This is a genomic window from Caballeronia hypogeia (assembly GCF_001544875.2).
GTDB lineage: Bacteria > Pseudomonadota > Gammaproteobacteria > Burkholderiales > Burkholderiaceae > Caballeronia > Caballeronia hypogeia.
Genome location: NZ_FCOA02000004.1, coordinates 57672 through 114804, shown reverse-complemented (window position 1 = coordinate 114804; position 57133 = coordinate 57672). Strand labels below are relative to the sequence as shown.

General features: G+C 64.2%; 51 protein-coding genes (2 of these 51 only partly in view). 14 read left to right on the top strand and 37 right to left on the bottom strand.

The features are described 5' to 3' along the window. A protein-coding gene (locus tag AWB79_RS09275; RefSeq protein ID WP_374728533.1) for a heavy metal translocating P-type ATPase crosses the window boundary here: on the bottom strand, positions 1-220 show its start. The gene continues 1976 nt to the left of window position 1, outside the view; the window shows 220 of its 2196 coding nt (coding positions 1-220); its start codon is at positions 218-220; the stop codon falls past the left edge of the window. 77 nt (positions 221-297) lie between these two features. Between AWB79_RS09275 and cadR the strand changes: the two genes are divergently transcribed. Next, positions 298-729, top strand: a complete 432-nt coding sequence (gene cadR, locus AWB79_RS09270; RefSeq protein WP_061167114.1) for a Cd(II)/Pb(II)-responsive transcriptional regulator — start codon at positions 298-300, stop codon at positions 727-729. A gap of 176 nt (positions 730-905) precedes the next feature. Here cadR and AWB79_RS40930 read toward each other — a convergent pair whose 3' ends face one another. From AWB79_RS40930 to AWB79_RS09250, 4 genes are all read right to left on the bottom strand, one after another. Next, positions 906-1214, bottom strand: coding sequence for a hypothetical protein (locus AWB79_RS40930; protein WP_061167113.1), 309 nt, complete (start codon positions 1212-1214; stop codon positions 906-908). Positions 1215-1665: 451 nt separating this feature from the next. After that, complete coding sequence (locus tag AWB79_RS09260) at positions 1666-2697, bottom strand: alpha/beta fold hydrolase (RefSeq protein ID WP_061167112.1); 1032 nt, start codon at positions 2695-2697, stop codon at positions 1666-1668. Positions 2698-2741: 44 nt separating this feature from the next. Continuing rightward, positions 2742-4247: a M81 family metallopeptidase gene (locus AWB79_RS09255; protein WP_061167111.1), complete on the bottom strand. Its 1506-nt coding sequence runs from the start codon at positions 4245-4247 to the stop codon at positions 2742-2744. 27 nt (positions 4248-4274) lie between these two features. After that, positions 4275-5588, bottom strand: coding sequence for an MFS transporter (locus AWB79_RS09250; RefSeq protein WP_061167110.1), 1314 nt, complete (start codon positions 5586-5588; stop codon positions 4275-4277). Between the two features lie 134 nt (positions 5589-5722). On the opposite strand from AWB79_RS09250, the gene AWB79_RS09245 reads away from it, so the two are divergent. Further along, positions 5723-6673 (top strand): LysR family transcriptional regulator, encoded by a 951-nt coding sequence (locus tag AWB79_RS09245; protein ID WP_061167109.1) that lies wholly within the window; start codon positions 5723-5725, stop codon positions 6671-6673. Here the strand turns inward: AWB79_RS09245 and AWB79_RS09240 are convergent. The 6 genes from AWB79_RS09240 to AWB79_RS09215 form a co-directional block, all read right to left on the bottom strand. After that, positions 6662-7882, bottom strand: a complete 1221-nt coding sequence (locus AWB79_RS09240) for an MFS transporter (protein ID WP_061167108.1) — start codon at positions 7880-7882, stop codon at positions 6662-6664. The genes AWB79_RS09245 and AWB79_RS09240 overlap by 12 nt on opposite strands. Positions 7883-8182: 300 nt before the next feature. Beyond that, positions 8183-8848: a hypothetical protein gene (locus AWB79_RS09235; protein ID WP_061167107.1), complete on the bottom strand. Its 666-nt coding sequence runs from the start codon at positions 8846-8848 to the stop codon at positions 8183-8185. 79 nt (positions 8849-8927) lie between these two features. After that, on the bottom strand, positions 8928-11207 hold the full coding sequence (locus AWB79_RS09230; protein ID WP_061167348.1) for an EAL domain-containing protein: 2280 nt from the start codon (positions 11205-11207) through the stop codon (positions 8928-8930). A gap of 114 nt (positions 11208-11321) precedes the next feature. Next, the gene (locus AWB79_RS09225; protein ID WP_061167347.1) at positions 11322-13442 is read right to left on the bottom strand and encodes a hybrid sensor histidine kinase/response regulator; all 2121 of its coding nucleotides are present in this window, start codon (positions 13440-13442) and stop codon (positions 11322-11324) included. Between the two features lie 129 nt (positions 13443-13571). Continuing rightward, on the bottom strand, positions 13572-14207 hold the full coding sequence (locus AWB79_RS09220) for a Vgb family protein (protein WP_061167106.1): 636 nt from the start codon (positions 14205-14207) through the stop codon (positions 13572-13574). 32 nt (positions 14208-14239) lie between these two features. Then, a complete protein-coding gene (locus AWB79_RS09215) occupies positions 14240-15460 on the bottom strand; it encodes a hypothetical protein (protein WP_061167105.1) in 1221 nt (406 codons plus the stop codon). A 108-nt stretch (positions 15461-15568) separates the two neighbouring features. Here AWB79_RS09215 and AWB79_RS09210 point away from each other — a divergent pair, with 108 nt between their 5' ends. After that, the gene (locus AWB79_RS09210; protein ID WP_061167104.1) at positions 15569-16315 is read left to right on the top strand and encodes a DUF2182 domain-containing protein; all 747 of its coding nucleotides are present in this window, start codon (positions 15569-15571) and stop codon (positions 16313-16315) included. Positions 16316-16448: 133 nt separating this feature from the next. Next, the gene (locus AWB79_RS09205) at positions 16449-17501 is read left to right on the top strand and encodes a glycosyltransferase family 2 protein (protein WP_063963463.1); all 1053 of its coding nucleotides are present in this window, start codon (positions 16449-16451) and stop codon (positions 17499-17501) included. On the opposite strand, the gene AWB79_RS09200 is transcribed toward AWB79_RS09205, so the two are convergent. Further along, positions 17390-18391 carry an FUSC family protein gene (locus AWB79_RS09200; protein ID WP_061167346.1) on the bottom strand — a complete coding sequence of 334 codons (1002 nt, stop codon included), beginning with the start codon at positions 18389-18391 and terminating at the stop codon, positions 17390-17392. The two genes, AWB79_RS09205 and AWB79_RS09200, sit on opposite strands and share 112 nt — an antisense overlap. 266 nt (positions 18392-18657) lie before the next feature. Here AWB79_RS09200 and AWB79_RS09195 point away from each other — a divergent pair, with 266 nt between their 5' ends. After that, positions 18658-20178, top strand: coding sequence for a methyl-accepting chemotaxis protein (locus tag AWB79_RS09195; RefSeq protein WP_232470855.1), 1521 nt, complete (start codon positions 18658-18660; stop codon positions 20176-20178). A gap of 69 nt (positions 20179-20247) precedes the next feature. Here AWB79_RS09195 and AWB79_RS09190 read toward each other — a convergent pair whose 3' ends face one another. Continuing rightward, positions 20248-21171: a LysR family transcriptional regulator gene (locus AWB79_RS09190; RefSeq protein WP_061167102.1), complete on the bottom strand. Its 924-nt coding sequence runs from the start codon at positions 21169-21171 to the stop codon at positions 20248-20250. A 93-nt stretch (positions 21172-21264) separates the two neighbouring features. On the opposite strand from AWB79_RS09190, the gene AWB79_RS09185 reads away from it, so the two are divergent. After that, positions 21265-22365 (top strand): NADH:flavin oxidoreductase/NADH oxidase, encoded by a 1101-nt coding sequence (locus AWB79_RS09185; protein WP_061167101.1) that lies wholly within the window; start codon positions 21265-21267, stop codon positions 22363-22365. Between the two features lie 36 nt (positions 22366-22401). Here the strand turns inward: AWB79_RS09185 and AWB79_RS09180 are convergent, their stop codons facing one another. Genes AWB79_RS09180 through AWB79_RS09160 form a run of 5 tightly spaced genes read right to left on the bottom strand, consistent with a single transcriptional unit; the run spans position 22402 to position 27515 of the window. Then, positions 22402-23103, bottom strand: a complete 702-nt coding sequence (locus AWB79_RS09180; RefSeq protein WP_082862320.1) for a substrate-binding domain-containing protein — start codon at positions 23101-23103, stop codon at positions 22402-22404. Between the two features lie 5 nt (positions 23104-23108). Next, a complete protein-coding gene (gene ligK / locus AWB79_RS09175) occupies positions 23109-23792 on the bottom strand; it encodes a 4-carboxy-4-hydroxy-2-oxoadipate aldolase/oxaloacetate decarboxylase (RefSeq protein WP_061167099.1) in 684 nt (227 codons plus the stop codon). A gap of 2 nt (positions 23793-23794) precedes the next feature. Continuing rightward, on the bottom strand, positions 23795-24820 hold the full coding sequence (locus AWB79_RS09170) for an amidohydrolase family protein (protein WP_061167098.1): 1026 nt from the start codon (positions 24818-24820) through the stop codon (positions 23795-23797). A gap of 16 nt (positions 24821-24836) precedes the next feature. Beyond that, the gene (locus tag AWB79_RS09165) at positions 24837-26186 is read right to left on the bottom strand and encodes an MFS transporter (protein ID WP_061167097.1); all 1350 of its coding nucleotides are present in this window, start codon (positions 26184-26186) and stop codon (positions 24837-24839) included. 27 nt (positions 26187-26213) lie between these two features. Beyond that, on the bottom strand, positions 26214-27515 hold the full coding sequence (locus AWB79_RS09160) for a gallate dioxygenase (RefSeq protein ID WP_061167096.1): 1302 nt from the start codon (positions 27513-27515) through the stop codon (positions 26214-26216). Positions 27516-27835: 320 nt separating this feature from the next. On the opposite strand from AWB79_RS09160, the gene AWB79_RS09155 reads away from it, so the two are divergent. Continuing rightward, positions 27836-28222 carry an ester cyclase gene (locus AWB79_RS09155; protein WP_061167345.1) on the top strand — a complete coding sequence of 129 codons (387 nt, stop codon included), beginning with the start codon at positions 27836-27838 and terminating at the stop codon, positions 28220-28222. Here AWB79_RS09155 and AWB79_RS09150 read toward each other — a convergent pair. The 8 genes from AWB79_RS09150 to AWB79_RS09115 form a co-directional block, all read right to left on the bottom strand. Next, entirely contained in the window at positions 28219-28989 is a 771-nt protein-coding gene (locus AWB79_RS09150) for an ABC transporter ATP-binding protein (protein ID WP_061167095.1), read from the bottom strand. The genes AWB79_RS09155 and AWB79_RS09150 overlap by 4 nt on opposite strands. 12 nt (positions 28990-29001) lie before the next feature. Beyond that, the gene (locus AWB79_RS09145; protein ID WP_061167094.1) at positions 29002-29784 is read right to left on the bottom strand and encodes an ABC transporter permease; all 783 of its coding nucleotides are present in this window, start codon (positions 29782-29784) and stop codon (positions 29002-29004) included. A 9-nt stretch (positions 29785-29793) separates the two neighbouring features. Then, positions 29794-30618 carry an ABC transporter permease gene (locus tag AWB79_RS09140; protein WP_061167093.1) on the bottom strand — a complete coding sequence of 275 codons (825 nt, stop codon included), beginning with the start codon at positions 30616-30618 and terminating at the stop codon, positions 29794-29796. Further along, on the bottom strand, positions 30619-31704 hold the full coding sequence (locus AWB79_RS09135) for an ABC transporter substrate-binding protein (protein ID WP_061167092.1): 1086 nt from the start codon (positions 31702-31704) through the stop codon (positions 30619-30621). A gap of 69 nt (positions 31705-31773) precedes the next feature. Continuing rightward, positions 31774-32712 (bottom strand): TauD/TfdA dioxygenase family protein, encoded by a 939-nt coding sequence (locus AWB79_RS09130; RefSeq protein WP_061167091.1) that lies wholly within the window; start codon positions 32710-32712, stop codon positions 31774-31776. 118 nt (positions 32713-32830) lie between these two features. Then, positions 32831-33922: an NAD(P)H-dependent flavin oxidoreductase gene (locus AWB79_RS09125; protein WP_061167090.1), complete on the bottom strand. Its 1092-nt coding sequence runs from the start codon at positions 33920-33922 to the stop codon at positions 32831-32833. Positions 33923-33951: 29 nt separating this feature from the next. Continuing rightward, positions 33952-34866 (bottom strand): LysR family transcriptional regulator, encoded by a 915-nt coding sequence (locus AWB79_RS09120; protein WP_061167089.1) that lies wholly within the window; start codon positions 34864-34866, stop codon positions 33952-33954. Between the two features lie 195 nt (positions 34867-35061). Beyond that, a complete protein-coding gene (locus tag AWB79_RS09115) occupies positions 35062-36573 on the bottom strand; it encodes a CoA-acylating methylmalonate-semialdehyde dehydrogenase (RefSeq protein WP_061167088.1) in 1512 nt (503 codons plus the stop codon). Between the two features lie 112 nt (positions 36574-36685). Here AWB79_RS09115 and AWB79_RS09110 point away from each other — a divergent pair, with 112 nt between their 5' ends. Beyond that, positions 36686-37627: a LysR family transcriptional regulator gene (locus AWB79_RS09110; protein ID WP_061167087.1), complete on the top strand. Its 942-nt coding sequence runs from the start codon at positions 36686-36688 to the stop codon at positions 37625-37627. Positions 37628-37698: 71 nt separating this feature from the next. Here the strand turns inward: AWB79_RS09110 and AWB79_RS09105 are convergent, their stop codons facing one another. Continuing rightward, positions 37699-38016 (bottom strand): DUF4148 domain-containing protein, encoded by a 318-nt coding sequence (locus AWB79_RS09105; RefSeq protein WP_061167086.1) that lies wholly within the window; start codon positions 38014-38016, stop codon positions 37699-37701. Positions 38017-38275: 259 nt separating this feature from the next. Between AWB79_RS09105 and AWB79_RS09100 the strand changes: the two genes are divergently transcribed. Next, the gene (locus tag AWB79_RS09100) at positions 38276-39514 is read left to right on the top strand and encodes an NAD(P)/FAD-dependent oxidoreductase (RefSeq protein WP_061167085.1); all 1239 of its coding nucleotides are present in this window, start codon (positions 38276-38278) and stop codon (positions 39512-39514) included. Positions 39515-39518: 4 nt separating this feature from the next. Here the strand turns inward: AWB79_RS09100 and AWB79_RS09095 are convergent, their stop codons facing one another. Continuing rightward, positions 39519-40415 (bottom strand): fructose bisphosphate aldolase, encoded by an 897-nt coding sequence (locus tag AWB79_RS09095; RefSeq protein ID WP_061167344.1) that lies wholly within the window; start codon positions 40413-40415, stop codon positions 39519-39521. Positions 40416-40604: 189 nt separating this feature from the next. Next, complete coding sequence (locus AWB79_RS09090; protein ID WP_061167084.1) at positions 40605-41003, bottom strand: hypothetical protein; 399 nt, start codon at positions 41001-41003, stop codon at positions 40605-40607. Positions 41004-41312: 309 nt separating this feature from the next. Here AWB79_RS09090 and AWB79_RS09085 point away from each other — a divergent pair, with 309 nt between their 5' ends. After that, positions 41313-42962, top strand: a complete 1650-nt coding sequence (locus AWB79_RS09085; RefSeq protein WP_061167343.1) for a D-alanyl-D-alanine carboxypeptidase/D-alanyl-D-alanine-endopeptidase — start codon at positions 41313-41315, stop codon at positions 42960-42962. A gap of 9 nt (positions 42963-42971) precedes the next feature. Here AWB79_RS09085 and AWB79_RS09080 read toward each other — a convergent pair whose 3' ends face one another. Further along, positions 42972-43841, bottom strand: a complete 870-nt coding sequence (locus AWB79_RS09080) for an alpha/beta fold hydrolase (protein ID WP_061167083.1) — start codon at positions 43839-43841, stop codon at positions 42972-42974. Between the two features lie 107 nt (positions 43842-43948). On the opposite strand from AWB79_RS09080, the gene AWB79_RS09075 reads away from it, so the two are divergent. Further along, positions 43949-44800, top strand: a complete 852-nt coding sequence (locus AWB79_RS09075) for a LysR substrate-binding domain-containing protein (RefSeq protein WP_061167082.1) — start codon at positions 43949-43951, stop codon at positions 44798-44800. Here the strand turns inward: AWB79_RS09075 and AWB79_RS09070 are convergent. The 4 genes from AWB79_RS09070 to AWB79_RS40030 form a co-directional block, all read right to left on the bottom strand. Continuing rightward, positions 44778-45839, bottom strand: coding sequence for a phytoene/squalene synthase family protein (locus tag AWB79_RS09070; RefSeq protein WP_061167081.1), 1062 nt, complete (start codon positions 45837-45839; stop codon positions 44778-44780). The two genes, AWB79_RS09075 and AWB79_RS09070, sit on opposite strands and share 23 nt — an antisense overlap. Before the next feature lie 94 nt (positions 45840-45933). Continuing rightward, a complete protein-coding gene (locus AWB79_RS38870) occupies positions 45934-46578 on the bottom strand; it encodes a septal ring lytic transglycosylase RlpA family protein (protein ID WP_082862305.1) in 645 nt (214 codons plus the stop codon). Positions 46579-46698: 120 nt separating this feature from the next. Next, a complete protein-coding gene (galU, locus tag AWB79_RS09060) occupies positions 46699-47625 on the bottom strand; it encodes a UTP--glucose-1-phosphate uridylyltransferase GalU (protein WP_074169344.1) in 927 nt (308 codons plus the stop codon). Positions 47626-47712: 87 nt separating this feature from the next. After that, positions 47713-47865, bottom strand: a complete 153-nt coding sequence (locus tag AWB79_RS40030) for a hypothetical protein (protein WP_198398997.1) — start codon at positions 47863-47865, stop codon at positions 47713-47715. 149 nt (positions 47866-48014) lie between these two features. Here AWB79_RS40030 and AWB79_RS09050 point away from each other — a divergent pair, with 149 nt between their 5' ends. Further along, entirely contained in the window at positions 48015-49148 is a 1134-nt protein-coding gene (locus AWB79_RS09050; RefSeq protein WP_061167079.1) for an acyltransferase family protein, read from the top strand. 13 nt (positions 49149-49161) lie between these two features. Here AWB79_RS09050 and AWB79_RS09045 read toward each other — a convergent pair whose 3' ends face one another. Genes AWB79_RS09045 through AWB79_RS09035 form a run of 3 tightly spaced genes read right to left on the bottom strand, consistent with a single transcriptional unit; the run spans position 49162 to position 55291 of the window. Further along, the gene (locus AWB79_RS09045; RefSeq protein WP_061167078.1) at positions 49162-51612 is read right to left on the bottom strand and encodes a glycosyltransferase family 4 protein; all 2451 of its coding nucleotides are present in this window, start codon (positions 51610-51612) and stop codon (positions 49162-49164) included. Then, positions 51609-53108 carry an oligosaccharide flippase family protein gene (locus tag AWB79_RS09040; protein WP_061167342.1) on the bottom strand — a complete coding sequence of 500 codons (1500 nt, stop codon included), beginning with the start codon at positions 53106-53108 and terminating at the stop codon, positions 51609-51611. Before AWB79_RS09040 ends, AWB79_RS09045 begins: the two co-directional genes overlap by 4 nt. 17 nt (positions 53109-53125) lie before the next feature. Beyond that, entirely contained in the window at positions 53126-55291 is a 2166-nt protein-coding gene (locus AWB79_RS09035; RefSeq protein ID WP_061167077.1) for an NHL repeat-containing protein, read from the bottom strand. A 300-nt stretch (positions 55292-55591) separates the two neighbouring features. Between AWB79_RS09035 and gmd the strand changes: the two genes are divergently transcribed. Both gmd and AWB79_RS09025 read left to right on the top strand, forming a co-directional pair. Beyond that, positions 55592-56635 (top strand): GDP-mannose 4,6-dehydratase, encoded by a 1044-nt coding sequence (gene gmd, locus AWB79_RS09030; protein ID WP_061167076.1) that lies wholly within the window; start codon positions 55592-55594, stop codon positions 56633-56635. A 7-nt stretch (positions 56636-56642) separates the two neighbouring features. Beyond that, positions 56643-57133 carry the 5' portion of a GDP-mannose 4,6-dehydratase gene (locus AWB79_RS09025; RefSeq protein WP_061167075.1) on the top strand. The gene runs 418 nt beyond the window's last position, so 491 of the gene's 909 nt are visible here — the first part of the coding sequence; its start codon is at positions 56643-56645; its stop codon lies off the right edge, out of view.

Here is a 57133-nt window from a genome sequence, read left to right as displayed (position 1 = left end):
GCATCAGATCGAACTGCATCGACTCGACGCCGCGCATGCCTTCGAGCTTCTTGCGGATCAGCGCTTCTTCCGTCGCGCAGTCCATCCGTTCGATGCGAATCTGCGTGCGCAGCGTGTCTTTCGAACCTCTTTCGTCATCCGTTATATTATTTTCGCGATGAGATAAAGAATCGTGACGACGATCGCAACACGGGTTGCCGATATCTTCCGGACGTAACATACTCGCTCCCTTTCCTGACCTTGATGTCGAGTAAACACCCTGGAGCAACTCCAGAGTCAAGAGAGAAGGATGGCGAAATGAAGATTGGAGAACTGGCGCGCATCACGAACTGCACGCCCGATACGATCCGCTTCTACGAGAAGGAAGGCTTGCTGCCGCAGGCCGCGAGGACGGAAGCGAACTACCGCACCTATGACGCAACGCATGTCGAGCGGCTGCGTCTTATCCGCAATTGCCGCGATCTCGACATGACGCACGACGAAGTGCGCACGCTGCTCGCCGCAGTGGATGGGGGCTCACCGAATTGCTGCACCGTCGACTCACTCGTCGACGAGCACATCGGTCATGTCGGCGCGCGCATCGACGAGCTGACGAAGTTGCGCGAACAACTCACCGCGCTGCGCAAGAAGTGTCATGGGGAACACGCGGTCGACGATTGCGGCATCGTGAACGAACTGACTTCGAAGAAAACGCCCAGGCCGAAGGACAAGAAATCGCACCTGGGCTAGCGCTTTGGCATTTCCATGCGGTCGGCTTCGATTACTGCTTCGGCGAAGGCCTTTGGCGGCCCAATGAATCTCATTACGGAAGACGATGCTTACTTACTTGGTGGTTGACAAACGAGTAGCGCACGGCTTCCGCTCGACGAAACTGTTGGTAGTCGGAGAAAATTTCTTCCCCCGCATTACCCACGATTTTCGATCGGCCTTGCGAAAACAGCAAAATCGCGCATGAGATTAATTCCTACGGCTAAAGCATTTGATCGAACTATTGAGCGTAACTGCTTCTCCATATGTTCGAATTCGATATGGCCCGCGTCAATTGCGTTCTGGCACACCCGGTACGCCACCACCTCGCCATCCGCAATGGCGTACACGTTCGCTTCGTCTCCGTGCATGTTGGGCGCCAAATGCACGCCGCAATGCCAGCGCCGGTCGAATGCCACCGGATAAATGCCATGAGCCAGTTCGAACTGCTCGACAGCATCCATCATGGAGTCCGGTTTCGAGCTGTCTGTCGAAGTCAGGCCGGACTTGGGCAAAAAAGGAGGGCTTATGATCATCGTGCGTTAGTGCGTATGGGAGTATCGATCATTCAGCTTCAGCTCGCTTTGGGGCAAGCGTGGCAAGGGAGGCGCGACCTTATCCGGCCCCTGGAAGTTGAATCACGCCGTCGAGATGATTCCTTAGGCGTGCGCCCGAAAGACCCAACGCATCGGTAAGCGCTTTTGTTATAGCAATCATCCCGCTATCCCCGTCTTGTTCTCATCAGAATTGTCGATCTTTGCGATATCGAAATAGGTGATAAAACGTAGGATGACTATTGCTGCCCGAGGTCAGGCGGATCACTCGTCGAGGAAGAGTGTGAATGATGAACGCCCTGACTTCGAAGAAAACGCCCAGGCCGAAGCAAAAGAAATCGCACCTGGGCCAGCGCTTCGGCATTTACATGCGGTCGGCTTCGATCACCGCTTCGGCGAAGGCCTTCGGCGCTTCCTGCGGCAAGTTATGCCCGATGCCGCCCGACACATTGCGATGCTTGTACTTGCCGGTGAACTTCTTCGCATAGGCGGCGGGATCGGGATGCGGCGCGCCATTGGCATCGCCTTCCATGGTGATGGTGGGCACGCCGATCGTCGGCGCGGCGGCCAGACGCTGCTCCAGCGCATCGTATTGCGGCTCGCCCTGCGCGAGCCCGAGACGCCAGCGATAGTTGTGAATCACCACCGCGACATGATCCGGGTTATCAAACGATTTCGCCGAACGCTCGTAGGTCGCGTCATCGAAGTTCCATTTGGGCGAAGCCAGTTGCCAGATGAGCTTGTTGAAGTCGTGACGATTCGCCTCGTAGCCCGCCTGTCCGCGCTCGGTCGCGAAATAGAACTGATACCACCACGCGAATTCGGCCTTCGGCGGCAAGGGCGCCTGATTCGCCTTCTGACTGCCGATCAGATACCCGCTCACGGAGACCATCGACTTCACGCGCTCGGGCCACAGCGCCGCGATGATGTTCGCCGTGCGCGCGCCCCAGTCGAATGCGCCGAGCGTGGCCTTCTCGATTTTCAGCGCATCCATGAGCGCGACGATATCCACCGCGACCACCGCCTGCTGACCGTTGCGCGGCGCGTCGGCGGAAAGGAAGCGCGTCGAACCGTAGCCGCGCAGATACGGCACGATCACGCGATAACCCTGCGCCGTGAGCAGCGGCGTGACTTCCGCGAAGCTGGAGATGTCATAAGGCCAGCCGTGCAGCAGGATCACGACGGGACCGTTCGCCGGACCCGCTTCGGCATAACCCACGTTCAGCGTGCCGGCATCGATCTGGCGGATGTCGGCAAAGCCCGCCGTCGACGATGCGCGAACCGGCTTCGCGCCCTGCGCGAACGCGAAGTCGCTCAGTCCGAGCTGCAGCGCGCCCACGCTCGCGATCGTCGTGCCGAGAATGCGGCGCCGCCGTGCGTTGATCTGATCCGTCATGATGCAATTCTCCTGGTTCGATGTTTTCAGTTAGCGACGTTCAATCAGGCAGCCGATGCACGCAGCGCGGCAAGCGTCGGTCCCATCGGGCGCACGCGCATGCTTGCATCGAGATTGCGCCACGGCAGATCGGCGGGATCGGCGGCCATGGGGCCGGGCGCCTTCGCGACGAGAATGCGCCCGGCGATCGGCTCGAAGTCGGCGCGGAAATGCACCGAGCTCTTGTTCACCAGAATCTTCATGCGCTCCGGCTCGATGCCCGCGGCACGAAACAGGTTGCGGTCGAACACCTGCATCTTGATGCTGCTCACCGCGATGCGCACGCCCTCGATGCGCAGGCACGCGGTCGGTCCGAGTTCGCCGCTCATGCCGTTGAGCATCGGGCCGTCGAAACGGAAGCGGCCATCCGACAGATACTCGACTTCGAACTCGCCTTCAAGCGGAGAATCGCCCGGCACATTCGAGCCGCCGCCGAGCGCGAGCCTGATGCGCGCGCCCACGCCCGCGCGATGCGCCGCCCGCGCCGCCGGCTCGTCCCAGATGACGCCCACGGCCGCGTCGCGCGCGCCGTTGCGCAACAGCGCGCGGACCATGCCCATGGTGTTCGAATCGCCGCCGACGCCGGGGTTGTCCTGCGTATCCGCGATGATCACGGGCTTGCTGGCATCGCGGCTCGCGGCTATCGCGTCGCGCGCGGCTTCGTCGGGCGAAAGGAAGGGCACGTCCCAGCGCGCTTCTTCATCGACGAGTCGCGTGTAGAGCGCATCGACCGCGTGATCGGCCGATTCCTGATCGAGCGCATAGCCCCAGAACACCGGACCGCATTCATCGAAGTCCGAGGCCGGAAAGCCCGGCGCGAACGACAGCGACACGACCTCCTTCTCCAGCGTTTCGAGCGTCGCGTACATGCCGCGCGCAGGTTCGACGAGCGTGCACATGCCGTTCACCGGAATCAGGAACGGCACGCGGCGCGTCGCGCGATGGAACGGCTTGCCGTGCGCGATGCGCCGCGCCAGCAGATGCGCCGCGCGCAGCCCCGTTTCGGCCATATCGACGTGCGGATACGTGCGATACGCGACGAGCGCATCGGCCAGTTCGACCATGCGCGCCGTGACGTTCGCATGCAGATCGAGCGACACGACGAGCGGCATCTCATCGCCGACGATGCGGCGCACGCGGGCAAGCAGCTCGCCTTCGCCATCGTCGAGGTGCTCGGTGACCATCGCGCCGTGGAGGTCGAGATAGATCGCGTCGAAGCCGCCCTTGCGCACCTGATCGACGATCACGCCCGCGATGCGCTCGTACGCATCCTTCGTCACATGCGCAGACGCGCTCGCGCCCGCCCAGATCACGGGGATCAGATCATGCCCTTGCGCCTCGGCCCATTGAATGAAACCGCCTATTGGCACGTTCACGTCGCGCAGCTTCAGCACGTCGGCGCCGTGGGCCATGGGAGGAAAACCTTCGCCCTGGATGAAGCTTTGGTAGCTCGCCCTGGTCGGCGCGAAGGTGTTGGTTTCGTGCTGGAATCCTGCGATCAAGATCTTCATGTTCGTGGTCCTTTCATCGAGTGAGTGTTACGCGGTGCGCGCCTTGGCCGCTGCAACCGTGCGTTTGCTGGCGAGGATCAGCACGCAGGAGAGCGCCGCCATGCATGCCATCAGAAGCAGTCCGCCGTTGGTGCTGCCGGTCGCGGACTTGACCCAGCCGAGCGCCGCCGGCCCCCAGAAGCCGCCGGACAGGCCGATCGTATTGATGAGCGCGATGCCGCCCGCCGCCGCCGGACCCGAGATGGTTTCCGCCGGAATCGCCCAGAACACCGTGTAGGCCATCCACATGCAGGCGGTGGCGAGCGTGAGCAGCGCGAGCGTCGCGACCAGATTGCCGGATGCGTACGGCGTGATCGCCAGCAACGCGGCAGCGGCGAGCGCCGGCAGCGCGCTGTGATAGCGGCGCTCGCCCACCTTGTCGGAGCGTCGGCCGGCCGCGTACATCGCGATCGCGGCGGCGACGTACGGAATCGCCGCATACCAGCCGAGGCGGATCGTGTCGTTCACGCCCTGGTCCCTGAGCAGCGTCGGCAGCCAGAAGCTGATCGCGTAGATCGGGAAGATGATGCAGAAGTACGCGAGCGCCAGCAGATAGACACGCGGATTCCTCGCGACCTCGCGGAACGAATCGATGCGATGCTCGTGGCTCGCGTGAGCGCCGACTTCCGCTTCGACGAGACGCTGTTCATCCGGCGTGAGCCAGCGCGCGTCAGCCGGACGATTGGCGAGCACGCACCAGACCAGCGCACCGAGCGCGATGCACGGCAGGCCTTCGACGAGGAACATCCACTGCCAGCCCGCCAGACCGCCGACGCCCGCCAGCGACGAGATCAGCCACGCGGACAGCGGCCCGCCGACCACGCCGCCGATCGGCCCCGCGACGAACACGAGCGCGATGGCTCGCGCCATGCGCTTCGGCCCGTACCAGCGCGACAGGTAATAGATCATGCCGGGCGCGAAGCCCGCTTCGAACACGCCGAGCAGGAAGCGCATCGCATAGAACGCGGGCACGTTGCGCACGAACAGCATGCACGCCGACGTGATGCCCCACAGCACCAGAATGCGGCTGAAGGTAAGGCGCGCGCCGATCTTCGGCAGCATCAGGTTGCTCGGAATCTCGAACAGCACATAGCCGATGAAGAAGATCCCCGCGCCGACGCCATACGCCGCATCGGAGAAGCCGAGATCGCTTTGCATCTGAAGTTTCGCGAAGCCCACGTTCACGCGATCGAGATACGCGAACATGTAGCACGCGATGAGCAGCGGCAGAAGCCGCCAGTTGATTCTGCTGTAGAGCGCCGAAACGGCATCGCCGCCTCGCTGGATCTGAATCGTCGACATGCGCGTCTCCTGGTTTGTCTCCCCCTCATCGGGTAAGGCCATGTTGAGCGCGTGCGACTGTGCTAGCAAGAGCAACTAAGTTCACGTATCGTTGCTCTGTGAGCAACACTTTATTTTCGAAGAAGAAGGCGACCATGCGCGAGATCAATCAGCAACGGCTGCGTTACTTTCACGAAGTGCTTTCACACGGCACGATTCGCGGCGCGGCGGATCATCTGAACACGTCGCCTTCCGTGATCGCGCGGCAGATCAAGTTGCTCGAAGAGGAGCTCGACACGACGCTGTTCGAGCGCGAAGCGCGCGGCGTCAGGCCGACCGAAGCGGCGTTTCATCTTCTCGAATTCTGGCGCGGGTATCGATCGCAGCAGGAGAAGCTCGAAGACCAGTTGCACGCGCTGAAGGGCCTGCAGCAAGGCCAGATTCGCCTCGCCGTCAGCGAAGGCTATGTCGACACGCTCGTCGATGACGTGCTCGCGCCATTCTGCGCGCGCTATCCGCGCCTCGAAATCGACGTGCAGATGCTCGCCGTCGACGATCTGCTCGAAGAAGTCGCGCAGAGCCGCGCGCATATCGGGCTCGCGTACAATCCGCCGCCGCACGAGCGCATCGAGATTCGCGCGAGTTCGCCGCAGCCGGTCGTGCTGCTCGCGCGGCGCGATCATCCGCTGGCGCGTCGCGGCGGCGTCGCGCGGATTCGCGATCTGCTCGACTATCCGCTCGCGCTGATGCCGCCTTCCTTCGGCATAGGCCACGTCGTGAAGATGCTGGAGACGACCGACAACCTCGCCATCCGCCCGACGCTCACGACGAACTCCCTCGGCGCGCTGAAGCGCTTCGTCGCGGCGGAGAATTTCATGACGCTGATCGGCGAATTCGCGGCGTATCGGGAACTGGCGAGCGGCGAACTGAGCATCGTTCCGATCGCGCATCCGCTGTTCGAGCGCGCGCAGGCGAGGCTGCTCGTGAAAGCAGGACGCCCGCTCGCGGCCGGTCCGCAGGAACTGCTCGACTGGATTCTGAGCAGGATGCCGATGTTCTCGCAGCGCCCGCCCGTCGCCGGAAAGCGTCGGCGCTCACGTGGATAACACCGTGTCGGGCACAACGGCGAGACGCGCGGCCGGCGACATCACGATGATCCACGCCTGCACGACGAACCCCGCCGCCGCCGCGACCAGACAAGGCCCCATGCCGAAGTGCGCGCTGATCGCGGCGCCCGAGAGCGCGCCCAGCGGACGCGCGCCGTAGGTCGCGGTGCTATTGAGCGCTGAGACGCGGCCCATCATGTGAGCGGGCGTGACGGCCTGGCGCAGCGTGGTCGAGCCGACCGTCCAGAGAATCGGCCCCGCGCCGAGCAGGAAGAAGCTCGACGCCGCGAGCCAGAACGACGGCTCGGCGAGCGTCGCGACCATTGCCAGCGACGCGGCCAGTCCGCAAAACGGCCCGATCAGCAGCATGCGGCCGAACGCGACGCGCCGCGCGACCGCCGGCGCCGCGAGCGCGCCGCACACCATGCCGACGCCATACGCGCCGAGCGTCACGCCGATCGCCGATGCGCCCAGACCCAGCCGCTCCGCCGCATAAGGCACGTACACGGCCTGCAGAATAAAGAAGCCAATGTTGAAGAACACGGCGGTGGCGAGCATCGGGCGCAGCAGCGCATCGCGGGCGACGAAGCGCGCGCCATCGCGCAACTCGACGAGGAAGTGGCGCGCGGCGGCCCGCGTGCGCGGCGGCTCGTGCAAGCCCGCAAGGAGCGTCGCCGCCAATGCCGACAAGGCCGCCGCGCAGCCGTAGGCCCATCCCGCGCCGATCCATCCGACCAACAGCCCGCCGAGCGCCGGCCCCGCGGAGTACGCGACGCTGCGCGCCAGCTCGATGCGCCCGTTCGCGGCGGGCAGCGCCGCGCGCTCGACGAGCGCCGGCACCAGCGCGGGCGCGGCCACGTTGTAGGCGACCGTGCCGGTCGCGCCGAGAAAACCCAGCAGCGCGAGCAGCGGCAGCGTCAGCGCGTGCGAGAGCACGAGCAGCAGCACGCAGAGCATGGCCAGCGCGCGGGCGCATTCGGCGAGCGTCATCAGCGTGCGGCGCGAGCGGCGGTCGGCGAGCACGCCGAACGGCATCGAGAGAAGCAGGAACGGCAAGGTCTGCGCGCTCTGCAACAGGCCGACATCGACGGCGCTCGCGCCAAGCGCGAACACGGCCGCGAGCGGCGCGGCGGCCAGGCCGATCTGCTCGGCGGACTGGGCGAGGAGATTCGACCAGGCGAGACGCTGGAAGGAAGCGGGAAAGCGCATCGGCCATGCTCCGTGACGGTTGGGATCGATATCCCATGGTCGCGGTTGCGGCGCGCGCCGGCACTCCAGATCTTGCGTTTTGATTCAGCGTCAAGCCTGCGCCGCCTGGCCGGAATGCGAAATCGAAATCGAATGCGCTCGTCGGGATTGCCCGCCTTATTGCTCGCCTTATTGCTCGCCTTATTGCTCGCCTTATTGCTCGCCTTATTGCTCGCCTTATTGCTCGCCTTATTGCTCGCCTTATTGCTCGCCTTATTGCTCGCCTTATTGCTCGCCTTATTGCTCGCCTTATTGCGCGCCTTATTGCGCGCCGCCGTCGAGCTTCGCCTTTTCCGCGGCGATCTGCTCGGCGATCTTGCCCGCGAGATCGTCGAGCGAGGAAATCGATTCCGTCTTGTTGATGACGAAGCGCGCCGCCGCGCCATACGGCTTGGGCGCCGCCGCCGATTTCTGCCCCTTGAGCTCGGCGCTCGTGTCGATGCGCGCGGACGACTGGTCGGGACTCGTGCTCAGATCGGCGAGTTGCACCGTGACGTGCGTATTGGGCGGTTTGTCCGATGAACCCATCGACGGCAGTCCGGCGCCGAAACCGCTCGCGAGCGTTTCGTCGAATTCGCCGCTGACCATCCAGCCCGCCGAGGGCAGCGCGCTCTGGTCCGTGAAATGGCATGCCGCAATGCCGCGGCCGTTGAGCGCCTTGACGATGCCTTGCGCCAGCGCCGTCGCGTTCTGCTCCACGCGCACGCTGTTGCGCGCCGAGCGCAGCCGCGAGCCGAGCAGATGCGACGAGCCGCTTTGCTGGCTCACCGGCGTGAAGTCGCGTACGTAGACTGGCTTCGCGGCGTTCGCCGCGTTCGCGCTCGCCTCCGCGCACGGCGCGCTCTGCGCGAACGACAGCGCGCTCTGCGAACAGCCGAGCACGAAAGCGAAGGCGACCAGCGAAACGCGTATCGATTGGGTCTTCATCGATTCTCTCCGTGCTGAGCGGCGGACGATGCGGCGATGATACGCCCGCCAGCCCGCGCACGATTGGGGGAAACGCGATTCAGCCCACGCCGGCGAGGTCGTTCGCTCCGGCCAGCGCCAGCAGACTTTCCAGCGGCACCGGACGGCTCAGCAGATAACCCTGCACCTTGTCGCAGCGCACATCGCGCAGCATGTCGAGCTGCTCCTGCGTCTCGACGCCCTCCGCGACGACCATGACGCCGAGCTTGTGCGCCAGATCGATCACGCCTTCGACGACCGTGCGCACCATTGCGTCCGTCGCGATGTTGTCGACGAAGCTCTTGTCGAGCTTCAGCACGTCCGGCCGGAACCGCGCGAGATAGCTGAGGCTCGAATAGCCCGTGCCGAAATCGTCGATGGCGATGCGCACGCCCATCGCGCGCACGCTCGCGAGCACTTCCTGCGCGTCGTCGAGGTTGTCGATCAGCGCGGACTCGGTAATTTCCAGCGTGATGCGATGCGTGTCGATGCCCGCGCGCCGGATCGCGTGCCTGAGCACGGACACGAGACGCGGATCGCGGAACTGCTTCGGCGACACGTTGAGCGCCACCGAGCACGCCGCGGGCGCCGCGAGCCCGAGGCGCGCCGCCGCCGTCACCGCCTCGCGTATCACCCAGTGCCCCGCCTCGACGATCAGCGCGCTCTCCTCCAGCACCGGCACGAACGCGCCGGGCGCGAGCAGCCCGAGCGCCGGATGATCCCAGCGCAGCAGCGCCTCGACGCCCACCAGCGCGCCCGACTCCACGCGATACTGCGGCTGATAGTGCAGCACGAACTGGTTGTCGCGAATCGCGCCGTGCAGTTCGGACTCCAGATGCGCGCGCGCGAGATCGTCCTTCTCGCGGTCGCCGAACACGCGGAAGGTGTTGCGGCCCGCGCGCTTCGCGGCGTACATCGCCATGTCGGCGCTGATGAACAGCGCTTCCGGCGTGCGCCCGTGTTCGGGATGCAGCGCGACGCCGATCGAGCACGTCATCGTCAGGCTCTTGCATTCGACCTCGATCGGCCGGTGACACGCGAGCGAAAGCCGCCGGCACGCACGCGCGATGCTTTCCTGATCGAAGGCGCCGGGCAGGATCACGGTGAATTCGTCGCCGCCCGGACGCGCGGCCACCGCGCCTTCAGGCAGCGTGTCCTGGATGCGCTGCGCGATGGTGCGCAACACGGTGTCGCCGGTGATGTGGCCGGCCGTGTCGTTGATCGACTTGAAGCGGTCGATATCGACGAACAGATAGGCGAACGACGCACCCGACTCGCAGCGCTTCACGAGCGCGTCCATCATCGCGTTGCGGTTGGCGAGCCCGGTGAGGCTGTCGGTGTTGGCGAGCCGATGCAGTTCCTGGAGACGCTGGCGCTCGTCGGTGGCGTCGACGCACACGCTCACGACGCGCGACACCGCGCCGTCCTCGGTCACCGGATAGATATCGGCGCGCACCCAGCGCGTGCGGTCGTGCGGCAGGCAAAGGCGGAAATAGCTCTGCATCGCCGCGCCGGTGTTGACGGCCTTGCGCATCTCGTCGCGCAGGGCCGGCAGATCGTCGGGATGCACGCGTTGCGACCAGGCGGTCTGATCGGCTTCGAGCACGGATATCGGCATTTCCCACATGCGCTCGAACGCCGAGCTCACGTGCAGCAGTTCGCGAAAGTCGCGGCTCGTGGTCCAGAACACGGCATCGACATGATCTTCCATGTCCTTCTGCACGCGCGCATTACCGCGTAATTCGTCGATCAGATTTCTTTCCGCCGTGATGTCGCGCGACTTGCACAGCACCGCCGTGACCTTGCCGTGCTCGCCGTAGACGGGCGCGAACGTGGAAGTCCACCACTTGAGCTTGCCGTTCATGGTGTGGCAGGCGCCTGAGAACGATGTCGACTCCCCCGCCCTCGCGCGCTCGAACGCCGCACGCGCATCGGGTCCGTCCCACAGCGAGAGCCAGTCGAAGCCCACGAGCGCGTCCGCGCATTCCGCTTCGATGAGCTTTCTGCCCACTTCGGAAATGCACATGATGCGGCCGTCGACCGAAAGCAGCTTCAGGCAGTCCTCAGCGATGGCGAGCAGCCCGTGCGCCACCTGATGCGCGACGAAGACTTTGCGGCTCGCCTGCTGCATGCGATGCACGACGAGTGTCGCCGCGAACACGAAGCCGGCGAGCAGAAGGTTCCACGGAAGCGGCGCGAAGAAGGTGCCGCAGGCGGCGAACAGCACGCCGAGCGGCGCGAGACCGAGCCCATCGAAACGGCGCGCGTATTCGATGTAAGGCAAATTCGTGGCGACGTTCTCGCCGATCGTTCCGAGGAAGTCGGTCGCTTTTCTCTGCACCGCGCTAACCCTGTTCTGCTGATGGTTCAATCGGTGTTTATCGGCCGGATGAACCAAGTCTTGAATCAGGCAGGGCGGGCGGCAAAGATTACCGCGTCGATCAGCTCGGATGGCTCAGGCCGCGCCTTTCAGCGCCACCGCGATCTCTTTCGCCAGCGACTCGGCGCGATAAGGCTTGGCGAGCAGCGTCACGTTCGGACGCAAAACGCCGTCGCGCGAAATCATGTCCCGCGTATAGCCCGACGCGTAGATCACCGGCACCGGATGCGACTGCGCGAACGCCCATTCCGCGAGATCGGCGCACTTGATCTTGCCCGGCATCACCACGTCCGTGAGAATCAGATCCACGCCGACGCCGCTTTCCAGCACGCTCATCGCGGCATCGCCGTTGGCGGCGCGCAGCACGGTGTAATGCATCGCTTCGAGTATCGCGACGGTTGCCGCCAGCACGGCCGCGTCGTCATCCACGACGAGCACGGTTGCGCCGCCGGTGTGCGTCGTGAGCGCATCGGCGCGCGGTTGCGTGGTTTCGTCGTCGAAGCTGCGCGGGAAGTACATCTCCACGGTGGTTCCCACGTTTACCGTGCTCGACACGGCGATATGCCCGCCCGACTGCTTGACGAAGCCGAACACCATGGAAAGGCCGAGTCCCGTGCCGTGCCCTTCGGGTTTGGTCGTGAAGAACGGCTCGAACGCGCGTTCGAGCACGTCGGGCGCCATGCCCGCGCCCGTGTCGGATGCGGTGAGCTTCATGTACTCGCCCGGATGCAGGTCGAGGCCTTCGCAGGCGGCCGCGTCGAGCGACTCGTTCGAGCTCGCGAGCGTGAACTTGCCATCGCCGCGCATGGCGTCGCGCGCGTTGATGGCCAGATTGAGCAGCGCGTTTTCGAGCTGATTGCGGTCCGCGCGAAAATTCCACGGCTGCTCGGCGAGCAGCGCGCCCACCGCGATCGACGGCCCCACCGCGTGCTGCAGCAGCTCGCGCATCTCGTCGAACAGACGACGCGGATTGATCACGACTGGCGACTGCGGCTGCCGCCGCGCGAACGAGAGCAACTGAGAAGCGAGCTTCGCGCCGCGCTGCACCGCGTCCATGGCGGCCTGCACGCGCTCGGGCACGCGGCTGTCGGTGGGCGGCAGATATTGCAGCAGTTGCAGGTTGCCGCTGATCGCCTGCAGCGTGTTGTTGAAGTCGTGCGCGACACCGCCCGTCATCGCGCCGAGCGCTTCCATCTTCAGGCTCTGGCGCAATTGCCCTTCCACCGCGATGCGCGCCGCCACCGCCTCCGAAATCTTGTCCTCGAGGTCGAGCGTCAGGTCTCTCAGGCTTTCCTCGGCGATCTTGCGATCATGAATGTCGACGATCACGCCGGGAAAACGCGCCGGCTGACCGGCTTCGTCATATTCGCAACGTCCGGTGGCGAGAATCCACAACCAGCCGGAATCGCCCGAACGCACCCGATATTCCGCGCGAAACGGCACGTTCTCGCGCAACGTGCAGTCGATGAGCGCGCCAACGCGTTCGAGGTCTTCGGGATGAATCACCGCGAACGCCGCCTCGATCGGCATGCCGAGCGCGACTTCATCGAGCGTGAAGGAGAAGGTGCGCGCGAAGCGTTCATCGCCCTTCACGCGGTTTTCCTGGATCTCCCACACGTAAGTGCCGAGCACCGCGCCCGAATTGAGCGCGAGTTGCAGACGCTCGTTGGCCTCGCGAAACGCCGCCTCCGCTTCGTCGCGCGTGCGCTGCATCAGCACGCGCCCGGTGGTGTCGACGACGATCGCGAGCACGCCCACCGGCACGCCTTCATTCGATGCAACCGGGCTGTAGTGCAGATCGAGCCACACTTCGGCATCGCGCCCGTCGCGCGGCAGCGTAAAGCCGATTTCGTGATACGACAGGGATTCGCCGCGCATGCCGGTGTCGATCACGTTGCGATTGAAGTCGGCCGCCTCGGGCCACGCCGCTTCGATCGGCATGCCGAGAATGCGCGGATGACGGCCGCCCGAGAAGCTCGCGTAAGCGTCGTTGTAGAGCAGCGTGCCTTGTTCGCCCCACAGCACGGCCATGGGCAGCGCGTTGCGCAGCATGACCTGCACCACCGAGCGCAGTACTTGTGGCCATTCGCCGATGGGTCCGAGCGGCGTCGTGCTCCAGTCGAAATCGCGAATGGCGCGCGCGGTTTCGCCGATCCATGAATCGAGCTGACGATGCTCGGAGAGTTTCGGGGTCAAGACCAGCCTTTTGCCTGTTTGAAGATTCGCACCGCGATCGAGCGGATGCGACAGCATAAAGGCTAATCGACGAGGCGCTAAGCGCTTTCGGCCAGGCGCCTCGAAATCGCGCTGCGGACGAAAGTTGGACTAGCGCTTGGGACGCCGCACCGCGCGCACCTTGCCGGTCCGCCCGCCGCCGCAGAAAAAGCGCTCGCCGCCATCCGATTCGAGTCCGGAGACGCCCGCGCCTTCCGGCATGTCGAGCCGCTCCAGCACCTCGCCCGATTGCGGATCGACGCGCCGCAACTCGCTTTCGTCGCTTTCCCAGGTCGCGTGCCACAGCTCGCCTTCGACCCAGGTCACGCCCGTCACGTAACGGTTCGATTCGATGGTGCGCAGAATCGCGCCGTCGCGCGGGTCCACCTGATGAATCTTGCGCTCGTTGTATTGCCCGACCCAGAGCGTGCCCTCGGCCCACGCGAGGCCCGAATCCGCGCCGCCGCCGGGCGCGGGAATGGTGGACAGCACGCGGCCCGTCTCCGGATCGATCTTCTGGATGCGGTCCTCCGCGATCTGGAACAGATGCTCGCCGTCGAAGGCCGTGCCCGCGTGCGCGGCTACATTCAGCGAGCGCGTTTTCTCGCCGCTCCCGGGATCGAGCGCGTTGAGGGTATCGCCCGCCGCGAACCATACCTGCTCGCCGTCCCAGGTCACGCCGTGCACGCCTTCGATATCCGCAAAAGGCCCGTATTCGCGGATGATCTCCGCCTTCGCGCGTTTCATGTCCCTATCCTCGTTGATGATCTGCCTCCATGCTAGTCGCTCGCCAGTTCGACGGGGAGTAACAAGGCAGTCGTGAATCCGGGCATCGGCGGCGTGGTCCAGCGGCGCGCGCGGCCGCGGCCGAACGACTGCACCTTGCCGCTCGCCGCGAGCGTATCGAGCGAACGCTGCACCGTGCGCTGGCTCGCCCCGAGCGCGATCGCGAGGGCCGAGCTCGACCACGACTCGCCATCGCCGAGAAACGCGAGCAGCGGCGCGTATTCGTCCTCCACCGGCAGTGCCAGCACCGTAACCTCGCGCGCATGAAGCGGCTTCAGCGCAAAGCCGCGCGACGTCGCTTCGATACCCGCGCGTGCGCGCAGCATCGTGCGCAGGCGGCCCATCTCGACACGCAGCCGCACGCGATGCGTCTCGTCGGCCTCGCGGATGCGAAACGCCTGAAGAATGAGCGCGTCGCGCGGCGCGTCGCCGGGCCACGCCTCTGCGAGCATGCGCGCGAGCGCGAACAGCACGGGCCGCGTGGCGAGCGACATCGACGCGCCCGCTTCGCGCACGCACAGCCGGCATGCATCGACGACGAAGGTATCCGATGCGAAGAGCGCCTCCACTTCGTCGAGCAGCAAGAGGCGTTGCTCGCCCCGCGCGACGAGACGCGCGGCGGGCGCGCGAAGCATGCGCCATGCGCTCTCGACTTCGGCCGCCAGCGCGGGAATGCCCGCCTGCCGCGCGGCTTCGGTGGCGCGCACGAGCGCGGCGCGGGCCGAGGTGGTCTGGAGCCGCCGCATCGCGATACCCGCCGCGATCAGCTCGTGCGCGGCCCGCGATGCCGCCGGCAGCGATGCGGGATCGAGCGCTTCGAGCAGGCGCGCGGCGTCGTCGATCCGGCCGATGAGCAGCGCGCGGCGCACTTCAAGATAGCGCGCGTGCGCGGCGTTCGCGTGATCGCCGTGCGCTTCGAGAGTCGCGCGCGCGTGGTCGAGCGTCTTCGCGGGCCACGTGAGATCGCGCGAGGCCAGCGCGATCTCCGCCTCCGCGACGATGCAGCGCGAGCGCGCCAGCGCCTCCTTCGCGCCGAACGCGCGCGCCGCGCTTTTGACGAGCGCGCGCGCCCGCACGAAGTCGCCGAGCTGCGCCATTGCGATGCCGCGCAACGCGAGCGCACTCGGGTCGTCGCGCAGCGCGATGCGGTTCAGCGCCCCGAGCGGATCACCCGCCGCGAGCGCGCGCGCCGCCGCCGTGATCAGCGAATCCATGCGAATCCCGACACACTTGTCACTCCTTTGCGTCCGATGTCCGCGCCTAATCTAACACCGTACCGAACGCGCGCCGGGCTCACCCCGGGCATGCAAAGGAGCAATACCATGAACGCGCTGACCGTCACGCCCTTGTCGCGTGAGCGATTTTTCATCGTTGCCGTGATCGTTTTCATCGCCAGCGTGCTTGCAACCTGTGCGCTGCACGCGTCGATGACTTCGACGACTTCGATGACCGGGCTCTCCATGCCCGGCGGCTGGACGCTCTCCACGACCTTCTCACCGATGTGCGGCCGCACGTGGCTGCGCGCGGCGGCGTCGTTCCTCGGCATGTGGATCGCGATGATGACCGCGATGATGCTGCCATCGTTCGCGCCGTTTCTCTGGCGTTATCGCATGCAGGCGCCGGGCGCTGCGCTCATGACGGCAGGCTACGCCTTCATATGGACGACGATCGGCATTGCGATCTTCGTGCTCGGCGCGCTCTTCACCGAACTCATGCTGCGCGCGCCAGCCATCGCGCGATGCGTTCCTGTAGCGAGCGGCACGCTCGTGCTATTGGCAGGCGCATGGCAGTGCTCGACATGGCACGCGCGCCTGCTCGCTTGCTGCCGCCACGCGAAGGCGCAGCGCAACGCGTGGCTCGATGGCGTGCATCACGGCTTGCATTGCGCGCTCTGCTGCATGGCTCCGACCATCGCGCTGATCGTATTCGGCATGATGGACCTGCCTGCGATGGCGCTCGTCACGCTCGCGATCAGCGCCGAGCGGCTCACGCGCTCGCAACGCCCTGTGACGACGCGAGCCATCGGCGTCGTGCTGATCGCGCTTGGCATCGTTCGCCTTGTTGCCTGATCGAATCCATCTCCGCCTTTTTATCCATTTTTTTCCGATTATTTTTTTTCGTCTTTCTTCTAACTTGCTGACATCCGCGACATATTTCGTAATGTGAAGCGTCCATTGAACAAGGACACAGCGAGAGGAAGACATGACGAGCGCAATGACGGTCTCCATCTGCCTGCCGACTTGCGATCGCCCGGAGCTGATCGTCGAATGCCTGAACTCGTGTCTCGCGCAGACGTATCCGCACATCGAGATCGTGATCGGTGACGATTCGCGCGACGATCGCACGCAGCAACTGATCGTCGAACATTACTCGCACGATGCGCGCATTCGCTACGTGCGTCACGATGCGCCGCTCGGCCAGGCGCGCAACGTCGCCAGCGTGTTCGCGCGCGCCACGGGCGCGCTCATCATGCTGATCCACGACGACGACTACCTTGAGCTCGACGGCGTCGCTCGTCTCGTCTCGCTGTGGCGGACGTATCCGCATCTCGAAGTCGCTTTCGGCGATCAACACGAAGTCGATGCGAGCGGCCGTGTCGATGTGCAGCGCAGTGCGCGCCTGAACGCCGCGTTTCATCGCACGCACGATGCGCAAGGCATGCAGGCGCTGCCCGGCCGGACCGGCCTCGTGCAGATGTTCCCCAACAACGGATGGATGGCGCTCGCGGCCCTGGTCAAGCGCGTAGGCTATCGCGAAGACGCCGCCGCGTGCTGTGATCTGGTGTTCGGCGTCGAGCTTTGTCTCGCGGCGTCGCACGTGTATTACATGCACGCCTATGTCTCGTATTACCGCAAGACGTCCCTGTCGATCTCAGTGCGCACGCGCGCTTCCGCATCCGCCGCTGCGCTCACCGCCTATTCCTACGTGTCGAATCTGCCGCTCGACGCATCGCTCGAAACGTCGCGCAAACAGGCATTGCGCAGACTCGCGCCGATCGTCGTCTCGCTCCATGCGAAGCACGACGCGCCGCGCGCAGCGTTGCGCGTCGCGCTCGATCATCCGGATGCCTACGGGTATGGCCTCAGCCTGCGGCTCTGTTATCACCTCGCGCTGATCGCGCGCGCGTTCGTACCGGTGCGCGTTCAGCGCGACAGACGGCTTTTCAGCGCATGCGCGCCCAGCACGCACGCGAAGCCGATCACGCCGCCCGCGAGCACGTGCGTGAGCCGCTCGAAGGCATCGCCGACGGACTGATTGGCCAGCATGATCGCCAGCGCGACGAACACGCAGCGAAAGAAATACGCGACGACATAGCGCTCGAACGCGACCAGCGTGAGAAACACGGCGAGCGTCGCGAGCGTGACGGCCATGCTCGAATGCGGTACGGCGTATCGGCCGAGCACGATGCCTAGCGGCACGCCCACGATCACGCCGAAACCGCGGTTCTTCAGCTTGTCGCGCGCCGTATCCACCGCGCCCGTGACGATGCTGGCCGCGCCCCAGATCACCCATTGCGGGCGCTCCATCTGCCAGTGCACGACCATCGCCGCCGCAATGCCGACGGCCGCGAGCATCGCCGCGAGATCTTCGCTCAAAGGGGCGCGCGCGCCGAAATCGTCGAGATTCGACCAGCGCGCCGCGGGCTTGCCGCGCGAGCGCAGATGCGCGGACAGCGCGGCGGGCACGAGCGCGAGCAGCAGATAAGGCAGGGACACGGGCGCCGCACGCAGCAAGGCGTCGACGCTGCGGCCGCCGTGCAGTTCGTTCGCGAGAATCAGCACCGGGATGAAGGTCCAGTTGCCGAGCGCGCGCAGCTTCTTGCCGCGCGACGCAAGCAGAATCACGCCCGCCGCGAGCAGCATGCAGGCGAGCACGAAGAACGCCGGAACGCGCTCCGCGAGCAGCAGCAGCCAGGTTCCGGCAATGATCGCGAGCCCGTGCGCGATGACGCCCGCTGGCCGCAGGGCCAGTTTGTCCTCCGCGATCGTCGTGGCGATCGCGAGCAGCGAAGCCTTCATCCAGATGGCCTCGCCGGTGGCGAGCGCGAGCACGACGAACGGCGCCAGCGCGAGGGCCGCGCGCAGCAGCGGCCAGACCTTGATCTCGCGGGCGAGTCGAAATGGCTGCGGCGTGTCGGCGGGCATGCGGCGCATCTCAGGAGGGATTCCGCATGAAGTGTAGGACGGTTTTCAGGCCGTAAGTCATCTGAAATGATGGCTCGCCGCGAATCGCAAACGTTGTATCGCGTTCTGATCCTTTCCTAAAGGCCACGGCGCGGCTGTCGTTATACAGGCCAGCCGATGAATCCATCGGTCGCGCGGCAGGCGAAACATCGTCCCTCGCGCCCCAGCGATGCAGCCACATTGAGAGACCTATGTTTTCGACTATCAAAGGCCGCCTGGCCTTGGCCATGACACTTCTGAGCGCGCTTCTCATCGCGATCGGCATGGTCGGATTGATCGGCATGAGCCGGTCCAACGCTGTAACTTTCGACCTGTTTACGAATCAGATGCCGAGCGCGGTTTCGACCGGGGGCGCGGAAATGTTCATGGCGCGCGAGCGTCTGAGCTTCGACCGCGCGGCGCTCAACGTGGGCACGCCCGCCGCCGAAGACGCGATCGGCCGCGGCGCGCTGATGCGCAAAGCCTCCGACGACGCCTGGACGGTCTACTCCGGCACGCCGCAAGGTCCCGGCGAGAAGCAGATCGCCGACAAGTTCAACGAGCAGCGCCTCGCGATGCAGAAACTGATCGACGAAGGCTATGCCGACGTGCGCGCGAAAGATCAGGCGAAGATCATCGCCGACGCGAGCGCGATGCAGGCCGCCTTCGGTGAGTTCGCGAAGACAGGGGCCGCGCTGCGCAAGCTGCAGTTCGAACAGGCGAAGGCCGCCTATGACGCGGGTCAGGCCACGTTCGACATGTTCCGCACCGGCTGCGTTATCGCGATTCTCGCGGGCGTGGCCGCGGCCTTTTACACGTGGGTTTCGCTGCGCCGCCGTATCTCCCGTCCGCTGGATGCCGCGCTCGCCCAGTTCGACGCCATCGCGGCCGGCGATCTGCGCCGCACCGTGACGGTCAGCTCGAACGACGAGATGGGTCAGTTGCTGCGCGGTCTCTCGACCATGCAGTCGAGTCTCATCGACACCGTGCGCACGGTACGCGGCGGCAGCGAATCGATCGCGTCCGCCACCAAACAGATCGCGGCGGGCAACGTGGATCTTTCGTCGCGCACCGAGCAGCAGGCGTCGGCGTTGCAGGAAACCGCGTCGAGCATGGATGAACTGACCGGCACCGTGAAGCAGAACGCCGACAACGCGCGTCAGGCCAGCGTGCTCGCGGCGAACGCCTCGGAGATCGCCGGCAAGGGCAGCCAGGTCGTGTCGCAGGTCGTGACGACGATGGGCGAGATCAACCAGAGCTCGTCGAAGATCGCGGACATCATCACGATCATCGAAGGCATTGCGTTCCAGACCAACATTCTCGCGTTGAACGCGGCCGTGGAAGCGGCGCGCGCCGGCGAGGAAGGCCGCGGCTTCGCGGTCGTGGCGGGTGAAGTGCGCTCGCTCGCGCAACGCTCGTCGGCGGCGGCCAAGGAGATCAAGGAACTGATCGACAACTCGGTGGACCGCGTGCAGTCCGGCACCGCGCTCGTCGATGAAGCGGGCCGCACGATGACCGAAATCAGCACGGCGGTGCAGCGCGTGACGGACATCATGGGCGAGATCGCGGCGGCGTCCGAGGAACAGAGCAGCGGCATCGAGCAGGTCGCCCGCGCCGTCACGCAGATGGACGAAGTGACGCAGCAGAACGCGGCGCTGGTCGAGGAAGCGGCGGCGGCGGCGCAATCGCTGGAAGATCAGGCGGGCGCGTTGCGCACGGCGGTGGAAACGTTCCGCCTGCACGACGAAGGCATGCGCGCGACGGCATAACGCGCTTTTCTTCCCGGCGTATGAACGGCTCGCGGTCCTTCGGGACGCGAGCCGTTTTCGTTCATGCCGTTAGCGTTTTGGCTTCGCTGGGCGCTTCTTGCGCGCACCGTCTTGCGTCGCGGGCGCGCCCACACGCTCGCGCAAATACTCGACCGTTCGCGCGCAACGCGCGGGCAGCGGCCATTCGGCGCGGCGAATGAGCCACAGCGTATCGATCACCGGTGCGCCGCACTCCACTACGCCGATCGCGTCCGCGCGGCCGAACGCGATGCGCGCATAACGCGGTATCACCGTGAATCCGAACCCGCGCGCGACGAACTCCGGAATCAGGCTGATCTGGTTGCTGAAGCCCTGACGACGCAGGCTGCCCACGCCCGGATTGCCCGGAAAGCGCCGGCTCAAAAGACGACTGGCCGTCATGTGCGCCTCGGGATAGTCGATGAAGCCGAGCCGTTCCAGATCGCTCCAGTCGTGCACGTCCGCATTCGCGGGCACGACGAGTTCGAGCGGCTCCTCGATGAACTTGCTCGCGGCAAGACGCGGATCGTCCGGCTTCAATGCGACGATGCCGAGATCGTAGCGGCTCTCCAGCACCGCTTCGATCACTTCGGAATCCGGCGCGAAGCGATGCCGCATCTTCCATTCGGGACGCTGCTGCTGCAGGTCGAGCAGCAGCGGAAACAGCACCAGCCCGATGCTGCCCGGCGTGATGAGACCGATCTCGCCCGCTTCGTCCTCGCTGTCGGAGAGGCGCGACGCGAGCCGCTTGCCGGCCAGCTCCATCTCTTCGCAATAGTCGATCAGCGCGCGGCCCGCCGGCGTGAGTTCGATGCCGCGCGGACGGCGGATCACGAGCAGGCCGAGCTCGTCTTCGAGATGACGGAGATGCTGGCTCACCGCAGCCTGCGTCAGGTCGAGCCGTTCAGCCGCGCGCGTGAAGTTGCCGAGTTCGACGAGCGCGAGGAAAGTGCGCAGCCAGGTTGGATTGAGCATCACAAAATTTTATCGAATCGATAATCTGCGGATAGTTTTCATTATGGCATTGAACGGTTAATCTGACGTCTCTTTCGCACCAGAGAACCTCAGATGTCTGCACTCTTCACTCCGTTCAAGCTCAAGGACGTCACGCTGCGCAACCGCATCGCCATTCCGCCGATGTGCCAGTACAGCGCCACAGATGGCTTCATCAACGACTGGCACGTCAGTCATTACGCGAGCCTCGCGCGCGGCGGCGCGGGCCTCGTGATCGTCGAGGCGACGGGCGTGTCGCCGGAAGGCCGCATCACGCCGGGCTGCACCGGACTCTGGGACGACGCGCATATCGAGGGCATGCGAAAGGTCGCGCAGGCGATCAAGGCGGCGGGCGCGGTGCCGGGCATTCAGATCGCGCATGCTGGCCGCAAGGCGAGCGCGAACCGCCCGTGGGAAGGCGACGATCACATCGCCCCCGACGATGCGCGCGGCTGGGACACGCTCGCGCCTTCGGCCATCGCGTTCGGCGGCGGTTTGCCGAAAGTGCCCGACGCGATGACGCTCGACGACATCGAACGCGTGAAGGCGGACTTCGCCGCCGCCGCACGACGCGCGCACGAAGCGGGTTTCGAATGGCTGGAATTGCACTTTGCGCACGGCTACCTCGCGCAAAGCTTCTTCTCGGTCGAGGCGAACCAGCGCGACGATCAGTACGGCGGCGATCTCGCGGGCCGCAGCCGCTTCCTCGTCGAAACGTTCGATGCGGTACGTGAAGTGTGGCCGGAGAATCTGCCACTGACGGCGCGCTTCGGCGTCATCGAATACGATGGCCGCGATGAAGTCACGCTGAAGGAATCCATCGAACTGACGAAGACGCTGCGTCGCCGCGGACTCGATCTGATGAGCGTGAGCGTCGGCTTTTCCACGCCCGATGTGCGCATTCCGTGGGGCCCGGCGTTTCTCGGCCCGATCGCGGAGCGCGTGCGTCGTGAAGCGGGGGTTCCGGTCGCATCGGCGTGGGGATTCGATTCGCCGCCCAACGCGGAACGCGCCGTCGAGTCGGGACAACTCGATCTCGTGATGATCGGTCGCGCGCATCTTTCGAATCCGCACTGGCCGTATCACGCGGCGAAGCAGTTGAAGGTGGAGCGGCCGTCGTGGGCGCTGCCCGCACCGTACGCGCACTGGCTCGAACGTTACGCCGTGGCCGAGTGATGTCTATGTGATATCGATGCTCGCCCGATTACGCAGTCATCGAACGGGCTCCATGCCGTGATGCGCCTTGACGGCATCGGCATCGGGTGAGCAGAGAAAGTCGAGGAACGCGCGCGCATCGGTTGTGCGCGCGTTCACGCAATTCGTGCATTTCGCGCAGATGGCTCCTTCGAAAACCGTGAGCGTCTGAATCATCGGCGGCAACATGCCGAGCACGTCGATACCCCCGACGCCGATCATCTCGCTCAACTGCTGAAACCCCAGTTCCACTTCGCCTTGCGCGATCAACGCGCCCACCGCGACGCCCGGCGGCGCCTGCACGATACGCGACGCAATGCGCTCAGCGATTCCCCAGCGTTCGAACAGACGCGTGAGATACACGCCGCTAGGCCCCGTGGAATAGCCGATACTGCGCGCGGCCAGCACGGCTTCGCGCACGGCGGCTTCATCGTCGATGCGCGGACGCGGCGCGCCCGCCGCGACCGCCAGCGCCACGCCCGAACGCGCGATGCGTACGCGGCTCGTGGCATCGACATGACCCGACGCCGCGAGCTTGTCGATCGCATTCGATGCGAGCACGACGATGTCGAACGCCTCGCCTTCCTCGATACGCTTCAACGCCGCGACGCCGCCCACCGATTCGACCGCGACGCGCCGATCCGATTTCGCCTCGAACACGCGCGCGAGATCGTTCAGCAAGTTGCGCGTCGCCATCGACGAAATGATGGTCGTGCTCATATGCATCAATCGATATAGCGCAGCCCCGCTTTTTCCAGCGGCTCGCGCATCTTGTACATGTCGAGGCCGAGCACGCCGCTCGCCAGCTTCGCGCGCTTCTCCTCTTCGAACGCCTCGCGCGCGGTGGCCTTGTCGAGCACCTGTTGCGCGGATGCCGACGGCACGACCACGACGCCGTCGTCGTCAGCCACGATCACGTCGCCGGGCGTGACCATCGCGCCCGCGCACACGACGGGAATGTTGACCGAACCGAGCGTCGCTTTCACCGTGCCTTTCGCGGAAACGGCGCGGCTCCAGACGGGGAAATTCATCTCGGTGAGCACGCGCACGTCGCGCACGCCGCCGTCGATGATGAGCGCACGCGCGCCGCGCGCCTTGAAGCTCGTCGCGAGCAGGTCGCCGAAGAAGCCGTCGGTGTTGTCGGTCGTGCAGGCGGCCACGACGATATCGCCCGGCTGAATCTGCTCGGCCGCGACGTGCAGCATCCAGTTGTCGCCGGGTTGCAGCAGCACCGTGACTGCCGCGCCGCCCGTTTGCGCGCCGGCGTAGATCGGCCGCATGTAGGTCTTCATCAGGCCGACGCGGCCCATGGCTTCATGCACCGTGGCGGAGCCAAGCGCGCCGAGTTTCGCGGCGACATCGGCGTTCGCGCGATCGATGTTGCGATATACCACTCCGAGTTCGTACATGTTCAACGTCCCTTCGCTTTGAGCGCCGCATCCAGGCGAGGATACACGCGGCGCGCGTTGCCTTCGTAAATCTTGTAGCGCGCTTCGGGCTCGATCTGCGCGGCCTCGACATAGCGCTTCGTATCGTCGAAATAGTGGCCCGATTCAGGGTCGATGCCGCGCACCGCGCCGATCATTTCGCTCGCGAACAGAATGTTGTCGACAGGAATCACGCGCGTCAGCAGGTCGATGCCCGGCTGGTGATACACGCAGGTATCGAAGAACACGTTGTTCAGCAAATGATCCTTCAGTAAAGGCTTTTTCAGCTCTTGCGCAAGGCCGCGGAAACGTCCCCAGTGATACGGCACCGCGCCGCCGCCGTGCGGAATCACGAACTTGAGCGTGGGGAAATCCGTGAACAGATCCGACGTGAGGCACTGCATGAACGCGGTCGTATCCGCGTTCAGATAATGCGCGCCGGTCGTGTGGAAGCACGCGTTGCAGCTCGTGCTCACGTGGATCATCGCGGGGATGTCGTACTCGACCATCTTCTCGTAGATCGGATACCAGTAGCGGTCGGAGAGCGACGGGCTCGTCCAGTGTCCGCCCGAAGGATCGGGATTCAGGTTGATCGCGACATTGCCGTATTGCTCGACGCACTTCACGAGCTCGGGAATGCAGCTCGATACATCCACGCCCGGGCTCTGCGGCAGCATCGCCGCCGGTACGAAGCTGTCCGGGAACAACTGGCTCACGCGATAGCACAGCTCGTTGCAGATCGCGGCCCACGTGCTCGACACCTCGAAGCCGCCGATGTGATGCGCCATGAAGCTCGCGCGCGGGCTGAACACGGTGAGATCGAGGCCGCGCTCGCGCATCAAACGAAGCTGATTGCTTTCGATCGATTCGCGCAGGTCGTCGTCGCTGATATGCAATTCCGATACGGCCGGCATCTCCGAAGGATTCGTGATGCCGGCGATCTGCCGGTTGCGCCACGCCTCGAGCGCTTTTGGCGCGGTCGTGTAGTGGCCGTGAATGTCGATGATCATGCCTTGCTCCAGAAACTTAGTGTGCTGCGTTCGTCTGCGCGGGCGCTTCGTCCAGGCGCGTGCGCTGCGCGACGAGAATCGAAATGGCGGCGAGCGTCGCGGGCACGGCGAGCATCGCGAGGATCGCGCCGAACTCCCAGCCGAGGCCGAGCAACGCGCCGCCGAACGCCGAACCGAAAATGCTGCCGAAGCGGCCCATGCCGAGCATCCAGCTCACGCCGGTGGCGCGTGCAACGGTCGGATAGCGGCCCGGTGCGAATGCGTTGAGACCCGTTTGCGCGCCGCTCATGCAGAAGCCCGCCGCGAACACGAGCACCGCCAGCGACGACGACAACGCGCCGATCCACGCGAGCCCGAGCACGCACACCGCGCCGCCGAGATACGCCGCGCTGATGACCGGCGCCGGACGCGCACGGTCCATGATCCAGCCGACGATGATCGCGCCGATCGTGCCGCCGATCTGGAACATCGCGGTGACGTTGGCGGCCGCGGAAACGGTGAGGCCCGCGTCCTTCATCAGCGTCGGCAGCCAGCCGGTCAGCAGATAGATCACGAGCAGGCCCATGAAATACGTGACCCACAGCGCCGCCGTCATCAGGCTGTAACCCTGCGAGAACAACACGCCGATCGGCTTCTTGGTGGGCAGCGGCGGCTCGTTCGACACGAAGGTTTCCGTGCCGTCGAAGCGCGCGCCGCACACGCGGCCCAGCACTTGGCCGATGCGCTGCGAAGTCGCGCCGCGCACCGCGAGCAGACGCGCCGATTCGGGCAGCAGCCAGACTTGCAGCGGAATCAGCACGAGCGGCAGCGCGCCGCCGAAGATCAGCACCGCGCGCCAGCCGTGCGCGGGAATCAGCCAGCCCGCGACGAAGCCGATCAACGCCGAGCCGAGATTGAAGCCCGTGAACATGATCGTGATGAGCAGCGCGCGCTTGCGTTGCGGTGCGTACTCGGAGAGCAGCGTCGTGGTGTTGGGCATCGCCGCGCCGAGGCCGATGCCTGTCAGAACACGCAAGATCGCCATGCTGGAAGGCGAATTCGTGAATGCGGTCGCGATCGTGAAGACGCCGAAGAGAAACACCGAGGTGATCAAGACCCACTTGCGCCCGATGCGATCCGATGCCGGTCCGGCGGCCAGCGCGCCGATCACGAGTCCGATTGGCGCCGCGCTCATCACGAGGCCGAACGCGGGCCGCGAGATATGCCAGTCCGCGATGATCGAAGGCGCGACGAAGCCCATGATGGCCACGTCCATGCCATCGGCCATCACGATCAGAAAGCACAGCGCCACCAGCAGCCACTGGTAGGCGGAAATCGGGCGTTCGTCGATGAAGCCCTTGATGTCGATGGTTTTACCGATATTCATGTGTTGTCTCCTGTCTCCTCGTGTCTTTCAGCTTTTGGCTTTTTCCGCCTTGTCCCAATCGAGCTTTCCCGCACCCTTGCCAGCGACGGAATACAGCGCTCCCGGCGCGTTGCGCGTCTTCTGAAACTCTTCGAGCGTTTCGCCGCGCATCGCGGCGTAGATATGCAGATTCGATACGCCCGTCACCGCGCCGAGCTTTTCCAGCATGAAGAAGATCACGCCGTAGTGAAGCAGGCCGCGCCAGTCGCGCCGGCGAATCAGATCGCGCTCCTGTTCAGAGAGACCCGCCGCCTCGAAGCTCGCTTCTTCGTCGGCCTTGAACGCCTCGCGATGCGCGGGCTCCACCATGCGATGCAGATATTCGTTGATGCGATACGCGCGCACCGCCGTTTCGATGGAAAACGGATACGTGCCTTCGAGCTTCTGGACGTCGGTCAATTGCACAGCCATCTTCTGACGATGACGCTCGATGATCGCGGGCCTGGTCTCGCTGTCCTCGCCTTCGTAGATCGCGGTGGCAATACCGGCCATCGACGGCAGGTAGTAGCTGCGGTGCTTGCAGACCACATTCGACGAAAGCGCGCCGCGCATGGTCAGCCACATGATGACTTCGGCGCCTTCGTAGCCGCCGAGCGCGGCGTACTCGGCGATGGTCATGTCCGCGAGCTGCTCGGGATCGCGCTCGAAGAGATCGAGGAAACGCGCATCCCATTCCGTGTTGTTGAAGCCCGCACGCTCGCCGTGCACCTGATGCGAGAGACCGCCCGTGGCGAGAATCGCAACCTTCAGGTCCTCCGGATAGCTTTCGATCGCGCGGCGCAGCGCCTGACCGAGTTTGTAGAAGCGGCGCGCGCTCGGCACCGGCAATTGCAGCACGCCCATTTGCAGCGGCACGAGCTTGATCGGCCATTCGGGCTTGTGCGGGCACAGCATCGAGAGCGGCGAGAAGCAGCCGTGATCGAGCGCCTTGTTCTGGAAGAACGACATGTCGAACTCGTCGGTCATCAGCGAAGTGCCGATATGCGCCGCGAGTTGCGGATGCCCCTTGATCGGCGGAAGGTCGCGCGCGCCGCCGCCTTCGTCGGCCACGCGCCATTCCGGGCCCACGCCCAGCGAGAACGCCGAATAGTGATCGAAAAAGAACGACGTCACGTGGTCGTTATAGATCGTGACGACCACATCGGGCTGCTTCTCGGCGAGCCAGTTCGCGAGCGGCGCGAAATTCTCGAAGATTGGCGCCCAGACGGGATCGTCGCGTTTGTTCTTGTCGAACGCGAAACCGATGGTCGGCGTGTGCGAGGCGGCAATGCCTCCGATGATCCGTGCCATGTGCGCTACTCCTTCAGAATGCGTGGCCGAGCGGGGTTGCTGTGGGGTTGCTTCAGGGAAACTGAAGCGAAGGGTAGCTAGAAATGCAGGTTGGCGGTTACTACGTGTTAACCAGTAGCAACGCTTTAAAGATGGGGTTTGGAGGCGAGAAAGTGCCGCTGGGGCGCGGCACGGCGAGCGGTCGCGCAAAACCGCCCGCGCGATGCATCGATAAACAAAACTGATGGCTGATGAAGCAGGACGCAAACTCGCGCGTTTTGGGCAGCGGGTTCATCCATGCGACCATGCGACGAGCGGAAACCCGTCGCGGAGCCATGAAGATGACGAAAACCGAGCTTTCAGATTTCTATCGGGGGTATATCGCGTGTCTGAACGCGCGAGACTGGGCGAATCTCGGCACGTTCGTTCACGACGCGGCGCAGCACAACGGGCGTCCGTTCATGCTTTCGGGCTACCGCGAGATGCTCGAAAAAGATGTCCGCGAGATTCCCGATCTTTTCTTCGATATTCAACTGCTGATTGCCGACCCGCCGCACATCGCAAGCCGGATTCGCTTCGACGTTACGCCGAAAGGCGAATTTCTCGGCTTGCCTGTAAACGGAAAACGAGTGACGTTCTGCGAAAACGTGTTCTATGAATTCCGCGAGGGGAAGATCTGGAGCGTCTGGTCCGTCATCGATAAAGCGGCGATCGAGGCGCAGCTCTAGACGGTCTCCGTGAAAAACGTTTCGACGATGTCGTCGCGCAGCTTGCTCACGTCGCGATCGCCGACCTTGCGCGGCCGCGGCAAGCCCACATCGATCACATCGGCAATCCGTCCCGGCCGCGCCTCCATCACCACGATGCGATCCGACAGCAGCACCGCCTCTTCCACATCGTGCGTGACGAGCACCATCGTGATCCGCTCGTGCTCCCAGATACGCTGCAACTCGACTTGCAGGCGGCTGCGCGTGAGCGCATCGAGCGCGCCGAACGGTTCGTCCAGCAACAACAGGCGGGGCCGGTTCACGAGCCCGCGCGCGATCGCCACGCGCTGCGCCATGCCGCCCGACAACTGATGCGGATAGTGCCGCTCATAGCCCTTCAGCCCGACGAGCGCGATATGCTCCGCAACCGCGCGCGCCTTCTCCGCCTTCGATAGCGCCGCGTTGCGCAACGCCACGGCCACGTTCTGCTCCACATCGAGCCACGGAAACAGCCGATGATCCTGAAACACGATGCCGCGCGAAAGATCCGTCGTCACGATACGCTCGCCGCCGAATTCGATCTCGCCTTCATGATCGCCGTCGAGACCCGCGATCAGGCGCAGCAGCGTCGACTTCCCGCAGCCGCTCGCGCCGACCAGACTCACGAATTCGCCGCTCTCGATCGAAAGGTCGATGCGTTCGAGCACCGGCGGCGCTTCATCGCCATTGAACCGCTTGCTCACGTGCCGCAGCGTCAGGCTGCTGTCTTGTGCAATCAATGTCGTCATTCCTTTTTCTTCTCAAACCGCGCGCGACGTGTCGAACCAGCGCCGCTGCACGCCGCGCGCGAAGGCATTCAACGCCCACCCCGTCAAACCGACCACGATCACGCCGAACACGACGAGATCCATGCGAAATTGCTCGCTTCCGTCGACCAGCAAGTTGCCGATCCCGCTGCCCGCGACGAGCAGATATTCCGCTCCGAGCGTCGCGAGCCACGAATAGATGAGCGCGAGATACACGCCCGTGAAGATCGATGGCAACGCGGCGGGCAACACGACATACGCGAGCGTCTGCAGCCTGCCGTAGCGATACGCGCGCGCCACGTCCAGCAGCTTCGGCGACACCGCGCGAATGCCGTCGCTCGTATGCACGACGACCGGCACCAGCGCGGCGAGCGAGAGGAACACGACCTTCGCGACGTCGCCGAGACCGAACCACACGGAAATCAGCGGAATCCAGGCGAATAGCGACACCTGCTTGAACGTGTTGAAGCTTGGCGCGATGGCGCGATTGGCGAGCTTCGAGATGCCGAGCAACGCTCCGATCAGCAAGCCCAGACTCGTGCCGATGACAAAGCCCGTCAACTCACGCGCAAGCGATGCTGACAGCGCCCGCGCGAGCGCGCCGCTGCGAACCTGCGCGACCGCCGTGTCCCAGACCTGCGCGGGCGAAACCATCACGCCATGGCCGACTTGCGCATCGCGCAATACGAACCACCACACCGCGAGCGCGCCGACCGGCAACACGATGCCGCGCCACGATCCCCTGACGCTGCCTGCTTCCCAATCCAGTGACGACATGTTCTCTCCTCAGTTCGCGCGGCCGCGCTGCAGCTTGCGCTCGAACGCGTTGAGCAGACGATCCGCCGCATAACCGATCGCGCCCACGATCAGCACCGAGGCCAGCACGAGATCGAGCTGAAAGAGCTGGCGCCCGTACACGATCAGATACCCGAGCCCTTCCGACGAGGCGACCAGCTCGACCACCACGAGCGTGAGCCAGGCCTTCGTGAACGCGAGCCGCACACCGGTGCCGATGACAGGAATCGCAGCGGGCAAAGTCACACGCGAGATCACCTGCCAGCGCGTATAGCGATATACCGAAGCCACTTCCTGCAACGCGCGCGGCGTGCCGCGGAACCCTTGCAGCGTGGACAGCGTGACCGGCACGAGCGCCGCATGCCCGATCAGCAGATACTTGAGCGGCTCGCCAATGCCCGCGACGATCATCAGGAACGGCAGCCAGCCAAGCACCGGCACCTGCACGATCGCATTGAAACTCGGCAGCACATAGGCTTCCAGCGTGCGCGACAGACCGAGCAAGCCGCCCAGCAACACACCCAGCAGGACGCCGCCGCCGAAGCCAACGGCCGCGCGCGTCATGCTCGCGGAAAGATGCATCCACAACTCGCCGTTCTTCACGAGCGCACCGAGCGTATCGAACACGAGCGCGGGTGCCGGCAGCACTTGCGCGGAAATCCAGCCATAGCTCGAACCGAGCACCCACAGCAGCGCGCAGGCGAACGGCAAAGCCCAGGGCAACGCCGTCCAGCCGATGATGCGAAGCGCATCGTTCGACAAAAGCCCTTGCGACCGCGACGCAGGGACGAACACACGAGTGAGGACATTGGCCATTTATCGGTTCTCCGCAAGACGATCGGCGACAGGCTTGCCCGTTGCATCGAAGCGCGGCCAGTAGGCTTCGAGCTTCAGCGACTTCAACGCCTGATCGAGATACTTCGGCTCGAACCATCCCTTGACGCTGACGGGCTGGCGAATCAGATTCAGACGCAGCGCGTCATCCGCGACGGACTGATAGCGCGCGACGAGGAACGGGTCGATCAGCGGCGACATGCGCTCCTTCAACGGTTGATTCGCATACTCGGACTGCCACGATTCGACCGGCGTACCGGCCCTCGACCACAGTGTGAACAGCGTATTGCGGTTCGCTTCGTCGGACGACCATTGCGCCGCCTGAACCACGGCGGTCACGACCGTCTGTACGGTATCGGGATGCGCGCGCTCGAAGTCTTCGAGCACCAGCAGGTGTGCCTGCCGCGTGAGTTGCAAGCCATCGTCGCGCGATGCATAAACGATCTTCGCGAGCCCCTGACGTTGTAGCTTGAAGAGCGAGTAATCGAGGAACACGGCATCCACGCCCTTCGATGCGAGCGCGGCCTGCGCCGCGGCTGAATCGAGATTGATCACGCGCAGATCGCGTTCGGTGAGCCCGTTTTCCTTCAGCACGTTGTCCGCGACGAGTTGCAGGTTCGTGCCGCGAAAGATGCCGACGCGCTTGCCCTTGAGGTCCTTCACGCCCTTGATATCCGAATCGGGCGGTACGGCGAGATAGACGCCCGTGCGCACGTTCGAAGCCAGCAGCAAATGGGTTTTCAGGCCATTCGCGCGGCCCAGCACCGAAGGCAGATCGCCCTGATACGCGAAGTCGAGCTGCTTGTTCGCGAGCGCCTCGTTCACCGCCGGTCCGGCGCCCTTGAAGAAGAGCCACTGGACCTTGATGTTCTGCGGCTGCAACGCATCCTCGACACGATGCTGCAATTGCGCGGTCGCGGCGGGCGAGCCGCCGAACGTGGGCGGATCGCCGCCGCCCTGCTGCGCAACGCCGATGCGTACCACAGCGGGATCGGCGGCCTGCGCGGGACCGATGAGCGCGGCGAACAGGGTCGCGGCGCCAGCGAGGAGCTTGAATCGTAGTGTCATCGTGCAATGAAGAAGAAGGAGGGGCTGGCGATGAAGCGTCATCGCCAGTGACATGCGAGGCGCAACGCGTTACGACGCGCGCGTTTCCTTTCTGACGATGCGGCTCGTGCGTCCGTCGATGCCCACGGGCACGTCGCCATGCACGGTCGCGCGGCGCACGACGCGATGCGCATCGCCGTAGTCGGCGACAGCGTAATGCTGGGTCGCGCGGTTGTCCCAGATCGCGACATCGCCTTGCGTCCAGCGCCAGCGCACGGTGTTTTCGAGGCGCGTGACGTGATCGTGGAAGATTTCGATCAGACGATCCGAATCGCGCTGCGACAGGCCGATGAAGCGCTGCACGAAGTGCCCGAGAACGAGCGTGCGCTCGTCGGTTTCGGGATGCACGCGCACGACCGGATGCTCGGTTTCATACAAGGTCGAGGTGAACTGCTTGCGGTATTCGAGCTCGGTATCAGTGTCGGGGATATTGCGCGTCGCGGCGTAGTCGTAGGCATTCGAATGCAGCGCCCACAACTCGTCGGCGAGGTCGCGCAAGGGTTGCGGCAGGTTGGCGTAGGCGGCGGCCGTGTTGGCCCAGACCGTATCGCCGCCGGCGGGCGGGATCACCACGCCGCGCAGAATCGAAATCTTCGGATAGGCGTCGACGAACGTGACGTCGGTATGCCAGGAGTTGGCACGCGTGCCATGCTTTGAATCGAGTTCGAGCAAACGGCTGCTGCCCGCAAGCGACGGCACCGTCGGATGCGCGACGGTCTCGCCGAAGCGCGCGGCGAATGCTTCCTGCGCGGCGTCGTCGAGATGCGACTGGCCTCGGAAGAACAAGACCTTGTGTTGAAGCAGCGCCTGATTGATCGCGCTGATCGCGGCGTCGTCGAGTTCGGCGGAGAGCGCCACGCCGCGTATTTCGGCGCCGATGCGTCCGCCGATCGGGCGCACCTGGAACGGCTCATTCGACGCGGCGGGGGCAAGCGTGGAGTCGGCGGCGAGCGTGGGGAGTGCGGACATCGAAAATCTCCGTTGGTCTTGCGTTTGTCGGATGCTGGCCGCATTGGATGCGACGGAAACATTGAAGCATCGACAGGACGCTTAACCAACGAAGCGTTTCGACTAAGCTTTACAGCGATCAGCGCGATGCATATTGCCGCAGGCCCGCGATGCTTTCCTGAAGCTCCGCCTCAAGCCGCGCCATCAGTTCGGCGGCGGGCAATTCACGCGCAAGCGCGGCCGCCTGGCCCGCCCATTGCGCGCCGTAACCGAATTCGCCCTGCGCTTTCGCCGCCGCGTGCAGCGCCTTGCCCGCGTCGTAGGCGATCGGATAGTCGGGGATTTCCGGCGCTTCGGAACTGCGCCCCAGTTCGGTGAACTTGTTGACGAGGCTGCGCGCCTTGCGACCCGAGATCGCGGCGGTGAACGTCGTATGGTTCGCGGCATCGCTCAGAAGCACGCGACGATAGCCCGCATCGATCGATGTCTCCGTGCACGGCACGAACGCGGTGCCCAGTTGCGCCGCCTGCGCGCCGAGCGCGAGCGCCGCCGCAATGCCCGCGCCGTCCATGATGCCGCCCGCCGCGATCACGGGCACGTCGAACTTGCGCGCGATGAGACGCGTGAGCGCGAAGGTGCCGAGGTTGTCGTCATCCGCTTGCGGGTCGAAGATGCCGCGATGCCCGCCCGCTTCGATACCCTGCGCGACGATCGCAGCCATGCCCGCCGCCGCCACTTGCTCCGCTTCGCGAACATTGGTTGCGGATGCAATCAGCTTGATGCCCGCGCCGCGCAACGCATCGATATAGTCCTTCGACGGCAAGCCGAAGTGGAAGCTCACAATAGCCGGCTTCTCCTCGAGGAACACTTTCAGCATGGCCTCATCGACGATAAAGCTCGTGTAGATCTCGCCGAGCGTCGCGGGCGGCGTCGCGCCGTATTGCGCGAAGACCGGTGCGAGCCAGTCGGTCCAGGCCTTTTCCGCCGAGGCATTCGCCGTCGCGGGCGCGTGGCAGAACACGTTGATGTTGAAAGGCTTGCTCGTGAGTTCGCGCGTCTCGCGAATCACCTTGCGCGCGCCTTCGGCATTCATTGCGCCGACGCCGAGCGAGCCGAGCCCGCCCGCGTTCGATACGGCCGCCGCGAGCGCGGGCGTGCTCACGCCTGCCATTGGCGCCTGAATGATCGGCATGTCGATGCCGAGTAGCGATGTCAATGCATTCTTGCTCATGGATGTGCGTCCTATAAACGTTGCGTGATTCAACGCGTGCCGAGCTTCTCGACGATGAAGTCCACGAAAGCCCGCACGCGCGAGGACAAATGCCTGCCATGCGGATACAGCAGGATGAACGGCCTGCTGCATCCGCCGAACTCGCTCAGTACTTCCGTGAGCGTGCCCGCGCGCAAATCGTCCTCGACGGTGAAGCGATAGGTTTGAAAGAGGCCCGCGCCGTTGCGCGCGAGCGGTATGCCCGCGAGCGCATCGCCGGATGTGCCGTAGCCGCCTTGCGTCGTGATTTCAATGGGCTCGCCGTTCTGCATGAAGACCCACGGAACCGGCCGCCCCGTGCTCGGCATTTCGAACTGGATGCACTCGTGCTCCAGCATGTCGTCGATGCTCTTCGGCGTGCCCGCGCGCTTCAGATACGCGGGCGATGCCACGACAACGAGCTCCGCATCTTCCAGCTTGCGCGCGATCAAACCGGAATCGCGCGGCGCGCGACCGCGTATCGCGAGGTCGAAGCCTTCATCGGCGAAGTCGATGTTGCGATTGCTCAGATGCGCTTCGACGGTGACTTCGGGATAGCGTCCGCGAAACTCCGCGAGCAGCGGCAGCATGCGATGGTGGCCGTAGGGCGTCGGCATGCTGATGCGCAGCACGCCCTTCGGTGTGGTCTGCTGACCGGTGGCTTCGCGTTCCGCTTCAGCAAGACGGTTCAGTGCGTCGCGGCACTGCTCGAAGTAGCGGCGGCCCGCATCGGTCAAACGAATCTGGCGTGTCGTGCGCACGAACAGCCGCACGTCGAGCCGCTTTTCGAGCCGCGCCACGGAACGGCTCACGGCGGCGGGCGTCACGCTTGCCGCGGTCGCCGCCAGCGTGAAGCTGCCCAGTTCCGCCGCGAGACAGAACAGTTCGATACTGCCGAGAAGAAGGTCGTCGAATTGCCTCTGCATGTCGAATGGATGCGCGTCGTGGTCGATGCATCTTCGCCGCTTGCACTCGCACGGTCAACCGACACCATTTCAATTGAGTTGTGACGCGTGGTTAAAGATCGGCGATGCGAAGCACAAAGACAATCGCCCGCTTCTTCCGTGCAGGAACAAGCGGGCGAGACTCATGCGCGCCGCGCACAAGCGGCGTTCATTGCGTTACTTCGCGGTCGGCATGGCGAACTCGGCGCCCTTCTCCGTGCTCTCGGGCCAGCGCTGCATGATCGACTTCTGCTTCGTGTAGAAGCGCACGCCTTCTTCGCCGTATGCGTGCATGTCGCCGAACAGGCTGCGCTTCCAGCCGCCGAAGCCGTGCCATGCCATCGGCACCGGAATCGGCACGTTGATGCCGACCATGCCCACTTCGATGCGTCGGCCGAACTCACGCGCGATGTGACCGTCACGCGTATAGCACGCGACGCCGTTGCCGAACTCGTGATCGTTGATGAGCTCGACCGCTTCACTGAAGTCTTTCACGCGCACGCACGCGAGCACCGGTCCGAAGATTTCTTCCTTGTAGATGCGCATGTCCGGCGTGACGTGATCGAACAGCGTGCCGCCCGTGAAGAAGCCGTCTTCATGTCCCGGCACCTTGTAGCCGCGGCCATCGACCACGAGCTTCGCGCCTTCTTCCACGCCCAGCGCGATATAGCCTTCGATACGCTCCAGCGCCTGGCGCGTGACGATCGGGCCCATTTCCGCATCCGACTCCATGCCGTTCCTGATCTTGAGCGCCTTCGCGCGCTCGGCCAGCTTCGGCACGATCTTGTCGGCGACATCGCCCACCAGTAGCGCCACCGAAATCGCCATGCAGCGCTCGCCCGCCGAACCGTAGCCCGCGCCGATCAATGCATCGACAGCCTGATCGAGATCGGCGTCCGGCATCACGACCATGTGATTCTTCGCGCCGCCGAGCGCCTGCACGCGCTTGCCGTGCTTCGCGCCCGTTTCGTAGATGTAATTCGCGATCGGCGTGGAGCCGACGAAGCTGATCGCCTTGACTTGCGGATGCGTGAGCAGCGCGTCGACGACGACCTTGTCGCCCTGCACGACGTTGAAGATGCCATCGGGCAGACCGGCTTGCTTGAGCAGGTCGGCCATGAACAGCGCCGCGGAAGGATCGCGCTCGCTCGGCTTCAGGATGAACGCATTGCCCGAAGCGATCGCGACCGGGAACATCCAGCACGGCACCATGCACGGGAAGTTGAACGGCGTGATGCCGGCAACCACGCCCAACGGCTGACGCAGCGTCCAGTTGTCCATGCCGGTCGAAACCTGGTCCGTGTAATCGCCCTTCAGCAGTTGCGGAATGCCGCACGCGAATTCGATCACGTCGATGCCGCGCGACACTTCGCCCTGCGCATCCGAGAACACCTTGCCGTGCTCGGCCGTGATGATCGCGGCGAGCTCATCGCGATGCTTGTTCATCAGTTCGAGGAACTTGAGCATGACGCGCGCACGGCGGATCGGCGGCATGTCGCGCCAGGCCGGGAACGCGGCTTTCGCGCTCGCCACGGCTGCATCGACATCGGCGGCTTCGCCCAGCACGAGCTTGCGCGGACGCTCGCCCGTCGCGGGATTGAACACCGGCTGCGTGCGCGTGGCCGAGCCGTGCGTGCGCTCGCCGTGAATGTAATGGACCACGTCGGCGGTATCGTTGAACGCTTGCATCTCGTCTCCTGTCACTGAATGGTTTGGCAATGGACACAGTGTAGGAAGCATCGGGCCTCGTGCAAAGACGCTATGATTGAACTCATTGTTCATATCCGCAAACAATCCCCGCATGGACGAGCAAAAGATCGAGGCGCTGTGGACCCATTTGCACTGGCTCACCGTGCTCGCGGAACAAGGCAGCTACACGGCGGCGGCGGCGCGCCTGAACGTATCGAAAGCGGCGATGAGCCAGCGCATCGCGGAACTGGAGCGGGCGGCGGGGGTACCTCTCGTCACGCGCACGACGCGCAGCGTGCGCTTCACGGAAGCGGGCCGCCGGCTCGTCGACGACACGCGCGCGCAGTACGAGCACATCGCCGCGAGTTTCCTGAGCGTGAAGGAGATGGCGGGCGTGGCGCGCGGCCTGATTCGCGTGACCGCGCCAATGGCGTTTTCGCGGCAACAACTCGTGCCGCGTCTGTCGGGTTTTTTGCATGCGCATCCCGACGTGCGCGTGCAGCTGGAGGCGTCGGACCGGTTGAGCTCCATCGCCACCGAAGGCTTCGATCTCGCGGTGCGGCACAGCGCGCAGGTGCCGGACACGCATGTCGCCTGGAAGCTATGCGACACGCATTCGGTGATCGTCGCGACGCGCGCGTATCTGAAACGGCGCGGCACGCCCGCGACGCCGAACGATCTCGCCACGCACGATTGTCTGGTTTACCCGCGCCCGCAGGCTTCGAGCATCTGGTCATTCGAGCGCAAGGGCGGGCGCAAGAGTTCGTCCGGCCCTTACACGCTCGCCGTGAGCGGCCCGTTCGCCGCGAACAATAGCGAGGTGCTTCGCGATGCCGCGCTCGACGATCTCGGCATTGCGCTATTGCCCGATTTCACCGCGCAGGCCGCCGTGCAGTCGGGCAAGCTCGTGGTGCTGCTGCCGGACTGGCGTCCCGTGGGCGCGTTCGCGGATCAGTTGTTCGTGGTTCGGCCTTATGCGCCGCATGTGCCGCGCGCGGTGGCGTTATTCATCGGATATTTGCGCGAGACGTTTGCGGGCGGCTTTGTGCTCTGAACGCGCGCATCGAAAAAAAACGCGCCCGCTCTTCGAAAAGCGGGCGCGTTCTATTTGAACCGCTTTGCTGCTTAGTGATGCGCGAACGTGGAAGACACGTCGCCGCCAATCGCATTGACACGCGCACCCGATTGCGCCGAACCGTCCGCCGCGCCGCCGAATGCGCTTTGCGCCGTGCCGTTTTGCGCGTCGATGCGCGCCTGCGCTGCCTGAATGTCGGCGGGATACTTCGAGTCGCTGACCATGCCGGGGTTATAGCCGGCCTTTTCGAGTTGCACGATCTGCGCGCGAACTTCGGCGCGCGTCAAAGGCTGATTCGATTGCGCGAACGATGCGACCGGTGCGGCCAATGCGAGAGCAACCGCTGCAATACCGATGAGCTTGTTCATGATGCTTTCCTCCGGACAGAAGTTATCGAGTGGCCGCTGAGCCTGCTGTGTTTGCCTGTTCGCGACCGTTGAACAGAGTTTAGGCAGCACGCGTTCTAGGGTAAATACCTAAACGGCGAAATCACTTTTGGTGAAAACTCGACTAATCGAAGGACGAATGGAGCCGCGCGGAATCGCACGCATCGGCTATAACCAAGACAGGGACGATCGACATGAACGCCTCATAGCACGAACGATCGTTGATTGAAGGGGAACGGCCTTGAAACGCATCCTTGTGATCGGCGCGGGTTTCGCGGGTCTCTGGAGCGCGCTGTCCGCGGCGCGCAAGCTGGACGAACTTCATCGCACGGACGAAGCCGAAGTGGCCATCGTCAATCCGGCGCCTTATCACAGCGTGCGCGTGCGCAACTACGAGCAGCCGCTCGACCCCACGCTCGTGCAACTCGACACCGTGCTCGGTCCCGCAGGCGTGCGGCTGATTCAGGCGAAGGCGACGGACATCGACAGCACGGCGCGCCGCGTCAGCATCGCGCACGATGGGTCGACTAAAACGCTCGACTACGATCGGCTGATTCTCGCGGCCGGCAGCGTGTTGGTCCGTCCGCCGATTCCCGGTCTCGAGCGCTTTTCCTTCGATGTCGATACCTACGCCGGCGCGTGCAAGCTACAGGCGCATCTGCTGACCTTGCCCGCGCTGCCCGACACGCCCGGACGCTACACGGCGGTCGTGATCGGCGCGGGGCTCACGGGCATCGAGCTTGCAGCGGAGTTGCCGGCGCGTCTGCGCGAGATCGTCGCGGACTGCGATCGCGGCAAGGTGCGCGTGGTGCTCGCGGATCGTTCGACGACGATCGCGCAATCGATGGGCGGCGCGCAACAGGTCATCGAAAACGCACTAACGTCGCTCGCGGTCGAAATGCGGCCCGGCGTGTCGCTGGCCTCGCTCGACGCCCAGAGCGTGACGCTCGCGCATGGCGATGAAACCGAGCGCATCGAGGCGGCGACGGTCGTGTGGTGCGGCGGCATGCATGCGAACGCGCTGGCGGCGCAACTGCCGGTCACGCTCGATCCGCTCGGCCGCGTGCCCGTCGATGCGTTTCTGCGCGCCGAAGGCGTGCCGGGCGTGTTCGCGGCGGGCGATTGCGCGCGCATCCTGATCGACGGCACGCGGCCATCGGTCATGTCATGCCAGCACGGCCGGCCGATGGGACGCTACGCGGGCAACAACGCCGTATCCGATCTGTTCGGCGACGAGATGCTGCCGCTGTCGATCGACTGGTACACGACCATTTGCGATCTCGGCCCGTGGGGTGCGGTGTACACGGAGGGATGGGACAGAAGGCTCGTCTCGGAGGGCGAGACGGCAAAGGCGACCAAGCGCACGATCAACGGCGAGCGCATCTATCCGCCGAAAACGGGCTTGCGTGAGGATATATTTCGCGCGGCGGCGCCTGTCGTGCAGACGCCGCCATCAACTCAGCGCTTGGACAAGCGCTAGAAAATCAGGCCTTCTCGACCGACGCCTCGTAAATCTCGTTGATCGACTCTTCGAGCGTCTTGTCGAACTCGCTGTCGCTCATCGGCTTCTTCAGCTCGTTGATGAGCGCGCGCGAGAAGCTCGCGATCATGCCGTGGTTCTGCGCGAGCTTCTTGCACGCGTCGCTGCGCGTATAGCCGCCCGACAGCGCGACAACGCGCACGACACGCGGATGCTCGATCAGCGGACGATAGAAATCCGGCTCGTCGGGGATGGTCAGCTTGATCATCACCTTGCTCGATTCCGGCAGCGCATCGAGACCCTTCAGCAGTTCGTCGCGCAGGATCTTTTCCGCACCCTTCTTGTCCGGGCTCTTGATCGAGACTTCGGGTTCGAGGATCGGCACGAGACCGTGCTTGATGATCTGCGCGCCCACTTCGAACTGCTGCTTCGACACGGCGGCGATACCCTTCTCGTCCGCCTTGTGGATCACCGAGCGCATCTTCGTGCCGAACACGCCGAGCTTCACGGCGCGCGCGAGCAGATCGTCGAGGCCGGGAATCGGCTTCATGATCTGCACGCCGTCGGCTTCCGTTTCCAGGCCCTTGTCGACCTTCAGGAACGGCACGATGCCGCGGTCTTCCCACAGGAACGTGGGCACCGGCTTGCCTTCCGCTTCGCCGTCCATCGTGCGCTCGAACAGGATCGCGCCGATGACCTTCTCGCCCGTGAACGAAGGCGCGGTCATGATGCGCACGCGCATCTCGTGCATCAGCTTGAACATTTCGGCGTCGCCGTTGTAGGCGTCGTCCGGAATTCCGTATTGCCGCAGCGCGCCGGGCGTGGAGCCGCCGCTCTGATCCAGTGCGGCGATGAAACCATTCTTCTCAGCCATCTGCGCGAGCATCTTATCGTTAGCCACGAACATTTCCTCCTCGAAGTTCAATCACCGGGCATGCGCGAAAAGCGCAGTCCGGGCTTATGGTTCAGCTTCCTCAAGTGTAATGGTTTTGATGGGCGCTTCTCTCGTGCAAATCCGCCATTTCCGCGCAAATCGGCCAGGAACGGGACGCGACCGTGCGATCGCGCACGGCCCGGGAGAGAGGAATACTCAGGAAGCGGCTGAATTGAGATCCGCGGTGTCGCCCGAGCGCCAGACGGCATTCATCGCCCGACGCAGCAGCGACGGCGCGCGTTCGAGATGAGCCGCGAGCGGCATTTGCGCATGATCGTTCGATGCCGTGACCACGGCTTCGATTTCGGGCTCGGGCCGGGGCACGGGCGGTGGCGCGAGCTTTTCCAAAGCATCGGCGCAACGCTGATTGAGCACGCGGCGCATCTCGGGGTCGTCGATGAGAGCCTGCGCGGTCGCCATGCCGCGCTCGAACTGCAGCGCATAGGCGACGTCGGTGAAGTCTTCGTAGCGGCCGCTGTCGGCCAGCTCGAACGCCAGCTCGATGGTGCGCCGGCGCTTCCATGCATCGAGATCGTCGTCTTGGCCCGTGCTCACGGATGTCCTCTTCCTGAAGAATGAGGTGCTGACGATGTTAGCCCGCGCCAAACGTTTTGCCGTTGTCGCCTCACAACATGCAGATCAAAGACTCGCGAGAAATCATACAAAAAGCACTTGCCTGAAGCGCCCGATTCGCGATAGTCCTTGCTTGACACCACCCACGCAAGGTATTTAATTCCCTCACCCGCAGCTTTCAAAAGCCACGCGGCGGCCGACATCGCCTGTCTGCGCACTTCAAGCCGTCCCGACGTATTGGTTGTCGTTCGCTCCATGCGGAGCGTGCTGTGCCTCTATCGGAGCCGCGTCATGAACCCGCTTTCAGGAAGTCCGGCACGCGTTGCCGCTCTCGCGCTGTCGTGCGCGCTTGCCTCGTCCATCGCGGCATGCGGCGGCTCGGATTCGAATACCTCCGTGCCCGATTCAATCACGCAGGTCATGAAAAAGCCCATGTATCAGGGCTCGACGTGGGCATTGCGCGTCGTCGACCTGAATTCGGGCGATGTCATCTACGACATGAATTCGAGCGCCCAGGTGTATGTCGCGTCCGTGCGCAAGGTCTTCTCGCTCGGCGCGGCGCTCGACCAGTACGGCGCGCAGTATCAGTTCCAGACGCCGGTTTATCGCACGGGCACGGTCGACGGGAACGGCACGCTCAACGGCAATCTCGTGCTCGTCGCGAGCGGCGACCTTTCGATGGGCGGCCGCACCAACGCCGACGGGACGCTCGCCTGGACCAACTTCGACCACAACGAGGCGAACAATCTCGGCAACGCGCAGATCACCACGCCCGATCCGCTCGCGGGCTACAACGCGCTCGCCGCGCAGGTGGCGGCATCGGGCATCAAGGCGGTCAATGGCGAGATCGTGATCGACGACCGTCTCTTCGATCCCTTCAACTTCCGCGACGAGTTCGATCTTCGCTCGATCTTCGTCAACGACGATGTGGTCGACGCGATCATCGGACAGGGCGGCGCGGGCTCGGCGGCGCCGGTGGATTACCGGCCGAGGTCGGCGGCGTTCACGGTTCAGTCCACCCTGATGACGGGCGCGGCTGGCACGCCGGCGAAGATCACGGTCACGCCCACGGACCCGACCTGCTTCGGCACGCTTCCTTGCAGCGGCGCGCTGAGCGGCTCGATTCCGGCGGATTACGTGCCGCCGATCGTGCCGAGCTTCCCGATGATCCGCACGTTCCGCATCACGCAGCCTCAGAACTATGCGCGCACCGTGTTCATCGAGGCGCTCGCGCGCGCCGGCGTGACGGTCACGGCATCGGCCGTCGAGAACAATCCGGTGCAACTGCTGCCCGCGAAGAACTCGTATGCCGCGAACACGCGCGTGGCGCAGCTCACGTCGCAGCCGTACAGCGAATATGCGAAGTGGATTCTTAAGGTCAGCTACAACATCGGCGCGGATACGAGCCTGATGCTGTTCGGCGTCGCGAACAACGGCTCGACCACGCTCGACGGCGCCCTCGCCGCCGAGAACGCGAAGCTCTCGACCTCGCCGTTCAATGTGCCGATGTCACAGACGCATTTCATCGACGGCAGCGGCGGCGGCGAAACCACGGCGACGCCGGTCGCGGTCATCGCGATGCTGCGCGCGATGAACGGCCGTCCGGCCTTCCCCGCCTATGTCGATTCGATGCCGTTCCTGGGCGTCGACGGATCGCTCGCGAGCACGACGAATTTCGAAAGCGATCCGACGCTCGCGGGCGCGAAGGGTCGCGTGTATGCGAAGACGGGAACGTATGTGACGGGCGTCGAGAACCCGGACGGCAGCACCACGAGCACGCTCAAGGGACAGGCGCTCGCGGGCTATATCGATGCGCAGAGCGGCCGCAGGCTCGCCTTCGCGCTGGTGGTGAACAACGTGCCGATCACCGATGTGCCCGACATCATCAACGTCTTCAACGACGAGGGCACGATCGCGGCGAACATCTGGAAGCTGCAGTAGCGTCCGGGATCACCACTCTGTGATGAACGCCAGCACCGCGCGATTGAACGCGCCGGGGCTGGCGACGTTCATGCCGTGCGACGCCCCCGCGATCGTCTGACGCTCGGCGAACTCGATCCACTCTTCCAGCTTCTCGACGTTGTTGCGGAACATGCGCGGGCTCTTCTGGCCGTCGATCAGCAGCGTGCGGCACTTGATGTCGCGCGCCAGCTCGCGCGTGTAAGCGGGCAGCGGATCGCGGAACTGCCGCGGCAGCGTGAGCACGTTGTCGAGCGCCATGCGCCGAAAGCTCTCCGTGCTCTTCTTCCAGAAGCCCGGCATGCTGACCGAATCGACGAACATTTCGAGGCCACGGTCGAACTCGCCCTGCTCGATCAGTTCGGCCACGCGCGCACGCAGCGCGTTGGTCGCGGGCGGCAGCGTCGCGGGCACGGCCTGCGGCGTGGTTTGCAGCGGACCACCGGGATCGGCGAGCGTGAGCGTCTTGACCAGGCGCGGAAACTCGCGCGCCAGATGAAACGCGACGCAGCCGCCGCGCGAATGGCCGACCAGATGCACCGGCGCGAGATCGAGCGCCTCGATGAACGCCGCCATTTCCGCGACGTGCGTCTCCCAGCCGAATTCGCCCTGCACGAAGGCATCGACGGCGGGCCAGTAATGCGACAGGCTCGGCACGATCACGCGGAAATGCTTCGCGAGCGGTAAAACCTGCGCGCTCCAGTAGCGGTAATCGCACAGCGATCCATGCACGAGCACGAGCGGCTCGCCCTCGCCGCACTCGATATACGGCACCGAAACCCCCGATGCGGTCGTCGCGAACGACGGTTCGGGCAGGCCTTGCACAGCGGTGAGGACGGAAAGATCGGTTCGCGCGTTCATGGGATTCGCTCCTTTGATGCGACTATGCGCCGCGCTGCACCAAAAGAAAAACGCATAATTTTGATAGAATCGTTCAGATTTTCTGATAGCGACCACCCGCTCCGACCATGAAAGCGCTCGACCTGGATGTCCTTTCGATGATCATCGCCGTCGCGGACACCGGCAATATCAGCCGGGCGGCGGAACTCGTGCATCGCTCGCAATCGGCGGTGAGCATGCAGATCAAGACGCTGGAAACCGCGCTGGGCAAGGCGCTGTTCGTGCGCAAGCCGCGCAGCGTGGTGCCGACGCAGGACGGCGAAGTGCTGCTGACTTACGCGCGCCGCATGATCGCGCTGCGCGACGAGGCGTGGGCGGCGGTTGTCCGCCCCGATGTGACCGGGCGCGTGGTGATCGGCGTGCCGGACGATTACGCGTCGTCGCTGTTTCCGCCCATCCTCAAGAAATTTTCCGCGACGTATCCGAAGGTCGAGATTCAGGTGGTCGGCCTGCCGAGCCTCGCGCTCGCGCCGATGGTGAAAGACGGCAGCGTCGATCTCGTGTGCGCGACGCGCGTGAAGGGGCTTTCCGGCGACTTCGTGCGCCACGAGCCGATGGTGTGGGCCGCCGCGCCGGGCGACACCGAAATCTGGAAGGAGCGGCCCTTGCCTATCGCCGTGTTCCTGCCGGGCAGCGTCGCGCGCGAGAACGCGATCCGCAGCCTGGAGCACGCGCGCATCGCGTATCGCACGTCCTACGAGAGTCCGAGCCTGCTCGGTCTCCTGACGATGGCCGAAGCCGGTCTCGCCGTCACGCCGCTCGCCCGATGCGCGGTGCCTGCGCATTTCACGCTGCTCGGGCCGGCGCAGGGTTTGCCGGATATCGGCACGCTGGAAGTGGTGCTGGCGAGAAGCGCGGCGTCGAGACGTCCGCCGTGCGACTTTCTCGCCGAGCGCATCATGGCCGACTTGCGGCGCTGATTTCGGCTTCGATCGCGCGCATGCGGCGTGCGGTCCACGCGCGCAGCATGCCGTTCGATGCGACCATCGGCAGCGATGCCGCCATGATGCGATACACGTCGTTGCGCCCGATCTTCGAAATCTCGTGCGGATCGAGCCATGCGTCGTTTCGCGCGAGCAGCACGAGCGTGTCGAGGCCGATCATGATCGGCCACAGACACGCGAGGCGCAGACGGATCGCGCCCGACGGAATCGCGAGCGTGTAATCGACCGCGTCCTGAAACAGCGCGAGCGACACGCGCAGCAATTCGAACAGCACCGGCCGCGCGCGCGCCGAACACTCGGGCTGCAAGAGATCGTGCGGCGTCAGGCCGTGACGCGCGAGCAGCGCCTGCGGCAGATAGCATCGGCCGATGCGCAGATCGCGCGCGCAATCGCGCAGCACGTTCGTCATCTGCAAAGCCTTCCCGAAGCGCACGCCGAGCGCGAGCATCGTCTCGGGCGCGGCCTTCAGCGTGCCGGGCATGTGCGCGTAGGTCATCTTCGTCCAGAATTCGCCGACGCAGCCCGCCACCAGATACGTGTAGCGGTCGAGCTCGCCGAACTCCTGCAACGCGACGATGCTTCCCGAGGTTTCGTCGGGGAAAGTGCGCAGATCGAACTCCATGCCGGTCGTGAGCGTCGTGACGATATCGCGGACGGCGGCCTGATCGTCGCGGCTCAGTTGCGGCAGGATCGCGAGCGCGGCGCCGAGCGATTCGAGCAGCGCGCGTTCATCGGGTTGCGCCTGCTGTCCCGCGACTTCGCCCGATATGCGCGCGAGCGCGCCTTCGTCCGGCGCGCCGTTGACTTGCGCGCGCAGCGAGAGCAGCAGCTCGAGACGGCGTTGCGGCGAGATCAGCGAGGTATCGGCAATGGTGTCCGCCGCGCGCGCGAGCAGATAGGCGAGCCCGATGGGATCGCGCATCGTGGTCGGCAGAATGCGCAGCGTGAGATAGAACGACCGCGACACGCTCTTGAGAAGCGGGCCCAGCAGAAAGGCCCGGGGCGAATTGTTCATGACCTGGATGGATGGATCGGCAGATGCGCGATGATCGCGCGCCGCCGCATTGTATCCGTCCGCGTGAAGTCACGAACTCACCGCGTGCATCGGCCTAATGATGACGCGCGTGCTTCGGATGACGATTCGGCCGAGGCTCCGTATGCAGCACGACGCGCTCGGGCGCGTTCGATACCTCGGCCTGCGTGACGGATTGCTCGACCGATCGACCAAGCGGTTCGAGCATCACCTGCGCGCTTCCCGCTCGCAGCAGGCCGAGTTCGCTTGCCGCGGCGAACGACAGATCGATCACACGGCCTCTGGTAAAGGGACCGCGATCGTTGATCCGCACGACGACCGAGCGCGTTTTCGCGAGATTGCTGACGCGCACATACGACCCGAGCGGGAACGTGCGATGCGCGGCCGTAAGCGCCTGCATGTCGTAACGTTCGCCGCTTGCGGTGCGACGCCCCTGAAACTTCTTGCCGTAGTATGACGCCCAGCCGATTTCCGGCGCGACAGTCGCTCTCGCATCGTGATACTCGAGCGAATCGGCGTTCAGCGTGACGCTCTCGCCGCCCTGCGTCGAATCCTTGGCGCGCAGACCTTCCGTGAAAGCTGGCGGTGCGCCCGCGTCGTCTTCCTTCGACGGCGCGCGCGAGTCATTGGCGCAAGCGCTCAACGCGACGCACGCAGCGGAGGCGGCAGCGACCGCGACTGCGGCCGAGCGCCAGCGCATGATGAATCCGTTGTCCTGCATGAGCGAGCTTCTCCATGAAATGCCGACACAACCGGTTCGGCTCGCTCACAACGCCTACTTGTCGTCAAAGTTGACGAACGCCCCTTAAATATGACCCATCTTTACAGATGCGGCCTCACATCACATCGACGCCACTTCCGGCTGAGCCTTCTGCGCGGCGATCAGATCCGGCATCAGCGCCCAGACTTCCGCGCGCAGATATTCCTCGAACTGCTCGCGCACCTCAGGATGCTGGAGCGCGAACTGCACCGTCGCCTTCAGATAGCCGAGCTTGCTGCCGCAGTCGAAGCGCGTGCCGAAGTAGCGATAGCCCAGCACCTGCTCGACCGCGAGCAGCGAGCCGATCGCATCGGTCAGCTGGATTTCGCCGCCGACATTCGGCTTCGTCCTGCGCAGATGCTCGAAGATGCTCGGCATCAGCACATAACGGCCGACGACGCCCAGATTCGAAGGCGCGAGCGCTGGCTGCGGCTTCTCGACGATGCCCGACATCTTGATGACATCCTCTTCCCACTCGCGCCCTTCGATCACGCCATAAGAGGCGCTGTCCTCGCGTGCGATGCGCTCCACGCCGATCACCGAGCTGTGATAGTGATCGAAGACTTCGACGAGCTGCTTCATGACGGGCTGCGCGCCATGCAACAGATCGTCCGCGAGAATCACGGCGAACGGCTGGCCGCCGACGAGGCGTTCCGCGCACAGCACCGCATGACCGAGACCGAGCGCTTCGGGCTGGCGCACATAGAAGCAATCGACGTTCGCGGGCTTGATCTTGCGCACCACGTCGAGCAACGCGGTCTTGTTGCGCGCTTCGAGTTCCACTTCCAGTTCGTAGGACTTGTCGAAGTGATCTTCGATCGCACGCTTGCCGCGCCCGGTGACGAAGATCATCTCCGTCATGCCCGCCGCGATGGCTTCCTCCACCGCGTATTGAATGAGCGGCTTGTCGACCACTGGCAGCATTTCCTTCGGGCTTGCCTTGGTCGCGGGTAAAAAGCGTGTGCCGAGACCCGCGACTGGAAACACCGCCTTGGTCACCTTAAGCATGACTGCTCCCTCCAGATCTGAACCGGTAATTTGGGTTGTGGAAACCGGCGCTGCTGTTCTGATTGCCGGTCGATTCGATTGCGTGACCTACTCGGCTTCTTCCATTCTTGGCGAGGCCATGCGATTCGGGCCGCGCGCGCGCAAGGGGCTCAGGGGGTCGTTGCGCAGCGCATCGCGATAAGCAGAAGCGGCCACGAGAACAAGCAGTACAGCCAGACCGGCGATTGCATGCATATCCATGATTCACATCCATTCGTCGTTGAGTTGGAATCAAAGTAGCAGAAAAAAATCGATAAATAATGCGCGTCTAAATCGCGAATTTTTTAGTTAGGCGATGGAAAAAGCGTGCTCTAAGATGGGCTCATCCCACTTTCCGGACCTGCATTCCGATGAGCGATTCTTCCGTATTCGCGGCTTCCTCCGTGCATCAATCCAGCGCAGTCGTCGATGACAAGGATGTGGCGATCAACGCGTGGCGTGGCATAGCGGCGTTGCTCGTCGCATATTTTCATTGCCGGCAAGTGACGTGGATCGGCATGCAGCAGTTTCATCGCATGTCGCCCACGCTGGATGCGAATACGATCATCAGTTATCTGACGTTTCCCATCGCGTGGGGCTCGGCCGGCGTGCCGATATTCTTCGTCATCAGCGGCTATTGCATTCATCGTGCGATGGCGCGCAAGCTGATCGCAGATCCTTTAGCGCCGCTCGATGCAGGCAATTTTATTCTGCGACGCTTTGCACGCATCTATCCCGTGTTGCTTGCAGCGTTATTGCTGACGCTCGCGCTGGATTCACTGAGCAGCACGTTCGTGCCGGTCAGCCACAAGATCAATCCTTTCGATCCGCACGCTTTCATCGTCAATCTGTTTTCACTGCAAGGCATCGCAGGCAAGACCTTCGGCTCGAATGGCGCGCTCTGGACCCTTTCGATCGAAGTACAGTTCTATCTCGTCTATCCGCTGCTGATCGCGCTGCGGCGTCGCATTGGAATGCGTGGCGTGCTGGTTTGCGTGGGGCTGGTGAATATCGTGTCCGCGTTGCTGTTGGAACGGCATCAAATCGTCGTGTTCACGTCATATTGGTTCGCGTGGACTATCGGCGCGTGGATTGCCGAAGCGAAAGCTCAAGGCATTCACGCACGGCCTCGCATGGGCCTGATCGCAGCGGGAATCGCGCTCGCCGGATGCGCCGCGTTCAGCGCCGCGCAATTTGCGGCGTTTCAACTCTGGGCCATCGCGTTCGCGGTCTATCTGTTCTCCGCGCTCGACACGCCGTTGCGCGATTCATTCGCCGTGCGCGGGCTGTCGTGGATCGGCGAATTCAGTTTCTCGCTCTATGTCGTGCATTTGCCGATCTTCGTGCTGCTCGGATCGGTCTTGTTCCGCTCGGCCTTGCAAACGCAAATCTGGGCTTCGTTTGGTTTTACGGCCGTGGCGGTCGCGGTGGCGTTCGGCTTTTACTTCATGGTCGAACGCCCCGCAATGCGCTGGTCCGCAGCGCTCAAGCGTTCGCGGCGCTGAGCGCTCGCGGCGATCAGCGCTTGCGCGCCCGACCCGCCACGTCGTTCAGGATCTTCTCCACGCTTTCCACATAGCGTTGCGTACCGAAGCGGCTCGTCGCATTGACATAGCCTTGCTCGACGAGCCGCTCCCGCAACGGCTCGTTGCTCTTCAACCGTTCGAGAATGCGCGCGAGTTCAGCCGCGTCGCCCGGCGAGCAGAGAATACCGTTCTCGCCATCGTCGACGATATCCATCACGCCGCCCGCGCGTGTCGCGACAACTGGCCGCTTCGACAACATGCCTTCGATGATCACGCGCCCGAACGGCTCCGGCATGATCGACGTATGCGTGACCACATCGACTGCTTTCATGCACGCGGCGATATCGTTCTGAAAGCCCAGGAAATGCACGCGCTCCGCAAGCCCGTGCTCCAGCACGTACGCACGCAATTCCGCCTCGTACTCATCCTCGCCGAAGAGCGCCGCGCCGACGAACACCGCGTGCATCTCCTGACACTCGCGCAGCGCTTCGAGCAGCACATGCTGCCCCTTCCATCGCGCGAGCCGGCTGAAACAGCCGACGACGAACGCATCTTGCGGCAAGCCGAAACGCGCGCGAAACTCATGCTGCGCGACCGATTCCAGTTCCGTGAACGGCTCCGACGAAATGCCGTTGAACACCACGTCGAGCCGCTCCTCGCGCAGACGCGTGAGCGCGGTGACCGCCGCCGCCGATGCGGTCGAATTGGCGATCACGTGTTCGAGCATGAGCTTCGTGCACCACTTGATGATGGCAAGCTGCGTGCGCCCGAAATGTTCCTCGCTGACGATATCGCGCAAATGCCACACCACCGGTCTGCGCGCGATGAGACCGGCGATCGCGCCGATGACCATCGCGCGTTGCGTGTTCACATAGATCACGTCCGCATTACGCGATTTATCCAGCGTGCCGCGCAAGAGCCTGAGCACGCCGCGCAGCATGCCGGCGCCAGGACGCGTCTTGCCGTCCTTGCGCAGATCGCCGAGCGATTTGCCGTCGAGCACGTCGACCTTCACGCCGACCGCCTCCAGCGCGATGCGAAAAGGTCCGTCGTCGAAGAGCACGGTCTGCACGTCGCCGCGCATGTTCTTCACCACTTCGAGCATCGAGAGCTCCGCGCCGCCGAGCGCACCGCTCTGATCGACGGCCAGTACGCGCAGATCGCTCAACGGTGCTTCATTTTCAGGCGCTTTCTCTTCGACCGGCGGCGGTGGCAGCACGAACTGCGGCGCGATGCGCGCGATGTGCGCCAGCAAGCCCTCGCGAAAGCGCTCGTTGGAAAAGCGTTCGGCATTGCTGCGGCAATCGGCGGCATCAAAGGTGAAGAGACCGCTTTCGAAGGCCACCACCGCATCGATGATCGCGTCGGGCGTTTGCGTCTGGAAGAACATGCCGGTGGGTTGCGGGCCCCATGCGTCGCGCACCGTTTCCAGCGCCCCGCCCTTGCCGAATGCGATCACGGGCGTTCCGCATGCCTGCGCCTCCACGACCGAGATGCCGAAATCCTCTTCCGCCGCGAACACGAAAGCCTTCGCGCGGCGCATGTTGTCGTGCAAGACGGCGAACGGCTGATAACCCATGATCTCGACGTTCGGCGTCGCCTTCGCGCGAATCCTGTTCATGTCGGGACCATCGCCGATCACGACGAGCTTGCGCTCCGGCATGCGCGCGAACGCCTCCACGATCACGTCGATCTTCTTGTACGGCACCATGCGCGATGCCGTCAGATAGAAGTCTTCCTTCTGCGCGCAGGGATCGAATGAATCGACATCGACGGGCGGAAAGATCACCTTCGACGATCGCCTGTACACCTTGTGAATGCGCCGCGCGATGAACTCCGAATTGGCGATGAAATGGTTCACCGAGTTCGACGTGCGGATATCCCAGTTGCGCACGTAATGCAGAATAAGCCGCGCGAACAGCGATTTCACGCCAGCGGTGAGATTCGATTGCTGAAGATACTGATGCTGCAAATCCCATGCGTAACGTATCGGCGAATGCACGTAGCTCACGTGAACCTGATCGGGCCCGGTCAGCACGCCCTTGGCGACCGCGTGACTACTGGATATAACGAGGTCATAAGCGGAAAGATCGAGTTGTTCGATCGCAAGCGGCATCAGCGGCAGGTATGCGCGATAGCGCTTCTTCGCGAACGGCAGTTTTTGAATGAACGATGTCGTCGCGCGCTTGCCGCGCAGGAACGATCGATCCTCCAGAAAATCCACGACGCTGAAAATATCCGCATCCGGAAAGCACGCGATGATCTGCTCCAGCACGCGCTCCGCGCCTGCGTAGGTCACGAGCCAGTCGTGCACGATCGCGACGCGCGGCGCGCCGCCCGCGACCTTCGCGCTGTGCTCGCGGCGCACCGCGGGCGTGTCCTCGTGCAGAAAGTGACGAGTCTTTGCGCCTCCGGCGAGCGCGTCTTCGAATTCCATTTTCATGCGTCACTCCCCGCCTTCAAAGATGAATTGGTGCGTCCGATGAGTTTTTGTGTGAACGCCGAGGCCAGCGCGCGCAACGCAGGGCGCGTCAACACAGACCATCCTGCGTTGGCGAGCGCGAGCAGCAGCGCCGCCGCTATCGCCTGAAGCGGATGCGTCATCGAGTCGATGAACTCAGCGAGCACGAGCCCCGCGACGAGAAACGCGAGATGCGCGAGCATGTCGAGCGCGATCGGCTTCGCCCGCACACGCGACATCCAGAGCAGCACCGCGTAATCCGCGAGCGAGCGCAGCGCGACCACGCTCGCCGCGCCCACCGGTCCGAAGCGCTCGATGCCGAACCACAACAGCGCGACGAAGAACGGCAACTGGACGAGGCTCGCGCACGCCGCCACCGCCGGATTGATTTGCGATTGAATCAGGATTCGCATGACGCTCGCCTGTCCGACAAGCCACACGGCGACCACCAGAATGCGGCCGACGGGCGCGCTCGCGATAGCAAGGTCGGCGCCGATCCACACATGCAGGAACGGTTCGAGCACGAGCATCGCGAAGAGCGCGAACGGCGTGAATACGCCATTGAGAAATTCGAGCGAAGTCGTCGCCATGCCGTTCGCATTGCTGCGATCGATCGAGGAAAGGCGCGGGAACAGCGTGCGCACCATGGCATTCGGCAGCATGTTCAGGCGCGTGACGAGGTTCTGCGGCACCGTGTAATAGGTGACGAAACGCGCGCCCAGATGCGCGCCGAGCAGCACGCGATCGAGCGAATCGGTGAGCATCGTCGTGATGGACGACACGAGCATCCAGCCGCCGAAGCGGAACAGCCCGCCCGCGACACTTCGTCTTGGCCAGTCGATGCGGCTAATCCCGAGCAGCCTGAAGCTCGCCTTCGCGAGCAGCAGCGCCGCGATCAACCGCGCGAGCACGGCGGCCGCGATCACCGTTTGCAGGTTCGGCGCGATGAACCACGCGGCGCCCAGCGGTAGCAACTGAAAGAGGAACGTGCCGAAGGTCTGGTTCGCGTTGTAGACGCCGAAGCGCTCCATCGCGTTGATCGCGCCCGCGAAGACCCACGAGACATTCGCGAGCGGAATCGCCATCGCGAGCCACGGCAATGCGCGATAAACCTCGTGCTGCAGGGCAGGCGCCGAATGAGCGACATAAGCGGTATAGAGAAACGCGCCGAAGTAGATCGCCAGTCCGCCGATCACACCCGTCGCGAAGTTGAGCCATACGGCGCTCCAGAACACGCGCGTGCGTTGCGCGATATCGCCCGCCGCGTGGGCCTTCGCGATCTGATGTTGCGCGGCCATGCTCATGCCGAGATCGAGAATGCTGAAATAGCCGATGAGCGTCCACACGAGACTGACGACGCCGTAACGCTCCACGCCCACGAGCCGGATATACGCGGGCACCGTCGCGAGCGAAACGAAAGTCGGCAGGATCAACCCGACGAAGTTGATCGCGACGTTTCTGACCATGCTCTTTTCCATCGGCTTTCCTCGCGCACTCAGCTCTTCGGCGTCCATCGGTACATCATTACCTTGCCGCGCGCGTCTTCCTCGACGAACACGAGATACTCGCCATTACCGCGCCGATGCGCGCTCACGCCGTTGGGCACATCGACCCATCCGGACGCGTGACCCACCTCCGGCCCCGGCCTGATGACGCCGACTTCGCGGCCCGAGTCCTTGTCGTACACATGCACGTCGCCGACCGGTTCGACAGCGAACACGTATTGCCCTTCCACCGTCACGCCGATGATCGTCGAGAGCGGCCTGGCTTGCGTGTCCCACGGCAGATCGATCGAATAGCGCGCGGCCGGGCCGCTGGACCAGTGGTCGTAGCGCACCAGACGGCGGCCGACTTCCTTCCAGTAGCGTGAATCGAAGGGCTCGTCGGACGTGTAGCCCGTCACGTACATCGTGTCCGAAGGCGCGTCGTACACGGCGCGGCGCAGTTCGGTGAACGGCGCGGGCACGGCGTAGGTCTGGATGTCCGCGTAGTCGTAGATGGGATTGCCTTGTTTGTCGAGACCGCCATAACGCAAGCGATGAATGCCTCTCACGTCGCTCGTGCGCCAGATGTCGCCTCTGGCATCGACCCACCATCCCCAGCCACCGGCCAGACGCGCCTTGCCCTGATTGCGCCGAAACTCGTTCGTATCGAAGCGTCCGTCGCCGTTCGAATCGCGCCAGATCCATTCGCCGCCTTCGGGCCGGTTCGGCACGTTGCGCACGGGACGCGCGCGGCCCGCGATGAATCCCGATGGAATCGCCAGCTCGCCGTCGCGTTTTTCGTCGAAGCGATAGATCTTCAGGTGATCTGCGTACATGTCGGTGAGATACAGAAACGTGCGGCCTTCGAGCCGGCGCGCGATGGGCAGCCCCGGCCATTGATCGACGTGAAAGACCGGGTCGTCGGGATATTTGAAACGGCCCGACAGAAAGCCCGCGTATTTCCATTCCTGTCCGGCAGGCTTCGATAAATCCAGCTCGAAGCGCTTGTTGCCCGTGTACACGCTGTCGGGTCTGCCGGGATCGATCCACGCACCGTCCACGAACAGCAGTCCTTGCACTTGCCAGCGCAGCGCGCCGTTCGGCGCATAGCTTTCAAGCGTCGCGCCGAGTCCCGCGCCGATCGGACCGTCGTGCACGCCGACACCGTTGGTCGACACATAGACATTGCCCGATGCGTCCACGCCCACGCCAGTCAGGCCGTTGAAGCGCCTCGGCCCCGGCTTGCCCGCGACGCCCGCGAAAATGCCGCCGCGCTCGCCGAGCGCGCCCGACTCGCGAAACGCCTTGCCTTGCTTCGTAAAGAAGATGACTTGCTGGCGCGGACCGTTATCCGCGATCAGCAAACGCCCTTGCTGGTCCAGCGCGATATCGGCTGCGATGTTGTCGGCCGGCAAACGCGGCGCATCGTCGATGAGCGCGCCCGAGGCCGCGTAATGCGCGATGCGCGGATGCTCGCCCAGACTTTCGACGATCGCCCACAACGAGCCATCCGGTGCGAGCGCGATGCGCCCGGGTTGCGGCGCGCTCCATTGCCCATTCTTTTGCATCGACTGCGCGTTGTAGCTTTCAATGCGATCCTGCGCCGTGTTCGCGACATATAACGACGCGTCGCTCGCAGCCAGCCCGCCTATGTCTTGCCGCGCATCGTCGGGCGTGTCGTTGACCGTCAGAAAACTGCGCGCGAGCATCGCGCGCGGGTCCTTGTCGCTTGCGAGCGTCTTTGTCATACCGCCGCCATCGAACGGAACGGCCCGCTGCACGTTGCCGATCTCGCGCCGCGACACGCCGCTCCAGTAGCGTCCCTTGGATGGCCAGACGCCTTCCTTCACGAGCCGGCCCTTCTCATTGCCGACGCCGACCGCGACGAACACGTAACGCGAATTCACCGCGACCGCGTTGCCGCCCGCCGCGCCCCATCCATGCGTGCCGCCCGCCACGCCGAGCACTTTGCCATCGCGATACACGCTCGCTTCCGCGCCGCTCTCGTCCCACGGCGCGTTCGTGAAGACGCGGCCATCGGGCGCGACCGCGATCGCGGTGATGTTGATCTGCGTCCACGCGCCGTCGCCGAAACCGGACGTGTTGCCGATCCATGACGTCTTCGCATCGAGCACGGGTGCGGCCTTTGCATACGACACGACGAGCGCGCAGGCCATGCACACGCTCAGGCATGCCGATCTCAACGACAGAGTGCGCCGCAAATTATTCTCCCAAGCGCCGCCTTCGGCAGCCAAGTCCCGACGCTTCGGAGGTTAGGGTTCAATTAAAGCTAAAAAAACGAAAATTAATCCGCCGGTTTTCCCGGTGCGCTCAAGACAACTTTTCAAGCGGGGAAATTAAAAAATGGCGATGTCACTTTAAAAAATCGGCGTCGCTCGCGCTGAAACAACGTGGATATTTTTCCGTTTTCTTTTCCCTAGAATCGCCTCACGACATCACCGACGAGGTACAAACTCATGGCCACGCAGCTCAAAGCGATCATCACAGGCGTATCGGGACAAGACGGCGCGTATCTCGCCAAGCTGTTGCTCGACAAAGGGTATGAAGTGGTCGGCACGTACCGGCGCACGAGTTCGGTGAACTTCTGGCGCATCGCCGAACTGGGCATCGACCGTCATCCGAAGCTCCGGCTCGTGGAACACGATCTGACCGACCTCGGCTCGAATCTGCGGCTGCTCGAAACCGCCCAGGCGAGCGAGCTGTATAACCTCGCCGCGCAAAGCTTCGTCGGCGTGTCGTTCGATCAGCCTTCGACCACGGCCGGCGTCACCGGTCTCGGTGCGCTCAACCTGCTCGAAGCGATCCGCGTGATCGATCCGACCATGCGCTTTTACCAGGCGTCCACGTCGGAAATGTTCGGCAAGGTGCAGGCGATTCCGCAAAGCGAGGAAACGCCGTTCTATCCGCGCAGTCCGTATGGGGTCGCCAAGCTGTTCGCGCACTGGACGACGATCAATTACCGTGAGTCGTACAACATCTTCGGCTGCAGCGGCATTCTGTTCAATCATGAATCGCCGCTGCGTGGCCGCGAATTCGTCACGCGCAAGATCACGGACACCGTCGCGAAGATTCGTCTCGGCGAGGAAGAGCTGCTCGAACTCGGCAATCTCGATGCGAAGCGCGACTGGGGCTTCGCGGCCGAATACGTGGAAGGCATGTGGCGCATGCTGCAGGCGAGCGAGCCGGATACCTACGTGCTCGCAACGAACCGCACCGAAACCGTGCGCGATTTCGTGCGCATGGCCTTCAGCGCGGCGGGCTATCAGATCGAATGGACGGGCAAGGGCGAGCGCGAACGCGGCATCGACGTCGCGACGGGCCGCACGCTCGTTCGCGTGAACCCGAAGTTCTATCGCCCGGCGGAAGTCGATCTGCTGATCGGCAGCGCGGAGAAGGCGCGCGAGAAGCTCGGCTGGACGCCGAAAACCACGCTCGAAGAGTTGTGCACGATGATGGTCGAAGCCGACATCAAGCGCAACGAACTGCAGCCGACATTCTAGGCGAGCCATGGCACGACGACGCGCACTGATCACCGGCCTTTCGGGCTTCACGGGCCGCCACATGGCGGTGGAACTGACCGAAGCGGGCTATGACGTCTGGGGCACGACGACTTCGCCCGACGGCGACGTGCCCGATGCGGTCGCCGTTCCCGTCGATCTGCTCGACGCGGATGCGCTCGCGTCCTTCGTGACCGATGCCCGCCCCGATGTCGTCGTGCATCTCGCGGGCGCGGCGCACGTCACGGGCAATCCGCCGGATCGCACGTATCTCGTGAATATCGTCGGCACGCGCAATCTGCTCGCGGCGCTGGCGACGCTCGACAAGAAACCGCGCGCGGTTCTGCTCGCCAGCACCGCGAACGTGTATGGCAACGCGTCGGTCGAGATCATCGACGAGAACGTCGCGATTCAGCCCGCGAACGACTATGCAGTCAGCAAGCTCGCAATGGAGCACGCGGCGCGGCTATGGCTCGATCGTTTGCCGCTGATCTTCGTGCG

Excerpts from the sequence above, each read along its gene's own strand:
- AWB79_RS09070 (WP_061167081.1), bottom strand. The coding sequence starts at position 45,839 with ATGAACAATTCGCCCCGGGCCTTTCTGCTGGGCCCGCTTCTCAAGAGC.
- AWB79_RS09260 (WP_061167112.1), bottom strand. The coding sequence starts at position 2,697 with ATGACGGATCAGATCAACGCACGGCGGCGCCGCATTCTCGGCACGACG.
- AWB79_RS09190 (WP_061167102.1), bottom strand. The coding sequence starts at position 21,171 with ATGCTCAATCCAACCTGGCTGCGCACTTTCCTCGCGCTCGTCGAACTC.
- AWB79_RS09210 (WP_061167104.1), top strand. The coding sequence starts at position 15,569 with ATGAACGCGCTGACCGTCACGCCCTTGTCGCGTGAGCGATTTTTCATC.
- AWB79_RS09080 (WP_061167083.1), bottom strand. The coding sequence starts at position 43,841 with ATGAACGCGCGAACCGATCTTTCCGTCCTCACCGCTGTGCAAGGCCTG.
- cadR (WP_061167114.1), top strand. The coding sequence starts at position 298 with ATGAAGATTGGAGAACTGGCGCGCATCACGAACTGCACGCCCGATACG.
- AWB79_RS38870 (WP_082862305.1), bottom strand. The coding sequence starts at position 46,578 with ATGCAGGACAACGGATTCATCATGCGCTGGCGCTCGGCCGCAGTCGCG.
- AWB79_RS09145 (WP_061167094.1), bottom strand. The coding sequence starts at position 29,784 with ATGTCGTCACTGGATTGGGAAGCAGGCAGCGTCAGGGGATCGTGGCGC.
- AWB79_RS09235 (WP_061167107.1), bottom strand. The coding sequence starts at position 8,848 with ATGAAGACCCAATCGATACGCGTTTCGCTGGTCGCCTTCGCTTTCGTG.
- AWB79_RS09255 (WP_061167111.1), bottom strand. The coding sequence starts at position 4,247 with ATGAAGATCTTGATCGCAGGATTCCAGCACGAAACCAACACCTTCGCG.
- AWB79_RS09195 (WP_232470855.1), top strand. The coding sequence starts at position 18,658 with ATGACACTTCTGAGCGCGCTTCTCATCGCGATCGGCATGGTCGGATTG.
- AWB79_RS09185 (WP_061167101.1), top strand. The coding sequence starts at position 21,265 with ATGTCTGCACTCTTCACTCCGTTCAAGCTCAAGGACGTCACGCTGCGC.
- AWB79_RS09250 (WP_061167110.1), bottom strand. The coding sequence starts at position 5,588 with ATGTCGACGATTCAGATCCAGCGAGGCGGCGATGCCGTTTCGGCGCTC.
- AWB79_RS09130 (WP_061167091.1), bottom strand. The coding sequence starts at position 32,712 with ATGTCCGCACTCCCCACGCTCGCCGCCGACTCCACGCTTGCCCCCGCC.
- galU (WP_074169344.1), bottom strand. The coding sequence starts at position 47,625 with ATGCTTAAGGTGACCAAGGCGGTGTTTCCAGTCGCGGGTCTCGGCACA.
- AWB79_RS09045 (WP_061167078.1), bottom strand. The coding sequence starts at position 51,612 with ATGAAAATGGAATTCGAAGACGCGCTCGCCGGAGGCGCAAAGACTCGT.
- AWB79_RS09220 (WP_061167106.1), bottom strand. The coding sequence starts at position 14,207 with ATGAAACGCGCGAAGGCGGAGATCATCCGCGAATACGGGCCTTTTGCG.
- AWB79_RS09135 (WP_061167092.1), bottom strand. The coding sequence starts at position 31,704 with ATGACACTACGATTCAAGCTCCTCGCTGGCGCCGCGACCCTGTTCGCC.
- AWB79_RS09085 (WP_061167343.1), top strand. The coding sequence starts at position 41,313 with ATGAACCCGCTTTCAGGAAGTCCGGCACGCGTTGCCGCTCTCGCGCTG.
- AWB79_RS09215 (WP_061167105.1), bottom strand. The coding sequence starts at position 15,460 with ATGGATTCGCTGATCACGGCGGCGGCGCGCGCGCTCGCGGCGGGTGAT.
- AWB79_RS09105 (WP_061167086.1), bottom strand. The coding sequence starts at position 38,016 with ATGAACAAGCTCATCGGTATTGCAGCGGTTGCTCTCGCATTGGCCGCA.
- AWB79_RS09140 (WP_061167093.1), bottom strand. The coding sequence starts at position 30,618 with ATGGCCAATGTCCTCACTCGTGTGTTCGTCCCTGCGTCGCGGTCGCAA.
- AWB79_RS09205 (WP_063963463.1), top strand. The coding sequence starts at position 16,449 with ATGACGAGCGCAATGACGGTCTCCATCTGCCTGCCGACTTGCGATCGC.
- AWB79_RS09240 (WP_061167108.1), bottom strand. The coding sequence starts at position 7,882 with ATGCGCTTTCCCGCTTCCTTCCAGCGTCTCGCCTGGTCGAATCTCCTC.
- ligK (WP_061167099.1), bottom strand. The coding sequence starts at position 23,792 with ATGTACGAACTCGGAGTGGTATATCGCAACATCGATCGCGCGAACGCC.
- AWB79_RS09120 (WP_061167089.1), bottom strand. The coding sequence starts at position 34,866 with ATGCAGAGGCAATTCGACGACCTTCTTCTCGGCAGTATCGAACTGTTC.
- AWB79_RS09200 (WP_061167346.1), bottom strand. The coding sequence starts at position 18,391 with ATGCCCGCCGACACGCCGCAGCCATTTCGACTCGCCCGCGAGATCAAG.
- AWB79_RS09150 (WP_061167095.1), bottom strand. The coding sequence starts at position 28,989 with ATGACGACATTGATTGCACAAGACAGCAGCCTGACGCTGCGGCACGTG.
- AWB79_RS09155 (WP_061167345.1), top strand. The coding sequence starts at position 27,836 with ATGACGAAAACCGAGCTTTCAGATTTCTATCGGGGGTATATCGCGTGT.
- AWB79_RS09180 (WP_082862320.1), bottom strand. The coding sequence starts at position 23,103 with ATGAGCACGACCATCATTTCGTCGATGGCGACGCGCAACTTGCTGAAC.
- AWB79_RS09160 (WP_061167096.1), bottom strand. The coding sequence starts at position 27,515 with ATGGCACGGATCATCGGAGGCATTGCCGCCTCGCACACGCCGACCATC.
- AWB79_RS40930 (WP_061167113.1), bottom strand. The coding sequence starts at position 1,214 with ATGATGGATGCTGTCGAGCAGTTCGAACTGGCTCATGGCATTTATCCG.
- AWB79_RS09170 (WP_061167098.1), bottom strand. The coding sequence starts at position 24,820 with ATGATCATCGACATTCACGGCCACTACACGACCGCGCCAAAAGCGCTC.
- AWB79_RS09075 (WP_061167082.1), top strand. The coding sequence starts at position 43,949 with ATGAAAGCGCTCGACCTGGATGTCCTTTCGATGATCATCGCCGTCGCG.
- AWB79_RS09125 (WP_061167090.1), bottom strand. The coding sequence starts at position 33,922 with ATGAGCAAGAATGCATTGACATCGCTACTCGGCATCGACATGCCGATC.
- AWB79_RS09050 (WP_061167079.1), top strand. The coding sequence starts at position 48,015 with ATGAGCGATTCTTCCGTATTCGCGGCTTCCTCCGTGCATCAATCCAGC.
- AWB79_RS09115 (WP_061167088.1), bottom strand. The coding sequence starts at position 36,573 with ATGCAAGCGTTCAACGATACCGCCGACGTGGTCCATTACATTCACGGC.
- gmd (WP_061167076.1), top strand. The coding sequence starts at position 55,592 with ATGGCCACGCAGCTCAAAGCGATCATCACAGGCGTATCGGGACAAGAC.
- AWB79_RS09035 (WP_061167077.1), bottom strand. The coding sequence starts at position 55,291 with ATGGCCTGCGCGCTCGTCGTGTCGTATGCAAAGGCCGCACCCGTGCTC.
- AWB79_RS09165 (WP_061167097.1), bottom strand. The coding sequence starts at position 26,186 with ATGAATATCGGTAAAACCATCGACATCAAGGGCTTCATCGACGAACGC.
- AWB79_RS40030 (WP_198398997.1), bottom strand. The coding sequence starts at position 47,865 with ATGGATATGCATGCAATCGCCGGTCTGGCTGTACTGCTTGTTCTCGTG.
- AWB79_RS09110 (WP_061167087.1), top strand. The coding sequence starts at position 36,686 with ATGGACGAGCAAAAGATCGAGGCGCTGTGGACCCATTTGCACTGGCTC.
- AWB79_RS09245 (WP_061167109.1), top strand. The coding sequence starts at position 5,723 with ATGCGCGAGATCAATCAGCAACGGCTGCGTTACTTTCACGAAGTGCTT.
- AWB79_RS09040 (WP_061167342.1), bottom strand. The coding sequence starts at position 53,108 with ATGGAAAAGAGCATGGTCAGAAACGTCGCGATCAACTTCGTCGGGTTG.